Annotated in this window: 39 protein-coding genes; 36 read left to right on the top strand and 3 right to left on the bottom strand. The window is 56.9% G+C overall.

All coding sequences use genetic code 11. The features are described from left to right. Positions 1-97: 97 nt before the first annotated feature. From ACTQVX_RS05090 to ACTQVX_RS05030, 13 genes are all read left to right on the top strand, one after another. Positions 98-688, top strand: a complete 591-nt coding sequence (locus ACTQVX_RS05090) for a hypothetical protein (RefSeq protein ID WP_441560462.1) — start codon at positions 98-100, stop codon at positions 686-688. 81 nt (positions 689-769) lie between these two features. After that, entirely contained in the window at positions 770-1,519 is a 750-nt protein-coding gene (locus ACTQVX_RS05085) for a sugar transferase (protein WP_441560460.1), read from the top strand. Beyond that, entirely contained in the window at positions 1,520-1,987 is a 468-nt protein-coding gene (pssD, locus tag ACTQVX_RS05080) for a PssD/Cps14F family polysaccharide biosynthesis glycosyltransferase (RefSeq protein WP_441560458.1), read from the top strand. An 11-nt stretch (positions 1,988-1,998) separates the two neighbouring features. Next, positions 1,999-2,484: a glycosyltransferase gene (locus tag ACTQVX_RS05075; RefSeq protein WP_441560456.1), complete on the top strand. Its 486-nt coding sequence runs from the start codon at positions 1,999-2,001 to the stop codon at positions 2,482-2,484. A 4-nt stretch (positions 2,485-2,488) separates the two neighbouring features. After that, positions 2,489-3,232, top strand: coding sequence for a glycosyltransferase family 32 protein (locus ACTQVX_RS05070; RefSeq protein WP_441560454.1), 744 nt, complete (start codon positions 2,489-2,491; stop codon positions 3,230-3,232). Beyond that, positions 3,232-4,125 (top strand): glycosyltransferase, encoded by an 894-nt coding sequence (locus ACTQVX_RS05065; protein WP_441560452.1) that lies wholly within the window; start codon positions 3,232-3,234, stop codon positions 4,123-4,125. Before ACTQVX_RS05070 ends, ACTQVX_RS05065 begins: the two co-directional genes overlap by 1 nt. A gap of 261 nt (positions 4,126-4,386) precedes the next feature. Further along, positions 4,387-5,352 carry a hypothetical protein gene (locus ACTQVX_RS05060; RefSeq protein WP_441560450.1) on the top strand — a complete coding sequence of 322 codons (966 nt, stop codon included), beginning with the start codon at positions 4,387-4,389 and terminating at the stop codon, positions 5,350-5,352. A gap of 5 nt (positions 5,353-5,357) precedes the next feature. Then, positions 5,358-6,263, top strand: a complete 906-nt coding sequence (locus tag ACTQVX_RS05055) for a glycosyltransferase family 2 protein (protein WP_441560448.1) — start codon at positions 5,358-5,360, stop codon at positions 6,261-6,263. Positions 6,264-6,398: 135 nt separating this feature from the next. Next, positions 6,399-6,935, top strand: a complete 537-nt coding sequence (locus ACTQVX_RS05050; protein WP_441560446.1) for a hypothetical protein — start codon at positions 6,399-6,401, stop codon at positions 6,933-6,935. 90 nt (positions 6,936-7,025) lie between these two features. Beyond that, positions 7,026-8,378, top strand: coding sequence for a hypothetical protein (locus ACTQVX_RS05045; RefSeq protein WP_441560444.1), 1,353 nt, complete (start codon positions 7,026-7,028; stop codon positions 8,376-8,378). 441 nt (positions 8,379-8,819) lie between these two features. Next, complete coding sequence (gene rfbA, locus ACTQVX_RS05040) at positions 8,820-9,719, top strand: glucose-1-phosphate thymidylyltransferase RfbA (protein WP_441560443.1); 900 nt, start codon at positions 8,820-8,822, stop codon at positions 9,717-9,719. Between the two features lie 18 nt (positions 9,720-9,737). Beyond that, on the top strand, positions 9,738-10,760 hold the full coding sequence (rfbB, locus tag ACTQVX_RS05035) for a dTDP-glucose 4,6-dehydratase (protein WP_441560441.1): 1,023 nt from the start codon (positions 9,738-9,740) through the stop codon (positions 10,758-10,760). Between the two features lie 15 nt (positions 10,761-10,775). Then, positions 10,776-12,230: a sugar nucleotide-binding protein gene (locus ACTQVX_RS05030; RefSeq protein WP_441560439.1), complete on the top strand. Its 1,455-nt coding sequence runs from the start codon at positions 10,776-10,778 to the stop codon at positions 12,228-12,230. A gap of 70 nt (positions 12,231-12,300) precedes the next feature. On the opposite strand, the gene ACTQVX_RS05025 is transcribed toward ACTQVX_RS05030, so the two are convergent. Together ACTQVX_RS05025 and ACTQVX_RS05020 are read right to left on the bottom strand one after the other, a co-directional pair. Continuing rightward, positions 12,301-12,498 (bottom strand): hypothetical protein, encoded by a 198-nt coding sequence (locus ACTQVX_RS05025; RefSeq protein WP_368144376.1) that lies wholly within the window; start codon positions 12,496-12,498, stop codon positions 12,301-12,303. A gap of 156 nt (positions 12,499-12,654) precedes the next feature. After that, a complete protein-coding gene (locus ACTQVX_RS05020; RefSeq protein WP_441560436.1) occupies positions 12,655-13,914 on the bottom strand; it encodes a transglutaminase domain-containing protein in 1,260 nt (419 codons plus the stop codon). Between the two features lie 313 nt (positions 13,915-14,227). Here ACTQVX_RS05020 and ACTQVX_RS05015 point away from each other — a divergent pair, with 313 nt between their 5' ends. From ACTQVX_RS05015 to ACTQVX_RS04960, 12 genes are all read left to right on the top strand, one after another. Next, positions 14,228-15,949, top strand: a complete 1,722-nt coding sequence (locus ACTQVX_RS05015) for an ATP-dependent nuclease (protein WP_441560434.1) — start codon at positions 14,228-14,230, stop codon at positions 15,947-15,949. Further along, positions 15,949-17,766 carry a UvrD-helicase domain-containing protein gene (locus ACTQVX_RS05010; protein WP_441560432.1) on the top strand — a complete coding sequence of 606 codons (1,818 nt, stop codon included), beginning with the start codon at positions 15,949-15,951 and terminating at the stop codon, positions 17,764-17,766. Before ACTQVX_RS05015 ends, ACTQVX_RS05010 begins: the two co-directional genes overlap by 1 nt. 641 nt (positions 17,767-18,407) lie before the next feature. Then, positions 18,408-18,914 (top strand): hypothetical protein, encoded by a 507-nt coding sequence (locus ACTQVX_RS05005; protein ID WP_441560430.1) that lies wholly within the window; start codon positions 18,408-18,410, stop codon positions 18,912-18,914. After that, a complete protein-coding gene (locus ACTQVX_RS05000) occupies positions 18,907-19,806 on the top strand; it encodes a hypothetical protein (protein ID WP_441560429.1) in 900 nt (299 codons plus the stop codon). Before ACTQVX_RS05005 ends, ACTQVX_RS05000 begins: the two co-directional genes overlap by 8 nt. A 915-nt stretch (positions 19,807-20,721) precedes the next feature. Next, positions 20,722-21,135, top strand: a complete 414-nt coding sequence (locus ACTQVX_RS04995) for a hypothetical protein (protein ID WP_441560427.1) — start codon at positions 20,722-20,724, stop codon at positions 21,133-21,135. 33 nt (positions 21,136-21,168) lie between these two features. Further along, the gene (locus ACTQVX_RS04990) at positions 21,169-21,558 is read left to right on the top strand and encodes a helix-turn-helix transcriptional regulator (protein WP_441560425.1); all 390 of its coding nucleotides are present in this window, start codon (positions 21,169-21,171) and stop codon (positions 21,556-21,558) included. Beyond that, entirely contained in the window at positions 21,555-22,007 is a 453-nt protein-coding gene (locus ACTQVX_RS04985; protein ID WP_441560423.1) for a hypothetical protein, read from the top strand. The genes ACTQVX_RS04990 and ACTQVX_RS04985 overlap by 4 nt, the downstream gene beginning before the upstream one ends. Before the next feature lie 157 nt (positions 22,008-22,164). Beyond that, a complete protein-coding gene (locus tag ACTQVX_RS04980; protein ID WP_441560421.1) occupies positions 22,165-22,578 on the top strand; it encodes a hypothetical protein in 414 nt (137 codons plus the stop codon). A 51-nt stretch (positions 22,579-22,629) separates the two neighbouring features. Next, positions 22,630-23,265 (top strand): hypothetical protein, encoded by a 636-nt coding sequence (locus ACTQVX_RS04975; RefSeq protein ID WP_441560419.1) that lies wholly within the window; start codon positions 22,630-22,632, stop codon positions 23,263-23,265. After that, positions 23,262-23,489 (top strand): hypothetical protein, encoded by a 228-nt coding sequence (locus ACTQVX_RS04970; RefSeq protein WP_441560417.1) that lies wholly within the window; start codon positions 23,262-23,264, stop codon positions 23,487-23,489. Before ACTQVX_RS04975 ends, ACTQVX_RS04970 begins: the two co-directional genes overlap by 4 nt. Positions 23,490-23,681: 192 nt before the next feature. Further along, positions 23,682-23,789, top strand: coding sequence for a hypothetical protein (locus ACTQVX_RS04965; protein ID WP_441560416.1), 108 nt, complete (start codon positions 23,682-23,684; stop codon positions 23,787-23,789). A 95-nt stretch (positions 23,790-23,884) separates the two neighbouring features. Beyond that, positions 23,885-24,874 (top strand): PLP-dependent transferase, encoded by a 990-nt coding sequence (locus tag ACTQVX_RS04960; RefSeq protein ID WP_441560414.1) that lies wholly within the window; start codon positions 23,885-23,887, stop codon positions 24,872-24,874. Positions 24,875-24,978: 104 nt separating this feature from the next. On the opposite strand, the gene ACTQVX_RS04955 is transcribed toward ACTQVX_RS04960, so the two are convergent. Next, positions 24,979-25,323 carry a winged helix-turn-helix domain-containing protein gene (locus ACTQVX_RS04955; RefSeq protein WP_441560412.1) on the bottom strand — a complete coding sequence of 115 codons (345 nt, stop codon included), beginning with the start codon at positions 25,321-25,323 and terminating at the stop codon, positions 24,979-24,981. A gap of 193 nt (positions 25,324-25,516) precedes the next feature. Here ACTQVX_RS04955 and ACTQVX_RS04950 point away from each other — a divergent pair, with 193 nt between their 5' ends. From ACTQVX_RS04950 to rpoD, 11 genes are all read left to right on the top strand, one after another. Beyond that, on the top strand, positions 25,517-27,028 hold the full coding sequence (locus ACTQVX_RS04950) for an IMP dehydrogenase (RefSeq protein WP_154515410.1): 1,512 nt from the start codon (positions 25,517-25,519) through the stop codon (positions 27,026-27,028). A 259-nt stretch (positions 27,029-27,287) separates the two neighbouring features. After that, positions 27,288-29,864, top strand: coding sequence for a leucine--tRNA ligase (leuS, locus tag ACTQVX_RS04945; RefSeq protein ID WP_441560410.1), 2,577 nt, complete (start codon positions 27,288-27,290; stop codon positions 29,862-29,864). 256 nt (positions 29,865-30,120) lie between these two features. After that, positions 30,121-30,615, top strand: coding sequence for a ribosome maturation factor RimP (rimP, locus tag ACTQVX_RS04940; RefSeq protein WP_427794683.1), 495 nt, complete (start codon positions 30,121-30,123; stop codon positions 30,613-30,615). Between the two features lies 1 nt (position 30,616). Next, complete coding sequence (nusA, locus tag ACTQVX_RS04935) at positions 30,617-31,864, top strand: transcription termination factor NusA (protein WP_154515419.1); 1,248 nt, start codon at positions 30,617-30,619, stop codon at positions 31,862-31,864. A gap of 91 nt (positions 31,865-31,955) precedes the next feature. Then, the gene (infB, locus tag ACTQVX_RS04930) at positions 31,956-34,631 is read left to right on the top strand and encodes a translation initiation factor IF-2 (RefSeq protein ID WP_427719633.1); all 2,676 of its coding nucleotides are present in this window, start codon (positions 31,956-31,958) and stop codon (positions 34,629-34,631) included. An 11-nt stretch (positions 34,632-34,642) separates the two neighbouring features. Next, complete coding sequence (rbfA, locus tag ACTQVX_RS04925; RefSeq protein WP_441560408.1) at positions 34,643-35,053, top strand: 30S ribosome-binding factor RbfA; 411 nt, start codon at positions 34,643-34,645, stop codon at positions 35,051-35,053. Then, complete coding sequence (locus ACTQVX_RS04920) at positions 35,046-36,089, top strand: DHH family phosphoesterase (RefSeq protein ID WP_427719632.1); 1,044 nt, start codon at positions 35,046-35,048, stop codon at positions 36,087-36,089. Before rbfA ends, ACTQVX_RS04920 begins: the two co-directional genes overlap by 8 nt. A gap of 15 nt (positions 36,090-36,104) precedes the next feature. Continuing rightward, positions 36,105-37,037 carry a tRNA pseudouridine(55) synthase TruB gene (truB, locus tag ACTQVX_RS04915; RefSeq protein ID WP_441538344.1) on the top strand — a complete coding sequence of 311 codons (933 nt, stop codon included), beginning with the start codon at positions 36,105-36,107 and terminating at the stop codon, positions 37,035-37,037. Further along, on the top strand, positions 37,034-38,041 hold the full coding sequence (ribF, locus tag ACTQVX_RS04910; RefSeq protein WP_441560407.1) for a riboflavin biosynthesis protein RibF: 1,008 nt from the start codon (positions 37,034-37,036) through the stop codon (positions 38,039-38,041). The genes truB and ribF overlap by 4 nt, the downstream gene beginning before the upstream one ends. Beyond that, positions 38,034-40,142 (top strand): DNA primase, encoded by a 2,109-nt coding sequence (gene dnaG / locus ACTQVX_RS04905; RefSeq protein ID WP_441560406.1) that lies wholly within the window; start codon positions 38,034-38,036, stop codon positions 40,140-40,142. The genes ribF and dnaG overlap by 8 nt, the downstream gene beginning before the upstream one ends. A 110-nt stretch (positions 40,143-40,252) precedes the next feature. After that, positions 40,253-41,596, top strand: a complete 1,344-nt coding sequence (rpoD, locus tag ACTQVX_RS04900) for an RNA polymerase sigma factor RpoD (protein ID WP_370450567.1) — start codon at positions 40,253-40,255, stop codon at positions 41,594-41,596. Positions 41,597-41,844 lie beyond the last annotated feature (248 nt).

Here is a 41,844-nt window from a genome sequence, read left to right as displayed (position 1 = left end):
CTGTACTTTTGCGACTGCGCCTAGTTGCGAGCGAGAAGCCTGTTCTTAACGCCTCTTCATCCGCGTGTGTCGCGGATGCAAGTTAAGGGGGCGAGAGATGGAACAGACGATGCGGCGCCAAGAGCAGCTGCCCGGTGCCTTTAGTGGCGCTACTACCAACAGCCAGCACGGCCGCGTCCGCTGGTATCTGGTCCACACCCCCAATGGTAAAGAGCGCGAGACCTGCGAAAAGGTCCGCCGCATTATCCCGCACGAGCTAATGCAGGACGCTTTTGTGATGCAAAAGGAGTTCTGGTTTAAGCGGGACGGCGCTTGGTCGCTCCAAACCAAACCTATGTACAAGGAATACTTCTTCGTCGCCACGCGCGATGCCGCCTTGCTCGACAAGGCTTTGGCCCAGTTGAGCTTTGGGTGCCGCATTGCCGGCAGCAGGGAGCGGGCTTATGCGGCCATGCCGGACGATGCACAGGACTGGTACCGCAGCGTGCTTGACGACGACGGCGTGGTGCGCAACAGCGTAGCCCGCATAGAAGACGGCGTGCTGCACATAGAGCAGGGGCCTTTGGTGGGGCAAGAGGCCCGTGTAAAGAAGATCGACCGTCATAAGCGCTGGTGCTTGGTAGACGTGGGCGAAGGCGACTCCGCATTTAGGGAGCTGCTTCCGTTGGACGTGCCCAGTAAGACGTAAGGGGACGTCGCACTGGCAATTCATTCGCAATTTGAATTCATCGATGGGGGGATCCCTGGGGGCAGGGACGTGGATTTGAACTTGACTACTAAAGAAGTGACAGGGCAAAATGCGCCGGTGGGGGCCGCGCTTATAGCCCAGGCCATGAATGTCGGCGAGGTGAGCGTTCGCTACAAGGCCATGCAGTCCGTCAAGGACTGGGACCGCACGCGCCTGGGCTACCGTGTCGTAAAGCGCGCGTTCGACATCGTGTTCAGCGGCTGCGTGCTGGCCGTCATCGCCGTACCCAGCCTGGTGCTCGCCGCGGCCATCCGCCTGGAGAGCGAGGGCAACCCGTTTTACAGCCAGATCCGCGTGGGCCAGACCCACCGCGACGGCAGCCTGTCCACCTTCCGCATGTGGAAGTTCCGCTCCATGTACAAGGACGCCGACGAGCGCCTCGCCGAGCTCAAGGAGCGGAACGAGATCGCTGGCGCCATGTTCAAGATGAGGGACGACCCGCGCGTAACGAAGATCGGCAAGTTCATCCGCAAGCACTCCATCGACGAGTTCCCACAGTTTGTCAACGTGTTCTTGGGCCAGATGTCCGTTGTCGGCCCGCGCCCGCCGCTGCCCAACGAGGTTGCGGAGTACACCGAGTACGACCTGCAGCGCCTGGCCGTGAAGCCCGGGATCACCGGCTGGTGGCAGGTTACTGACCGTAACTCGACCGGCTTCGACGGCATGGTCCAGCGCGACCTGGAGTACATCGCCAAGCGTGGCCCCGTCACGGACCTCAAGATCGTCATCCTCACGGTGATCGAGGTCTTCACGGGAAAGGGTGCGTGCTAGATGGAACTTTCAAAAGCCAAAGTGTGTATCCCGAGTTCAAGTGGAGGACATCTGACTCATATGTGGCTCTTGAGGCCATTTTGGTCACAAGCTGCCGATAGGTTCTGGGTGACCTTCGACAAGGAGGACGCGAATTCTCTTCTGGAAGGGGAGCGCGTCTACCATTGCCACTATCCGACGAACCGCAACATCCCGAACCTGCTGAAGAACACGGTTCTCGCCTGGAAGGTGCTCCGCAAGGAGCGTCCTAACCTAATTATCTCGTCTGGAGCTGCCGTGGCAGTTCCTTTCTTCGTACTGGGCAAGCTGCTGGGTGCCAAATGCGTTTACGTAGAGGTGTTCGACCGCGTGGATAAGCCGACCATGACAGGTCGGATGCTCAACGGGATCGCTGACCTGTTCGTTGTCCAGTGGCCGGAGCAACTGGAAGTATACAAGCACGCCGTGAACCTCGGCTCGATTTTCTAAGAAGTGGTCGAATGATTTTCGTTACCGTGGGCACCCACGAGCAGCAGTTCAATCGCTTGGTCAAGGCTGTCGACAAACTCAGGGCGGACGGGATACTTACGGAACCGGTTTTCATTCAGACAGGCTATTCAACATATGAGCCTATCCATTGTGATCACTCGCGTTTTGTGCCGTTCCATCAGATGAAGAATTATATGGAAGTTGCGGATGTGGTGATTACGCATGGTGGCCCTTCGAGCTTCATTGAGGCGATGGCGGCCGGGAAGGTCCCTGTTGTTGTTCCGCGTCGAGGGGACCTTGGCGAACACGTGAATGATCATCAAGCGGATTTCGTTCGCATTGTGGCGGAGCGCCAGGGCGGTATCGTGCCTATTTATGACGTTAAAGAGCTGCCTCAAGCAATAGAACGAGCCCGTGAACTTTCATGCGGAACCTATTTTAAGAGCCATAACTTAGAGTTCTGTAAGGAGCTCTGTGGTTTGATTGAGGAGCTTTAACCCCATGATACCCAAGAAGATTCATTACATTTGGTTTGGCGGTAATCCGCTTCCCCCTCTAGCTGAACGCTGCATTGCTTCATGGGAAAAATATATGCCAGGCTACGAGATCGTTCGTTGGGACGAATCAAACTTTGATACTGATTGCTGTGATTATGTTCGCGAAGCTATAAGCGTAAAGAAATGGGCATTTGCAAGCGACTATGCGCGATTCAAGATTTTGTATGAGCATGGAGGGGTCTACTTAGATACTGATGTCGAGCTTTTGAAGCCTCTCGATGAAATTATTCAAAGGGGCCCTTTTATGGGTTTTGAACAGGATTTCAGCTCTGGTGCTGCCGGCGCTGTCGCTCCGGGGCTTGGCCTTGCGGCCAATCCGGGGCTTGGCCTCTACAAGACTATCCTCGATTCCTATGAGTCTGATCACTTTATAAAGACTGGTGGTGTCTACGACCAGACCACTGTCGTTGTTCGTACAACTGATATTCTTAAAGGTCTTGGACTTGAAGATAAACCTGGCATCCAAGAAGTTGCTGGGATAACTATTTATCCAAGTGAATATTTTTGCCCAAAGGATTTCCTTACGCATGAGATGAACGTAACTGAAAATACGTATGCCATTCATCATTTCGACGGATCATGGGCTGGACCGGCGACGCATTTTAAGCATAAAGTTATGAGAGCGGTTGGCCCTAGAGGGGTTATTCTTTTCAAGGCGTTTAAGAACATAATTAAGGGTGTTCGTTAATGGGCAACGCATTATTAACGATATTTACACCGACCTATAATCGTATTAATGAGCTTGAGCGCCTGTATGCATCACTAATATCTCAGACCGACTTTCGATTCGAATGGCTCATTGTGGATGATGGATCGACTGACGATACCGAGAGCATGGTTGCCTCTTGGTTAGACACGTCGCCCTTTCCTATTCGATATATCAAACAGCCGAACTCTGGAAAACACGTTGCACATAATCTTGGTGCTGCTGAGGCATCTGGAGAGTATTTTATTTGCGTTGACTCGGACGACTGGCTTGAGCCCAACGCCGTGGAGGTTATCTTACGCGACATAACAGCTTTGGATACGGAAGAAGGTCTTCTGTATCCAAAGCTGTTTGCTGCGCAAACGGCTTTGGATACATGGTTTCCCGACGGTATCGACAAGATTGAGCTTGCCGATATGCGCATGAAATACGGTCTCGTCATCGAGACGGCGATTGTCTTTAACACTGATGTTCTAAGGCGGCATCCGTTTCCCGTTGTCCAGGGCGAGCGTTTCATGCCTGAAGGCTCGGCCTATTACGATTTTGTTGCTCCCGAATTGTTCTGCGTGCATGATGAGCCCTTCTACAGGTGTGAATATCTGAAAGAAGGACTTACTAAGAATATTTGGAAGAATTGGTATGCAAATCCGGCGGGCGTTCGTATAGCGCTTTGCAAACGTCTAAAAGCGGCTGACCGCTACCCGGGGATTCGGTCGCTTAAGGAAAAAGTTGCTGCTATTTCTGGTCTGGAGTCGTTGAATTTGGCTACAGGGGCTCGGTCCTTTGAGGGACTTGACGGATTATCGGCACTTGGTCTTGTTTGTTTGCCCATTGCTGTTGGACTGCGAAAAAAGAGGTTTGGAGGGTTAGCCTAAGTGTGTAAAAAGGAGATAGATACTACGCTTGCGTACAAAGGTGCGACTAGTTCGTTTGTAAATGCAATTATCGTCCTCGTGCTATGCGTCTTTGTGGGAAGATTCGCCTCCCTCGCGTTCCCCTCTGTTGACACGTCGTTTCAATTTCTATGTATATTTAGCTCCTTATTATCTGCGGCGTTAGTTTTTCACAAAAGTAAAATTTCTCGACTTGTGTACCTATATCTTCTGGTATTGCTTGTCGTGTTCACGGTTCAATTCGTGTACACGGTAGTCTTTCTTGGTCAAACTCCTTTTCACTTCTTTTCGGCGGTATACACATACTCGTTTTGCCTTCTCGTTTTCCCTTTTTCCTTTCTTTTTAGTGAGCTGGGGGATCGTGCTGTTTTTAGCATCTTGCAGAAGGTCGCAATTGCGATATCGCTAATTATGATTCTCTCTGCTTTAGTGAAGAATTTTGCCGGCCTGAATCTAATTGAAGCAATGAGAGAACGAGGGAGTTCTGCAAGGCTTGGGGAACCTGAATTTGTTGATGTAATGGTTATTTATTCTTGCTGGATGTTAGGAACAGGCAGTCGTAGAACGCTTGACTTATTTTGTCTGATATTTGGGCTACTTACGATTTTTTATGTTTCGCAAACTCGTGTTATGGAGATCGTGATCCTATGTTCCTGCTTTTTGACACTTTTAATGTCTTTTAGGGGGGCAAATAAGAAGGCCCTGCTTGTTTGTTTCGGGTTTTTCGCCGCTCTTACAGTAGTCATATCAGGCTCATTCGATGAATTCGTCTCTTCTTTTTCTCTTAGTGGCGCCGAGGCTGCTAGCACAATTGCACGTCAAGAAGAAACCGCTTACTACCTCAGCGCGTTTTGCAGGAAACCCCTGGTCGGACTAGGCATGATTGCGTATGAGTCACCACTACATAATTTGATTGGTGGTCCTTATGGTAATTTTTATCCGGATGATATTGGCATAATCGGCGCTTTGGGGACTATAGGGCTGCTTATCATCCCGCTTTATATCATTCCCATGGCCTTATTTGTTATCAGCACTTTTAAAGCTTGCCGTGCCGTGAAATCCCTCCAAATGGGACTCATTATCTATTTAATTGGTACTTCGGCAACGCTTTTAATCGTTTATCCATTTTGTAGTCCCGTATGGCCGTTTCTAATCGCGGAATTCGATTACTGCAAGAGAAATAACTTTACTGACATTTTTGGAGTTTGACATTTATGGAATTTGGCTTTGTTGTTCTTCATTACAAAGAAGTTGATGCTACGAGAAGCTGTATTGATTCAATAAAATCGATTTGCAATGGCCAAGGTGCAATAATCCGAATTGTCGTTGTGGATAATGGTTCGCTAGACGGTTCTGGTGAGCTACTTCAGGATTATTATTACGATGACCCCATTGTTGATGTGGTAGTTTCTTCTGAAAATCTTGGTTTTGCACGCGGCAACAACCTTGGTTTGGAAACCTACAAGAAGTTATATGGAGTACCGAATTATCTAATTGCGTGTAATAACGATATTCTGATAACGGATCCATTATTTTTGAAAAAGGTTCAGTTACTTCACGCAGAATACAATTTTGACGTTTTGGGGCCAGATGTCTTCAACCCAAATACGCATGAACACCAGAGCCCTTGTGATGAAGCCGTCGTTACTTTGGAAGCAATCGATCGTTTGATCTTGAATTGTAAAAGCGAATTAGCCTTATATCGAGAACCGAGTCCGCTTGAGAGGGTCAAGCTTGCAGTGAGAGACTCAAGTATTTTCAGGGCATGCGCAGCCATGAGGCATAAGTTTGGACTTTTTGAAAAACAGCGAAAATGGAATGTGACACAAGAGAATGTTGTACTGCACGGCTCTTTTTTAGTATTTGAGCAAAACTATCTCCAAAGGATGCCATGGCTTTTTTCGCCGGTTACGTTTATGTATTTCGAGGAGTTCTTCCTTCATTTATGTTCAATTCAGAACGAACTAAAGCTTCTCTATTCTCCGGAAGTGCAGATTCTTCACCTTCATGGCGTCTCAACTTCTGCTGATCGTCCTAAATGGTCCCAACGACAGCTGTTTTATTACGAGAACCTGCTTAATTCACTGGAGGAGTATAAGAAGACGCTCTCGGGTCTGTAATTAGTTTTTACTGATGACGCAATTCTCTGCCTTTGAGAATGACAAAACTCTTAGCTTGGAATGAAAGGTATTTGAGACATGTTTGGAATAAAGACCAAACTATCTTTGTTGAAAACAAAATGGCTATGGCGTCGCATGAATGAGGATAACAGCACCTATCCCGTTAGTCCTATTGCAGACTTGAGCAACATTCAGGTTGGACGATTTAGCTATGGCCCCATCGATCTCCATAGTTCTAGTAAGGCCCCTCATTTGAAAATCGGTAGTTGTTGCTCCATTGCCTCAAACGTCGCCTTTGTTATACACGACGATCACCCAACTGACAGTTTTAGTAGCTTTCCCTTCAGGGTTATGGCCTTGGGTGATGTGGACCCTGAGGCCATAGATAAAGGCGGAATAGTTCTTGAGGACGATGTGTGGATTGGGTACCGTGCAACCATTCTTGATGGTGTAACAATACACCGGGGGGGGTCGTTGCCGCCGGTGCCGTCGTTTGCAAAGACGTTCCGCCTTATACCATCGTTGGCGGTGTTCCTGCGAAACCAATCAAGAAGAGGTTCGACGACGAGACGATTTCGCGACTCATGGCTTTCGATTATTCCAAAGTCGCCAAAACTTGGATTCAAGAACATCTACGGGATCTCTACTCGCCAATTAATGAGTGCGTTTTAAAGAGATTGCTGAATGATTCGGAGAGCGAGTATGAATTTTAGGTCTCTTGTTGGAAATGCTGCCGCTGCCTTTGCTGCGCAAGGAGTTTCCATGTTGGTTAGCATAATGATGTCTCTTTTGGTGCCAAAAGTCCTCGGTGTCACAACGTATGGATACTGGCAGTTATTTGTCTTTTATGTTAGCTATTCTGGTTTTTTCCATCTCGGCCTTAACGACGGCGTCTATCTCATCGAAGGGGGTAGGACCCGGAGTGAGATTGACAAGAAATTGATAAACTCTCAGTTTATCGTTGCATCGATTATGCAGCTGGGCGCTGGACTATTGATTTCTCTCGCGGGCGTCGTGTTCGCCGATTCATCTCAACGATGCTTTGTTTTGCTCGCTTTCGCGCTATACACTGTCATGCTTAATTTATCCTCGTATTTCGGTTACGTGTTCCAAGCGATGAATGAGACCAAGCTATATTCATGTATGACGGTTCTCGAGCGCCTTACATTTTTGATTCCTCTTTTGGGTATGATTTTCTTAGGCGTTGAGTCTTTCGAGCCGTTCGTCATAGCCTATCTATTATCCAGAGCTTGCTCACTGGTTTATTCTCTCTGGAAGGCTCGTGACTTTCTTACCGCGGGCACTCTTTCGGTTTCGGAGTCAATTAATGCTGCTGTGGGTAGTATTAAGGTTGGTTTCAGCCTGATGGCCGCCAATATTGCCAGCATGTTTATCCTTGGTGTCGCCAGGGGCATGGTGGATGCAGCTTGGGGAATTGAAGTATTTGGCCGTGTTTCCTTTTCCCTTTCGATGGCCAATTTCTTTATCGCCTTTGTAAGCCAAGCCTCAATGGTCTTATTCCCAGCCCTTAGGCAGGGGTCGGAAACAGAGCGAAAATCGTTTTATCGTGGAATCCGCGACATGATGGAGATCGCCTTTCCATTTATTTACGTACTCTATTTCCCGATGTCGTGGGCTCTGTCGCTCTGGCTTCCTCAATATGCCGAAAGCATGGGGTATTTCGCGCTCCTGCTTCCTGTTTGCGTTTTTAATTCGAAAATGGATGTTTGCTGCACCACTTACTTCAAGGTTCTGCGCGAGGAGCGAACTCTCCTCAAAGTCAATATTGTGACTGTCGCCGTGAGCGCCGTTCTTTCGGCAGCGGGTGTCTACTTGCTGGGATCTTTGGAGGCGGTCCTTGTCGGCGCGGTCACCGCCATCATCGGCCGTTCCGTTTGGTCTGAGCTACGACTTAACGAACTAATGGGGACTAGAGGCTCGGCGTTGCCCGCTGAAGAGATATTGCTTACGATTTGTTTTGTTGTATTGGTGTTTAATATGCAGGCTTGTGCTGCGCTTGCGGTTTATATTGCTGTATACGCTATCTATCTCTTCATTAATCGGCAAACTTCTTGCGCCTTGTATCGCTCGATGGCTCGAGCGCTGAGGCACTAAAGACCAACATACGGATTAACAGAGGCCGTGATTGTTATTTGCTGCTGTGGTGAGGTTTTGGGCTCTTAATTCTTTCAAGTCCTTTAGTTCGGAGCCTTTTTCTCAACATATATCCCTCTGATCTGAAGCACGAACATACTATGTTGCCGATTTTGAGATGCGGATGCCGATTTCCTGCATATTGGCAATTGGATTCTGACGATACCTATTCATATCGGTGTCATGTTTTATTCGGCTCTAGTCACCAGATTTCTAAGGGCTCGAGAATTGCTAAAGTTTCCGTTTTGGAGAAAAAGGTCGGGGCGTTGAAATGCCGCTGTATTCCGATTCCCAGTAGGTGGAGGGGGGCCAGGAGTAGCGCTTCCTGCATACATGAGCCTAATGTTCCAGAACGATTAGTTAGTTCAACGAATTTCATAATTACTAATAAGGAGTTCATATATGAAAGGCATCATCCTCGCCGGCGGGTCCGGAACCCGCCTGTACCCGCTCACGCTCGTGACCTCCAAGCAGCTGCTGCCGGTCTACGACAAGCCCATGATCTACTACCCGCTGTCCACCCTCATGCTGGCGGGCATCCGCGACATCCTGGTCATCTCCACGCCGACGGACCTCCCCAACTTCGAGCGACTGCTCGGGGACGGCTCGCGCTACGGCGTGAACCTGTCCTACGCCGAGCAGCCGAGCCCCGACGGCCTGGCGCAGGCGTTCACCATCGGCGAGGACTTCATCGCCGGCGAGCCGTGCGCGCTGGTGCTCGGCGACAACATCTTCTACGGCAACGGACTGTCGCGCCACCTGAAGAAGGCCGTCGAGAACGCGCAGTCGGGCCGCGCCACCGTCTTCGGCTACCACGTGGACGACCCCGAGCGCTTCGGCGTCGTGGAGTTCGATGCGCAGGGGAGGGCCGTGTCCATCGAGGAGAAGCCCGAGCGCCCCAAGAGCTCCTACGCCGTCACCGGCCTGTACTTCTACCCGGGCGACGTGGCCGCCAAGGCACATAAGGTGGAGCCGTCCGCGCGCGGCGAGCTGGAGATAACCGACCTCAACCGGATGTACCTGGGGGAGGGGACGCTGTCCGTCGTCACCCTCGGCCGCGGCTACGCGTGGCTGGACACCGGCACCATGGAGAGCCTGCACGAGGCCGCGGAGTTCGTCCGCGCCGTGGAGCACTCCCAGGACCTGCCCGTGTCCGTGCCCGAGGAGATCGCCTGGGAGAACGGATGGATCACCACCGAGGGGCTCAAGGAGGCCGCCGAGGCCTACGGCAAGTCGGTCTACGGGCAGCACCTGAAGAAGGTCGCCGCCGGCGAGATCGTCAACAGCCCGCGCGAGTACTAGGAACAAGGAGATTCGAACATGGCAGAGGAGACCTTCTCCCCCAAGAACATCATCGTCACGGGCGGCTGCGGCTTCATCGGCAGCAACTTCGTGCACTACGTGGTCAACAACCACCCCGGGGTGCACGTGACCGTCCTGGACAAGCTGACCTACGCCGGCAACCCCGAGAACATCGCCGGGCTGCCGGCGGACCGCGTGGAGCTCGTCGTGGGCGACATTTGCGACGCAGAGCTGCTCGATAGGATCGTCCCGGGCCACGACGCGATCGTGCACTACGCCGCCGAGAGCCACAACGACAACTCCATCGCCGACCCGGAGCCGTTCCTTCGCACGAACGTCGAGGGCACCTTCCGCCTTCTGGAGGCCGTGAGGAAATACGGCATCCGCTACCACCACGTCTCCACCGACGAGGTCTACGGCGACCTGGCGCTCGACGACCCGGCGAAGTTCACCGAGGAGACGCCCTACCGCCCGTCCTCGCCGTACAGCTCGACCAAGGCGTCCTCCGACATGCTCGTGCGCGCCTGGACCCGCACCTACGGGCTTCGCACCACGATCTCCAACTGCTCCAACAACTACGGCCCCTACCAGCACGTGGAGAAGTTCATCCCCAGGCAGATCACGAACATCATCGACGGCGCGCGCCCCAAGCTCTACGGAAAGGGCGAGAACGTCCGCGACTGGATCCACACCGAGGACCACTCCTCGGCCGTTTGGGATATCCTCACGAAGGGCCGCATGGGGGAGACCTACCTCATCGGAGCCAATGGGGAGAAGAACAACATCACGGTCCTGCGCATGATCCTGGAGGCCATGGGGCGCGACCCCGAGGACTTCGACTGGGTCGCCGACCGCCCCGGCCACGACCGCCGCTACGCCATCGACTCCACCAAGCTCCAGCGCGAGCTCGGCTGGAGGCCGGCGCACACCGACTTCGCCGACGGGCTCAAGCAGACAATCGACTGGTACGTCGAGAACGAGTCCTGGTGGCGCCCGGCCAAGGAGGCCACCGAGGCCCGCTACCGCGCACAGGGGCAGTAACGAGGGGATAGAGTTATGGCAGACATCGCATTCGAGAAGGACCTCTCCGTCACCGAGACCGGCATCGAGGGCCTCAAGGTCGTCGACCTGGCCGTCCACGGCGACTCGCGCGGCTGGTTCAAGGAGAACTGGCAGCGCGCCAAGATGACCGCCCTGGGCATCCCGGACCTCCGCGTCGTCCAGAACAACATCTCCTACAACGACAGCCGCGGCGTCACCCGCGGCATCCACGCCGAGCCCTGGGACAAGTTCATCTCCGTCGCCCGCGGCAGCGTCTTCGGCGCCTGGGTCGACCTTCGCGAGGGCAGCGCCACCTACGGGAAGGTCTACACGACCGTGCTCGACCCGAGCAAGGCCATCTACGTCCCGCGCGGCGTGGGCAACAGCTTCCAGGCCCTGGAGGACGGTACCGCCTACACCTACCTGGTGGACGCCCACTGGTCCCTTGAATTGAAGAAGACCTACACCTTCGTTAACCTCGCCGACCCGGGGCTCGCCATCGAGTGGCCGATCCCGCTGGACCAGGCCACCGTCTCCGAGGCCGACCTCGGCCACCCGATGCTCAAGGACGTCGTCCCCATGGCGCCGAAGCGTACCCTCGTCACCGGCTGCAACGGCCAGCTGGGGCATGCGGTCCGCGCGCTGGCCGAGGAGCGCGGCGTCGCCAAGGACTTCGACTTCTGCGACATCGACACCTTCGACATGTCCGACCCGGAGTCCTACGCGCAGTACGACTGGTCGCTCTACGGCACCGTCATCAACTGCGGCGCCTACACCGCGGTGGATAAAGCGGAGACCCCCGAGGGCCGCGTGGCTGCCTGGAAGGCCAACGCCACCGGGCCGGCCCTTCTCGCCCGCACCTGCGCCGAGCACGGGATCACCCTGGTCCACGTTTCCTCCGACTACGTCTTCGACGGCACGGCCGAGGCCCACACCGAGTGGGAGCCCCTCAGCCCGTTGTCCGTCTACGGCCAGACCAAGGCCGCCGGCGACATCGCCGTGGCCGGGTGCCCGCGCCACTACATCATGCGCTCCAGCTGGGTCATCGGCGAGGGCCACAACTTCGTCAAGACCATGAAGGCGCTCTCCGACCGCGTCGCCGACCCCGAGGACGAGCTCACGCAGGTCACCGTGGTCGACGACCAGCTGGGCCGCCTGACCTTCACGCGCGACATGGCCGAGGCCATCTTCCACGTGCTGGGCTCGCACGCCCCCTACGGGACCTATAACTGCACCGGCTCCGGCGCCGTCGAGTCCTGGGCGGACATCGCCCGCGCCGTCTTCGAGGCAGCCAACGGCAACGGCGAGAAGGTCGTGCCGGTATCGACCGCCGACTACTACGCGAGCGCCGCCGGCCCCGTCGCCCCGCGCCCGGTCCACTCCGCGCTCGACCTGTCCAGGCTCGAGTCCGTCGGCTTCCATATGCCCGACTGGGAGGAAGAGCTGGGGGAGTATCTCAAGACGCTCTAGCAGCTTAGTGGCTCGTCGGGAAACCCGGCGAGCCACTATTTATTTAGTCTTGAGCAATTTGCATCACGACTTAGGGCCTTCTTGCCGATATGTTCATCCAAATCCAGCAGTTTCCGCTGCAGTCAGCATACTCGATTCGATTTTTGGCCAATCCAAGGTCTATAAGTTGTTTTGCCAATGGTATGTCCCTGCGCTCAACAAAGGCCTGGCCATTTGGAAACGCAATTGCACGCAGCGAGTTCAAATAGTGCTGAGTCGTCTCGTCCATATCTTTACCTCCTTTCGGGGCTTGATTTACAACCCATATATTCGGCTATCTGTCAAATACCATCGTGCGGGATTGAGCCACCTTGTGTCTCTCAAATTAATGAGTATTGCGAGAGTGCTGTCGAAAACGACCGCAGCGGCTCACTCTTCATTTAGGTTAAAGGCTTACAACTCGACCACAAACCTCCAACGCAGCAGATCGATGAGTGACGATGATGACGGTACGGCCGAGATTTCGCATGCGGTCCAGCATTTCTCGCTCGGTCTTGGGGTCGAGGGCCGATGTGCATTCATCGAGCAAAAGCACGGGGGGGCCGGAGTAGACCGCACGCGCAACGGTAAGGCGTTGCTCCAGGTCTCCGTACCAGTTGTCGCTGGTGTCGTCCCAGGTTAGGTCTATCTGGCACCATTTGCCGTCGATCTTTACGGCGTTCCAGGTGTGGCCGTTGCCGGTGATGCGCCCGTTGGCGATGCCCGCGGTGTCAAGGAGCTTGGAGTAGATGCGCTGGTAGCTCTCGCAGGTGCCCTGGTGGTGCGTGAGGCCGCTTTCGGCCGAGCACCAGTTGCGGCTGTGGTCGTACTCCAGCTGGTCGAGCGTCCAGTCGTGGAGCCACAGCGCCATGTCGTATTCCGAGCCGTTTGTCTCTTGCCTGCACAGGTCCACGGCGTCGTTGACGATCTGCGTGACGCTTGGGCGGGCGGCGTCGTTTACGGTTACCTCCGCCGTGGTGCGCAGGTAGTAGATCCCCTTGTCGTTTTGGGGGTCGTTTCTGTCGTTGTCCATAAAGTAGAAGTAGATGCGGTACGTGCCCGACGCCGTGAAGTCAAAGGTAAAGTAGTGGCCTGTGGTGCCCAGGCTGTAGTAGCTGGACCATGCCTGGCGCGACGGGTCGCAGACGCTCTCATGGCTACCGCCGTCCCAGTAGGTGGGCACGTCCATGCGCGCCTTGGCCTGGGACGAGCCGTTGGCTTGGGTTACGTGGAAGGTCGTCGCAGTGCCCGCGGGGGCGTCGTTCCACGAGACGTTGAAGGTGACGCCGTTTTGGGTTGCGGTGACGGAGTGGGCGTAGCCGGTTTGTGACGCGGTGGAGATTGCCGCGGGCGTGGGGTTGGTCTGGGTTCGGAGGGATGGGGCGGTGGTGCCGGTTGCGGCGGTGGTGCCGTCAGCGCTTTCCGTGTTGGCTGCGCTGGTGCCGGTGGATGTTGCGGTGCTGTCCTCAACGGTATCTGCTGTCGCATTCGTGTTGGTGCCGTCTTCGGCCTCGCCTGTGTCGCCGTTCGTAGCGTCGGCTTGCGCCTGCTGCTCGGCTGTTGCCTGAGGCTGTACGACTTCTGCGATGGCTGCCATAGGCATCGTCGAGCTGACCATGGACGCGCACGCGATCGCGCAGAACAGGTAGTAAAGGGGTCGTTTCATAGCGGAGCCTCTCGGTGAGCAGCCAATAGGGTTCTAAGGCAGCTCCAGGCCAGCATTCCGCACATATTTTGTTTCGGTTTATTTTACGGGAACCCCAGTCAACATCAGCGAACTTTCTGGGGGTTGTTGGGGAGGGGGAGGGAGCAGACTGGGGATTGGTGTTCATAAGAGACGGGGCCTTGCGTGCAAATAACCTTCTTAGGATTGCTATTGCGATTTAGAAGCAACTCGAAGCGGTTGCGCCTCACACTCGGTACAACACGAGGCGTGCTAGATTATTGGTAGCCATAAACCCTAACGGTCGGGAGGCTGCATGAGGATCTCTAAACTGAAGATTGAGAACTATCGGAATCTCGATGGTGTTGCGATTAGTTTTGACGAGGACGTGACCTATATTGTCGGCGAGAACAATCTCGGCAAAACGAATGTGCTCGACTTGCTCAATACAATCTTCAACCAAGCGATGATCAGCGAAGAAGATTTCGCAGACACCGAAAGGCGATCAGGTGCTGTAGTAACTTTAAAGATGGACGAGGGCGAGATCGGAATATCGGGGATCGACATCGATCCTGCGACCGGAAACACCATTACCGTCTGCGCCTTTGCTGACGATCCGGATTCTCGAATAGAGTTTGTGGCCGAGGAAAGCGGGGAAAAGATCCCCCCTTCTTTTATGAGATCCGTTCATATGTTCAGGTACTCTACTGCATCTTTCAATAGGGGAGACTTGGCGTTTGACGGTACGCGCGGCGTCGGTAAAGTTCTCTCCAAAGGTATCTCTCTTTACCTGGATAAGGAGGGCAAAGAGGTCTTTGACTTTCTAGACGGGAATGAGCTCGAAGGTCTGCTTGAAGATCTCGGTGCGATTGTCGGTGACGTACCCATCTTGTCATCATATGGTGTGAGGACGGGCGTCGACTCATCGGATAGCGGAACGCTTGGAAGTTTGGTTACCTTGCTTGATAAGAGAGGCGTTCATTTTAAAAAGGCGGGGGTAGGCTTGCAGTACCTCGCCATTGCCTCGCTTTCGATAATCGAGAGCATTATGCGACTTTCGCCTAAACGCCTTCAAGAGAGCCTCTGCTCGGATGGCGATGACAAGCGCGTGCTGCATGCCGTGCTGGCTTATGACGAACCCGAAGCTCATCTTCATCCGTATATGCAAAGACGGCTCTCGAAGAGCTTACATAGGATTTGCGAAGGGGAGGACACCAAGTTTAACGCCCTTCTAAAGGAGTATTTCGGGATTGATTCAATCAAAGCTCAGCTGATCATGGTGACGCATTCGCCAAACATTCTTGCTCGCGGCTATAAGAACATTGTGCGATTTGGACAGGGCGAAGATTCTCCAAGGGTCATGTGCGGCAAGGATATTAACCTTTCTGACAAGGTTGAAAAGCATCTTATGCTGAACTTTGAGTCAATACGAGAGGCTTTTTTCGCGCGGTCGGTATTGGCTTTTGAAGGGCAGACGGAGTCTGGGGCCATTCCGGTCTTTGCACGCAACCTTGGGATGGATCTGGATGATTATGGAGTTGTGCCTATCAGGGCTGGCGGGAAAAAGAACGTCGAGCCGCTCTGTGAACTTCTGAACAAGTTTGAGATTCCAAATTATTCCATTGTCGATAGGGATAACGATTCGCTAGAAACTTCTGGAGACCACATAACGACAACTGAACGGGATTTTGAAGCTGAGGTCATCGAAACTATTTTCGTTAATAGGAACCAAAGCTCGTTTATTACACTTCTTGAGGCGACGGATCGTCAGAGGGCAACTTCCATCAAGGGCAATAGCAAAGCATTGAAAAATGCCTGCGCTGTCTACGGTGTTAGCTTGACGGGCCCTGAGTATGATTTCCAGGGATCGGAGTTTGACGGACTATTCGCCGACACACCCGAATCGCGTGCGCTTATGTATGCATGGCTTTCATCGAACAAGGGCGTTGGGTCTGGCGTTGCCCTCGCGGAGGTTTTTGGTGCCGATGGCGTTCCCGCATGTTATAAAACTATTATTTGTAAGGCCGTGGGGCTTTAATGGTGATGAGTCAGGCTGACTTACGGGATAGTGTTAGAGCTGCGATTGAGGTGCGCTGTGGCGGAGATACATCACAGTGCTCTGCGATTTTTGCGCCATCGAAGAGGGTATTCGTAGAGGCCCCGGCAGGATACGGGAAAACCACAGTGATGACTGGGCGAGCTTGCTGGTTGCTGGCATCTGGGGAAGTCCAGCCGCCAAAAAGGATTTTGTCCCTAACCTTCAGCGTCGCTGCCGCGCGGAGAATGCGTACGGATTTAAGCGCCACTATGTCGGCGCTTCCTGGTCCCGTGGCCAAGCGTTTTGAGGACAGCGTCATGGCGACTAACTTCCACGGCTTTGCTTGGGCTCTGCTGCGCAGATACTGGAGATCGCTCTCGCTCCCAGTAAACGTTGACGAGCTTTCTATGGTTGATGACAACGGCGCCGTTAACGAGCTGGTTTTGCGAGGTGTCAGGCTGACCTGGAATGAAAAGAATGCCGTTGACGACTTCCTCCGCTTTATGAGAAACGGTCAGGACATGGACTTGAGGCGCGTGATGTTTTCCTTTAATAGGATCATCAGGGATCGGTTCGTGCCGAACGGTCTCTTGCCATATTCTGGAATGATTTCCCTTGCAATTGAATTGCTCTCTCATTTTCCCAAGTTAAGGTCCTATCTGTCGTCAGCGTACCCTGTCGTGCTCGTCGACGAGGCGCAGGACACGAATGCGTTGTGTTATATCTTTCTAAATGGCTTGGTTTCTGATAAATCAGGAATCTGCATGTTCGGTGACCCTATTCAGCGTGTCTATGGTTTTATTGGCGCAATGGAAGGCTTAAAGGCAAAGGCCACTACCGACCTGTGTCTATCGCCGCTGGAGCTCGAACATAATCATAGGTTTTCTGGGGGATCTATCGTTGGAGAGCTCGGTGCTGCGATTCGCTCCCACATGAAGGGTGCCATTGTCGGCGGTACGCCCCGACTTCCCATATTTGTTGGCGCTGCACAGCAGGACGAAGCGACAGCCATTGTTTCCAAGGTTACGGCGCTCATCCAAGTCGGTGGCGGGAAGATCGCGATTCTTGTTCGTAAGCGTGGTGCCCTTGCCGATCTCATTATGAACGAATTGGTTAAGGAGGAGATGCCATACTTCAACGGGCTTTTCTCTGATACAGCCCCAGAGTTCATTGAATTCAATGTGTTTGCTTTATCCAGGATTACCGATGCAGCGTCTGGAGAAAAGGGCGTCAGCCTGTCTGCTGCGGACAAAATAATTGACTCCGTCTCTAATGAACTGCTGACTGGCTCCAGGAGATTCGAGTATGGGCGGTCCTATGCCATGCTTCTTGGGGCGCTGCGGAAACACCTTAAAACTGACTGCGTCGCGATGGATCCATCTGAGCGCTTCGACTATATCGTTAGCATCTTTTCCGAGGGCTCCCTGCGGCGTTTCTCCGATTACCTTGATGCAGACATCTCGATCATGACCATTCACTCCGCTAAGGGGCTCGAGTGGGACACTGTTTTCATTCCGGGCGTTACGCGTTTCGATTGGCCTGGAGGGATTTGCTCTCGTTGTGAAAATGCTGGTATATGCTTACGTTCTGCGCGAGGTTGCCAGATTGCTGATGCGAAGAAAATGCCAGATGGGCTTATTGAGGAAATAGGCCTGCTGTACGTCGGCGTCACTCGCGCCCGCAAAGCGGTATATGTCTCCGCTTCTATGCAGCGCAGGACAAATTACGGGAACTATCAGGTTGCCTGCCCCTCTTGCCTAACGTCTCTTCCGGGCATTGAGCCCGTGAGTTGGAAGGTCATGGACGGGGAGGGGTGATTAAGTGTTCGGCGTAAGAGGCGGAGGCCGACGTTTAATCATGATGAGTTTTGTGGCGTAACTCGTGCCCTGTTTGATTATGACGGGCAGTGGGGCAATAGGGGGTCGCCCAACATGTTGGTCAAGCAAAATCTTTTGTTAATTTCGAACAGGTATTCGATATGTATGGGTTTTCGCCGTGTGCAAATACGTGGGACCTAGTTTGAATTTATGCTGGTCAGCGAAGCTGCCTCTAGGGTGGATTAGACGGCTCACTTATTGCTGTTGATTTATACTGCAAAAACTTTAATCGTATCTACCTGCTAAAACACAACATATTGTGTTCAGCTTCAAAAAACAATACAGGATATAGATTGCGTTTGCGGCTACAATTAATTTAACGTGAAACGTCGTTTCCCCACTACAACTTAATTGTTCGAAAGGAGCTGGATGGGATAGCTGTCAAAATCGAGGCCATGTTGATGGTCCACTAAGATTCTTTGGGGGCGCGTGCGCTTATAGATCAACAGCAGTATGCGCCCCCGTATGCTCAAATCATTTCCAAATAGCTTTTCTTCAAGAACCTGTCACTTGTGTGGCTGGGCGGGTTAGTCCGTAAAAATTCGAGGGATGGCTCTTGGATTCTTGGAGGTGCGTAATTTTTGGCCAATAACTATCTAGATAATCTTCTTGGGAAAATCTCTGCGTACGATCTGTTCAATGTACTCATTCCGGGCGCACTTGTAACATATTCCGTCAGCCAGATGCCGTTGGGCAGTTGTATTGACTGCTCCAACTGGCTGGCACTATTTGTACTGAGTTATGTCCTCGGTCTCATTGCGTCGCGGATTGGCTCTCTCTGTATTGAGCCGTTGGCCCGCAAGCTGAAACCGACCGAAAAGCGGGACTATTCTGCCTTTGCATATGCTCAGAAACGCGATCCAAAGGTCGAGCAGCTCTTGATGATTTCAAACATGTATCGCAGCCTGGCGGGGGCCGGTGTCCTGCTCGTCATTATTCTGTTTGCATCATTGTTGCCGGAATCTCATCGGCCTCCGGCGGCTCTGTGCTCTTTTATCGCCTTATTTATTGCCTCCTGGATCAAGCAGGAACGGTATGTAGAAAAGCGGATCAACTTCAATCTTGAGGAACGTGATAATCGTGAGTGAGATTAAGTCTCTGTCCGTTGGCAACGGTGACATGTTTTACATCAATCACAATACTGACAACTTCAGCATAATTGACTGCAATATTACCGATGAGCGTAAGTCGGAAATCCTTGATGAGATTAAAAACCTTGCAGGTAATAAGTGTATCGTGCGTTTTATTAGCACACATCCGGACCAAGATCATATTCAGGGTATTGAGTATCTTGATGAGCTTAAGCTCATTCCGAATTTTTATTACGTTGACAATGATGTCTCTAAGTCCACGGAGTCAGAGAGTTTTAAAAAGTACAAAGATCTGAAGGGGTCGTCGTGCGCCTACAAAATATACAAGGGGTGTAAGCGTAAATGGATGAACGTTTCTGATGGTGAGCGCGGCTCTGCTGGGATTAGCGTCCTCTGGCCCGATGTGAATAATGAGACCTTCCAGGATGCTTTGCGGGATGCCGAAAGCTCTGATAATCCCAATAATATTAGTCCTGCGATTGTCTACTCTCTTGAGGAAGGGGTCCGTGCGCTTTGGCTTGGTGACATGGAAAATGACTACATGGTGGCGATTGAAGACGACATCTCACTTTCGCCTGTGGACATTCTTTTTGCACCGCATCATGGACGGAAGTCTGGTCGCGTTCCTAAGACATGGCTAGATAAGTTGGAGCCTCGGTTGATCGTTGTGGGAGAGGCCCCGTCAGACGAGCTTGAGTATTACTCGAATTACAACACTCTGACGCAAAACAGCGCTGACGACATTCTGTTCTGTTGCGAGACCGGTAAGACTCATGTTTACGTTGGATCTCCTTCTTATAGCGTCAATTTCTTGTACCGTGACCGTTGTGTTTCGGATTTGAAGGATGATTTGAGGTATTTGGGCACGTTTGATTGTGGCGATCGTTAGTCCTGCTGCTGCCTTGTTCGATCATGGCCTGTCTGCGCTTTTACCTGACAGGCCATGATATGCCCTTCAATCTCCTTGAGATAGCGTAGTATGTTGTCCTGCTATACAAAAGCTCTTCGAGAGCTTTAAGGGTGACGCTTTCTGTTAGAGAGTGTTGCCCTTTTTTCATGTATGCAATGAGTGACGAGCTGGCTAAACGTCATTCCGGCAACGGGGCGTTCGAGTATGGGCGGTTTCTGCTGGATGACGCGCCCGTGGGCAACAATTGATATCGATTAGGATTAAACCAATTGCGGTGGAAGCCTTCGGATGACATCTGAAGAGGGTTGATGCGTCGGCCCTCTTTTTTGTTTGGATGTAAGATTCGGCCTGTCAAAATTTACATCTCAATTGAAAATAGACGAGATTGCGTGTGATTCTCTGCTCGTATGTAACTTTACTGACGTGTTGTTGCTCAGTCTTAATTCGCTGTGGTTGCCGGTAAGGGATTGACCAGATTGGGCTTTTCCTTACAGATTCAATTGTGATGAGGCCTTGCGACGGTATGTCCGGCTTGGTCCGTGGAAACCGCCGAAAGGCGGTTTTCGCGTTTTAAGGGGCTGTTTTCTAAAGGATATTTGTCACGTTTCCGCTTTAGGTCGGCGGGTTTCATCGCGTATTTCGGAAGTGCAGGGATAATCGGAAACCGCCGAGCACCCCCCCCGCATTTTCCAGTAAAACTGCAGGTCGCCGAAGCTCAAAACCGGAGTCCGGTCGGTCGATCTTTGCTTTTCACCGCACTTCCGGATTGAGCACAAGCTCGACTGGATTGTTTATCGATTTGGGGCTGCGGAATCTAGTTTATACCTTGTTATTTGTATTTAAATAGATATACTTAACTTATAAGTTAAGTGTATCTAGAAAGGGGGGTGGCCCTTGGCAGCAGGATATGAACTTGTCGAATATAGAGACCCCAAGGGCCGACCGTTTTGGGAGTTGACGACTTCTCCTGACAACTCCCAATTTCAGAAAATGATGTCAGACCCTAAACGGAAATTTGTCGCTCGTAAAATGATCGACCAGATTTCAAAAATCTACGATTACGGTTTAAAGGTTGCGAGCGGGACCTCAAAGCTGCGACGTATCGATTCTAAGATTGGTCTCTATGAACTAAAAGGGTTTGACGGGGCAAATCGAGAGATGATTTATGCCATATGTCAGGGCGTAGACAAAATTGTTCTATTGTTTTGGTTTAAAGGACACCAGGGATCAGGAAATATCAGTAAAGAAATCGAGCGGGCCAAGCGATTAGCCGTAATAGCGCGTCAGCTTCTGGAATCTGAGCGTTGACTTTTATACTTGGCTTTCGAAACGGAGAACACAATGAATAAAGTAGATTTATCTGATTTTTACGCCGAGACAGAAACTAGCGAAACACGCGCTTATGAACACGCGCTAGATATCGAGTTTATTGTTCATCGCGAGATGAAGCATTTGGGTTTAAGCAAAAGCGATTTGGCAAAGCGTATGGGCGTGAGCCTTCAGTCGCTTTCGAAGCTGTTGAATTCTCAGCCCAATATGACGTTGAAGACGATCGCTAGGTTCGAGCTCGCCTTGGGTATCAATATCGTTCCTAAGGTTACCGTTAGCTATTCTAAAGAGCTACCGTTTCTTTCATCCAACGATTCTGTGCGAGAGCAATGGTCATTCAGGAGCGAGCTTCCGTCGTCGCACGCGAATCTAGAGATGGTTCCAGGAGGTTTGGCAGCATGAGTGGGGATTTTATTGCTCCAATTCAGATTGTGAATTTGTTCGTCGTTGACTCCGATTTTCATATCGAAGATTCGCCCTCGGATAATATGGATTTAAAAGTTGACGTCAGCTATCAGGATGTTCACCTTTGGAAAAACGATAGCGGCGCGCACACAAGTTTAAAGATGTGCGTATCTGGCAGTCTCGTTGACAGGGATGGTGATGCGCAGGAGAAGATGCGCGCTGGCGTTACGGTATCCATCTCGGTTTCGGCGCAAATACCAGCGAACTCTCCCGATGACGAAGCACGTCACTATCTTCTTTCAAATGCCATTTCGATGGCGTATGCCCATGCGAAGAGCTATCTGATGGTTGTTACTGGACTTTCACCCATGGGAGCGCTTACATTGCCTGCCATTCTCCCTGCGGAGATGTCAGCAGATTGCGATGTGCCTTTTCAGAGCGAATAGCATTTCCTCGATGAATCTAAGTCGAATGAGTTGCCACTCCCACATCCTCTGAAGATGTTCTTAAAACAGTTTTAATAGTTGCCTTCGACCTACATTGACGGCGTACAATACGAACGTTTGACTATGGCAAATGTGGAATTAAGGGGAGGGGTGCGCTATGGAAGTGCTGGTTGTTGGCAACACTGCATATGTTGACGATGACTTTTGTGCCAAGGCGTTCCCCGGGGACCACGTTAAGGTCGTAGCCGCCGCGGATGCACATCGCGACGAGTCGTCGCCCCATGCCTCATGGAAAGAGCTTCTGCAACACCTGGATCAGGCCTATGAGTTCGACCGCGTGGTCTATCTGTCTAACTACCTCACGCCGCATACCGAGAACTTTGGCGACATCGAGTTGCTCCGCTCGGTCTTTCGTGCGTGCATGGGGCGCCGGGTTCAGTTGCTGTATGTAGCCGGGCCGCGGGCGCTGAGGGTGCCGCCGATGCCGCAGAGCAAACGGGAAAGGGAATTATCGCCCGAGTGGCTAACGACCTGTGCCGCCATTACGCTGCGCGCGAAGACGTTCAGGTAAAGATTCTGCGCGCGCCTTTCCACTGCCTCTGCCGCACTGGAAGATCCGTTTTTGGCGCCGTTGTTCGACGCATGCTCAACCGGATCGGTTGCTTTACAGGGAGCGGAGGATGCGGCGTTTCCCCTGCTGTGCGCCGAGGAGCTCGCGGTGCTGGTGCGCCGCATCTTTGATAGCTGGGATGCCTCCTTTGAGACGCTCGATGTTGCCGATACCTTCCATCACACGGCGGGCGGCCTGGGAGAGGCTCTCAAGGCGCTGTTCCCAGGGCTCTCAGTTGCCTATGGCGATTCTGCCGGCTATGCCCTGCCCGTCAGCGACATCTTTCGCGTTCGCTATGGCTGGTTTCAGCGCTACGACTTGTTGCGCGATCTTTCGACCATTCAGGCTCGCTGGGATGCTGGCCGTGCAAAGAAGGTCAACCCCTTGCGCGCCGCCATCGACCGCATCCAGACGCGCACGCTGCCTATTAAATGCCTAGAGACGGGCGTTGCCTGGGTCCTGTTTGAGGTGCTGGAGCATCTGTTCTCCCAGTCGGCCCGGCTCAACGTGCTCGATTATCGCCTGCTCTACGTCGTGCTCATTGGTACGCTGTATGGCCTGGACTTTGGCCTGGTTGCGGCGCTGCTGGCATCGGTGGGCTTGGCCGTGAGCTACTTTACCCAGTATGGCTATACCTTCCAGGCATGATGGTCATTCACTACACGGGCCAGACCGCTGGCGACGATATCGTGCGCGCGTTTGGGCGCACCAGGTTCACCGTTAAGTCCAAGACCATGCGCGGCGACAAGGTCGAGATGACCGTCGAGGTGCTCTCTGACGGTGTGGATATGCCCTATGCCGACGCCATCCGTGCCCTCGATGGCGTGGAGGACCTAACGCTCATCCAATACAACGGCGAATACCACGGCTAGAACCCTAGCGAGTAGATTGCACAAAGAGGGGCGGTCCTGGTCGAGCAGTCCGGCGTTCGTTAGAACGCCGGAACGAACAGGTATCATGGTGAAAGCGATTTCAACGACAGGTGTGCTCGTGGTAAAGATGAAGGATGTGGCCGAGTCCGTAACGTACGCATTGTTGGCGATGTCTCGTCGGTCGAGGTGCTTGTGAACGATGGTGCGCTCGTGTTCTCGACGCGCAGCTACCCTGCGACCTATGGCGTGTCCGTTGACGCCGCTGGCGCGAACGTGACCTACCACGCGCTCAACATCTAGGCGACTCGTCGCATATCGGCGCTATACTGCAGCCGTTGCCCACGATGCGGGGAACACCCGCATCGTGGGCTTTTGTTTTGAAGGGACGGTGCCACGTGGACGTGCAACAGCTAGAAGAGGCTTGGGCTGCAAGGGCCAACGCACGTGAGGCGCGACTGGTTGCTGCCTCGCATGCGCCGGCAGCGCTTGCGCTGTTGGGGATTGTGCGCCCCGGTGACCGCCTGGTGGCCTTTGCGGATGACTTTGCCAAAGCTTTTGTGCGCGGCTTTGATGGCTGCGACATGGCTATGGTGGGGGAACCGTCGGTTGCGGCGTTTGCTGCTGCATCCGAGGGCTTTGATGCTTCGTTTGAGGTCGAGGGGCCGCACCTGTGGTGGTTCGTCAACTCTATTGGCGGGTTTGGACTGCGCGTGCCCGATCTGCGCGCATTAGGCCGCGCCGCGCGTGAGGCTCATGCGCTGCTCGTGGTGGATAACACCGTGGCGTCAGCTTTTGGCTGCGATCCGCTGCGGCTGGGCGCTGCGTTATCGCTGGAGGCGTTCGACCGCGTATGTGCCGGTGATGCTCCGCGCAAACTCGTTGCCGCTTCGGTGGCGCGCTCGCAGCTTAAGCGCCATCGCGTGGATGCCGCGGCTGAGTGCGCGCATGCCCTGCTTGAGGACTGTGGCCTGGACAAGCTTGATTTGCCTGCTGACGAGGCCGGTGTATTGGAGCGCGGGCTGGACTCGCTCGATGCCCGCATGCAGGCTCACTTCGACCGCGCCCGTGCGCTGGCCGAGTATCTGGTCGCCAACGAGATGGTGCGCAACGTTCGCTATCCCGGGTTGAGCTCGCATCCCGACCATGCGGTTGCAACGGGAATCCTTGAGCATGGCTTTGGCCCGGCAGTTGAGTTTGGCCTTATCGAGCGTAGCGCGGGTGAGCTGTTCGATGCTTTGCCGGGGGAGTTTCGCACATCGCCCGCCGGCGGTGCAATAACACGCCTTTCTGCTCCACGTGGCAAGCAGGGGAGCACCATCCGCCTCTTCGCCGGCACCGACGATCCCCTGACGGTAGCCGCCGCCCTCGATAACGCCCTCCGATAGTAGCTAATTTGGGACGGGGCTTTTTTAGCTACCCAATGTCAATTTTTGGCTATGAGTTAAGAATGCTCTGGATGGGTAGCTAAAAAAGCCCCGTCCCAAATTAGCTACTCTTTGATGGTGTCGATCAGGTCGTTGGCCCTTGCGGCTATGACTTCGTTGATCTCTGCCTGCAGCTCCTCGTAGGCCGCTATGGCTCGCTCGCCGGCGGGGGTGAGGGTGGATCCGCGGGCGCCGTCGCGCTCGATGAGTTTGCATCCCAGCTGCCCTTCGGCCTCGTTTACAATGCGCCAGGCCTTGGAATATGCCATGCCCATGCTCTTTGCGGCACGGTTGAGCGAGTGCTCGCGGGCGATACCTTGCAGCAGTAAGACGCAGCCGTGGCCGAACACGCCCGGCAGATCCTTGTCGCACGACTGAATGACCAGTTTTGCCGTCGTCTTGTACTCCATGCGCTCCACGTCTCTCCGCTAAAGTGTTTGCTGGGCAAACGCAAAGCCTGCGTCAAACCCTCGTGTGCTCTTCTTAAATCATGCATTGTAGCAGTCAAAGTGCGTTAAGATACTTCCCCAGTATTGGGCGCCCAAGGTTGGGCTGGGTCCTACGAGGCCTGCAGCCGACCGGTCGCATGGAAAAAGGAGAAACATGGCTACGTTCTTTCCCGGTGAGTCCCACACGTTTTCGGAGTATCTGCTGGTCCCTGGTTACTCGTCCTCGCAGTGCATCCCTAACAACGTCTCTCTTAAGACGCCGCTGACCCGCTTTAAGCGCGGCGAGAAGCCGGCAATCACCCTGAACATCCCCATGGTTTCCGCCATCATGCAGTCCGTCTCGGGCGTCGACATGGGTGTCGCGCTCGCTACCGAGGGTGGCCTGTCCTTCATTTACGGTTCCCAGACCCCCGAGTCCGAGGCCGCCATGGTCAAGGCCGTCAAGGATCACAAGGCCGGCTTTGTCCAGTCCGATTCCACGCTGACCCCCGACATGACCATGGAGCAGGTCATCGAGCTCAAGGAGAAGACCGGTCACTCCACCATGCCGGTCACCGACGACGGCACTCCCAAGGGCAAACTCCTGGGTATCGTCACCAGCCGTGACTATCGCCCCAGCCGCGATGACCACCAAAAGAAGGTCTCCGAGTTCATGACCCCGCGTGAGCAGCTCATCGTGGGCGACAAGAACATCAGCCTCAAGGTTGCCAACGACGTCATCTGGGACAACAAGCTCAACGCCCTGCCCATCGTCGACGACAACGATCACCTTATGGGCATTGTCTTCCGCAAGGACTACGACAGCCACAAGACCAACCCCAACGAGCTGCTCGACGGCGACAAGCGCTACATGGTCGGCGCCGGCATCAACACCCGCGACTATGCCGAGCGCGTGCCGCTGCTCATCGAGGCCGGCGCCGATGTCCTGTGCATCGACTCTTCCGAGGGCTTCAGCGAGTGGCAGAAGCGCACCATCGAGTGGATCCGCGCCAACTACGGCGAGGACGTCAAGGTCGGTGCCGGCAACGTCGTTGACGCCGAGGGCTTCCGCTTTTTGGCCGACTGCGGTGCCGACTTTATCAAGGTCGGTATCGGCGGCGGTTCCATCTGCATTACCCGCGAGACCAAGGGCATCGGCCGTGGCCAGGCCACCGCGCTGATCGACGTCTGCCGCGCTCGCGACGAGTACTACGAGGAGACCGGCGTCTACGTGCCCGTGTGCTCCGACGGCGGTATCGTCTACGACTACCACATGACGCTCGCTCTTGCCATGGGTGCCGACTTTATGATGCTGGGCCGCTACTTTGCCCGCTTTGACGAGAGCCCGACCGAGCGCGTCAACGTCAACGGTCAGTACATGAAGGAGTACTGGGGCGAGGGTTCTGCGCGTGCCCGCAACTGGCAGCGCTACGACCTGGGCGGCGCCGCAAAGCTCAGCTTCGTCGAGGGCGTCGACTCTTACGTTCCCTACGCCGGCTCCCTTAAGGACGGCGTGGGCGGCACGCTCTACAAGATCAAGTCCACGATGTGCAACTGCGGCGCCCTCTCGATCCCCGAGCTCCAGAAAAAGGCACGCCTGACCCTGGTGAGCTCGACCTCGATCGTCGAAGGCGGCGCCCACGACGTAGTCGTCAAGGATTCGCAGCAGTCTGTGTCTTATCGATAGGATAAGAGCCGCACATAAAGGTTGAGTTCCAACCACGTTATTAAGATAAAGCGAGATGCCTGCAAGTCGCAGGCATCTCGCTTGTCGTATTTGCTATCATCAGTCAAGTTAACCTTAGGGTCGGTCGGCTTGGCTTTGTTCGCTACAAGTTCCGCACGCAAAGAAGAGCACTTAATGTGCTCTTCGTCTTGCGCAGGACTGTCCGCAGTAGCGAATAAAGCCAAGCCGACCGACCCCAGCTAAGATTAAAGGAGCTGATATGTGCGATTGCACAGATCATAAGGACGAGATCCCTGCCTACGACGCGCAGGCCATTGAGTCCAAGTGGATGAAGGCCTGGGAGGACTCCAACCTCTTTGCCGTCGACACCGACGCCAGCAAGCCCAAGAAGTACGTGCTCGAGATGTTCCCGTATCCTTCGGGCGACCTGCACATGGGCCACGCGCGCAACTATACCATCGGCGATGCCATGGCCCGTCAGGCCCGCATGCGCGGCTTTGACGTGCTGCACCCCATTGGCTTTGACGCCTTTGGCCTGCCCGCCGAGAACGCCGCCATCAAGCACAACACGCAGGCTGCCGCCTGGACGTATAAGAACATGGACCAGGCGCTCGCCACGATGAAGCGCATGGGCTTCTCCTACGATCTGGATCGCATGGTCAAGACCTGCAGCCCCGACTACTACCGCTGGGGTCAGTGGATCTTTGAGAAGATGTGGGAAAAGGGCCTGGTCTACCGCAAGAAGAACCCGGTCAACTGGTGCCCCAACTGCAAGACCGTTCTGGCCAACGAGCAGGTTACCGAGGGCAAGTGCTGGCGCTGCGGCACCGAGCCCGAGAAGCGCGACCTTGAGCAGTGGTACTACAAGATTACCGAGTACTCCCAGGAGCTGCTCGACGATCTGGAGAAGCTCCCCGGCTGGCCCGAGCGCGTTAAGCAGATGCAGGCCAACTGGATCGGCCGCTCCGAGGGCGCCGAGGTCGACTTTACCCTGTGTGATGCCAACGGCGATCCCATCGAGGGCGACGAGGGCAAGATTACCGTTTTCACCACGCGTGCCGACACGCTCTTTGGCGTCTCCTTCTTTGTCCTGGCTCCCGAGTACGCTCGTCTGCACGAGCTCGTCGAGGGCACGGAGTACGAGGAGGCCGTGACCAAGATCGTCGAGGACTCCAAGCATATCTCTGCTGTCGAGCGTGCCCAGGGCACCCTCGAGAAGCACGGTGCCTTTACGGGCCGCTACGTGGTTAACCCCGTCAACGGCGAGAAGGTTCCCGTGTGGGTTGCCGACTATGTCGTTGCCGATTACGGCACCGGCGCCGTCATGGCCGTTCCCTGCGGCGACCAGCGCGACTTTGAGTTTGCCCGCAAGTACGACCTCCCGATCGTCCCGATCATCCTGGACGATGACGACCGCGCTGCCGTCGAGGCCAGTGGCGAGACCATCGATACCTTCCATGCCGAGACCGTCGACTGGGATTGCGCCCACGCTGCCGAGGGCACGCTCGTCCAGTCCGGCAAGTACACCGGCATGCGCGGCGGTAAGCACTCCGAGGGCGAGGCTGCCATCGTGGCCGACCTCGAGGCCATGGGCTGCGGTCGTCGCAAGGTCGAGTTCCGCCTGCGCGACTGGCTCATCAGCCGTCAGCGCTATTGGGGCAACCCCATCCCGGCCATCCATTGCGAGCACTGCGGCATTGTGCCCGTGCCCGAGGACCAGCTGCCGGTGACGCTGCCCGAGAACCTGGACCTGGGCGCCGGCGAGACCCTCGCCGAGTGCAAGGAGTTCTACGAGACCACTTGCCCGGTCTGCGGCCGCCCGGCCAAGCGTGAGACCGATACCATGGACACCTTCACCTGCTCCAGCTGGTATTACCTGCGCTATACCGACCCGCACAACACCGAGCTGCCCTTCTCCCGCGAGGCGGCAGACCGTTGGATGCCCGTCGATAACTACATCGGCGGCATCGAGCACGCCATTTTGCACCTGCTCTACAGCCGCTTCTTTACCAAGGCGCTGCGCGACCTGGGTCTGCTGAGCGTTGACGAGCCCTTTACCAACCTGCTGTGCCAGGGCATGGTCAAGGACGAGAACGGCGACACCATGTCCAAGTCCAAGGGCAACGTCGTGCCTCCGAGCTCGGTTATCGAGCCCTACGGCGCCGACACCATGCGTCTGGCGATCCTGTTTATCGCCCCGCCCGAGAAGGACTTTGACTGGGATCCCAAGGCCGTCGAGGGTGCCAACCGCTTTATCAAGCGCGCCTGGCGTATCGTGTGGCAGCTTGTCCAGTCGGGTGATGCCAACGTTGCCTTCGACAAGTCCGTGCTCGACGAGACCGCGATGAAGCTCTATCGCGAGCGTCACCGCACCATCGCCAAGTGCACCGAGGACTTCGATCGCGGCCAGTTTAACACCGCGATCTCGGCCGTCATGGAGCTCGTCAACGCAGCGAGCGCCTACCTCAACGCCACCGAGGGCGCATCGCGCGACAAGGCACTGTGCTACGGCGTGGCCAAGGACATCGTGAGCGTCCTTGCCCCCATCTGCCCGTTCTGGGCCGACGAGCTGTGGCACGAGGCACTCGGCTGCGAGGGCAACGCCTACACCGCCGCCTGGCCCGAGTTTGACCTGGCCGAGTCCATCGAGGACACGGTGCAGATCGTGGTCCAGGTGCTCGGTAAGGTCCGCGGCCGCATCGATGTGGCCCGCGATGCCTCCAACGAGGAGATGCAGGCTGCCGCCGAGGCCGCTGTTGCCAAGTGGCTCGAGGGCAAGACGGTCGTCAAGGCCATCTGCGTGCCCGGCAAGCTGGTCAACCTGGTGGTTAAGTAAACCTCGCGCATATAGTTGATGCACAATAGACAAGGGACGATCCGGCTGGGTCGTCCCTCTTTTTGGATATGGATACTTGCGACTACACCCAATTATCCATTTCTTGTGGAGAACCTGTGCTCACGCTGACCTGCGGGTTTGTGCTATGGTTGCACGTTTTCGCAGGTATTGGTATAGTTTGCTTGCAAATGAAGTTGTAATTGAAAGAAGTGGGGTTTCGGCCCCGCTTCTTTTTTGTATGGATGGAGGTGCCGCAATGGTCAAGACCAAGATCGAGCAGGCGATCATCGACGCGCTCGAGGCCGTCGCCCCCCAGCACGATGTCGATATTGTCGACGTTGAGCTCGTGGGTGCCACCAAGGCCCCCTGCGTGCGTGTGCGTATCGAGGGTGCCGAGGGTCAGAGCCTGTCGCTCAACGACGTCACGGCCAACACCAAGTGGGTCGGCGACGTGATTGAGGAGCTCGACCCCATCTCTTCGAGCTATACGCTCGAGGTGTCGAGCGCGGGTATGGCGCGCCCGCTGCGCCGTCCGCGTGACTTTGCCCGCTTTGTGGGCGAGGACTGCGAGCTTTCCTCCACCGCCACCGAGGGCCGTCGCAAGTACTCCGGCAAGATTGCCGCCGCGACCGAGACCAACGTAACCCTCGAGCTCGAGGACGGCGAGTCTGTCACCCTCGATTTTTCCGATGTTAAAAAGTGCAAGTTGAAGCCCGTCTATGACTTCAAGCCCGCGAAGGAAGGAAACTAACATGGCAGCATCCGACATGATGTCCGCCCTGATGGAGCTTTGCCAGGAGAAGCACATCGACCAGCTCTACCTGATCGACCGTCTGGAGCAGTCGCTCGCCAAGAGCTATGCCGAGATCCTGCATCTTGAGTGGGGCGCCAAGGTGACCATCGACCGCACCACCGGCAAGATCTATGTCTACCGCCTGGAACCGATCGACGATTCCATGGACGAGGAGGGCAACTTCACCGAGTTCGAGGAGATCGACGTCACCCCCAAGAACACCAGCCGCATCGCCGCCCAGCACGCCAAGGCCGAGATCAACGCCATCGTGCGCAACTCCGCCCGCGAGCAGATCTACGAGGAGTTCTCCGGCCGTATCGGCGACCTCATCAGCGGTACCGTACTGCAGTCCACACCCGACTTTACGATCGTCAAGATCCGCGAAGGCGTCGAGGCCGAGCTTCCGCACTTTGATCAGCGCCGCTACGAGAACGAGCGCAACGAGCGCCCCATGGGCGAGCGCTATCTGCACAACCAGCACATCAAGGCCGTGATCATTGACGTTCGCGACCCCAACTCCACGCTTCCGCCGGTTCGCGGCGAGCACAGCCGTCCGCCGATCGTTATCTCGCGTACCCACCCCGAGCTCATGCGTCGTCTGTTTGAGCAGGAGGTGCCCGAGATCTACGAGGGCACCGTCCAGATCAAGTCGATCGCCCGCGAGCCCGGCCAGCGCTCCAAGGTCGCCGTCCACTCGCTCGATGACCGCCTGGATCCCGTGGGCGCCTGCGTCGGCCCCAAGGGCAGCCGTGTGCGCGCCGTCGTGGGTGAGCTGCGCGGTGAGCGCGTCGACGTCATCCTGTGGGATGCCGATCCGGCCGTCTACGTCGCCAACGCCCTGTCGCCCGCCAAGGTCACTCGCGTCCTTATCGACGAGGAGAAGGCCTATGCCGGCGTCATCGTGCCCGACGACCAGCTTTCGCTCGCCATTGGCAAGGAGGGCCAGAACGCCCGCCTGGCCGCACGCCTGACCGGCTGGCACATCGACATTAAGTCCGAGACCCTTGCCGCCGACATCCTCAAGAACGTTCCCGTTCACGAGGAGCCTGCCGCCGACCTGATCGGTGACGAGGAGGATGACGACGCCCGTCGTTGCGAGTACGTGTCCGAGGACGGCATCCAGTGCCGCAACCAGGCCCGTCCCGGTTCCCGTTTCTGCGGTGTCCACGACACCGACGCCTTCGATGATGCGGAGGACCTGATCTAGCGCGCGGTTGCGCTGGACAGGTTCCGGCGCACATCCCACGCTCGTTCAGTCTCTAGGCACCCAAGGTGCCAGAAAGGGTAGGTGAAGTCATATGGCAAAAGTCCGTGTGTCCACCCTGGCCAAAGAGTTCGGCATGACCTCCAAGGAACTGATGGGTCACCTCGCCGAAATGAAGATTCCCGCTAAGTCTGCTTCCTCCGCGCTGGAGGACGCTTATGTTGCCATGGTCCGCAAGCAGCTTGCCTCGGTGATCGAGGCCCGCGCCCAGGAAGTCGAGGCCGCCAAGCAGGCCGAGGAGGAGGCTGCCGCCGCCGAGGAGGCAGCGCGTGCCGCCGAGGCCGAGCGCGAGCGCATCGCCGCCGAGAAGGCACGCGAGGAGGAGCGCCGCCAGTTTGCCGCCGCCCAGGCCGCCGAGGAGGCAGCCCGTGCCGAGGCCGAGGCCAAGAAGAAGGCCGAGCAGGAGCGCCTTGCCCGCGAAAAGGAGGAGGCTGCTCGCGAGGCCCAGCGCCGCGCCGTTCCCGCGTCTGACTCCGGTTCGCGCTTCCGTTCGCTGCTCGATCAGATCGCCGCACAGGAGACCGTGCTCAAGGAGAAGAAGGACGCCGAGGACAAGGCCAAGGCCGAGCGCGGCAACCGTCGCGGCGGCAACAACGATCGTCGTGGCGGCCGTCGCAACGACCGCAACGCCTCCGAGAGCCGCCCGCACAGCCATCGCACCAACGCCAGCAACAATGTCGCTGCCGGCATGGATTTCCCCAACCCCGATAAGCAGGGCAAGGGCAAGAAGCGCAAGGGTGGTCACAACAGCGAAGAGGACCACTACAGCCGCATGGCGCGCGAGGCCGAGGAGTACAGCCGCGAGAAGGTTCTCGAGGAGGCCCGTGCCGCCGTCGAGGAGGCCTCTCGCGAGTCCACCGGTCGCCGCAAGAAGCGCAAGGAGAAGCGCGAGCGCGAGGCCGCTAGGGCTCAGGAGGAGCGCAAGATTGAGGAGGCGCTGGCCCAGGGCGTGAACCCCGAGGAGCTCGACGCCATCAAGGTCTCCCAGGGCGTTACCGTCCAGGAGCTTGCCGAGGCGCTCGACGTTCCGGCCAACGACATCATCAAGCGCCTGTTCCTGCTGGGCACGCCGCTCACCATGACGCAGTCTATGTCCGACGACCTTGTCGAGCTCGTTGCCGACGACTTGGGCCGTCAGATCAGGATCATCACCCCCGAGGAGGAGAACACCTTCTCGTTCTACGACGATCCCGCCGACCTTAAGCCCCGCGCCCCGGTCGTCACCGTCATGGGTCACGTCGACCACGGCAAGACGAGCTTGCTCGACGCCATCCGTCACACCGGCGTTGCTGCCGGCGAGGCTGGCGGCATTACCCAGGCCATCGGCGCATCGCAGGTCATGATCAACGACCGCAAGATCACCTTCATCGATACCCCGGGCCACGCTACCTTTACGGCCATGCGTGCCCGTGGCGCCAAGGTGACCGACATCGTCATCCTGATCGTCGCCGCCGACGACGGCGTCATGCCCCAGACGGTCGAGTCGATCAACCACGCCAAGGCCGCCGGCGTTCCCATCGTCGTCGCCGTCAACAAGATCGATAAGCCCGGCGCCAACCCCGACCGTGTGCGCCAGGAACTCACCGAGTACGGCGTTATCCCCGAGGAGTGGGGCGGACAGAACATGTTCGTCAACATCTCGGCCAAGCAGAAGATCGGTATCGACGACCTTCTGGAGACCGTGCTGCTCCAGGCCGACGTGCTCGAGCTCAAGGCCAACCCCGATACCTTCGCCTCGGGCAACGTCCTCGAGGCCAAGCTCGACAAGGGCCGCGGCTCGGTCGCTACCGTGCTCGTGACCCGCGGTACCCTGCACGTGGGCGATACGCTGGTAGCCGGCCTTACCTATGGCCGCGTCCGCGCCATGCTCGACCCCAAGGGCCGCGCCGTCACCGAGGCCGGTCCCTCCGACGCCGTCGAGATCCTGGGCCTGCAGTCCGTCCCCAACGCCGGCGACGAGTTCCGCGTGTTCGAGGACGAGCGCGAGGCGCGCGCCCTGGCCGATGAGCGCTCGCTCAAGGCCCGCATCGAGGAGCAGAGCCGCGTGAAGCACGTCACGCTCGAGAACCTCTTCGAGACCATCGCCGACGCCGAGGTCAAGGAGCTCAACCTGATCATCAAGGCCGACGTCCAGGGCTCCATCGAGGCCCTTCAGGACTCGCTCGACAAGATGGATCAGTCCGAGGTCCGCATCAACACGATCCACTCCGCGGTCGGTGCCATCAACGAGACCGACGTCGTCCTGGCCGATGCCTCCAACGCCATCATTATTGGCTTTGGCGTGCGTCCCGACGGTAAGGCCCGCTCCGCTGCCGAGCGCGAGGGCGTCGAGATTCGTTGCTACGACGTTATCTACAAGTGTCTCGAGGAGCTCGACGCTGCCCGTATCGGCATGCTCAAGCCCACCGAGGTCGAGGTCTCCACGGGTACCGCGACCGTCCTGGACACCTTTAAGGTGCCCAAAGTCGGTATCGCCGCCGGTGTCCGCGTCGAGGAGGGCGAGATTGCCGCGACCGATTCCGTGCGCCTGGTGCGCGACGGCATCGTTGTCTTTAACGGTAAGATCGCCTCGATGCGCCACTACAAGGACGAGGCCAAGAGCCTCAAGAGCGGTTCCGAGGGCGGCATTGGCCTGGAGAACTTCCAGGACATCAAGCCCGGCGACCAGATCGAGGGTTACCGTATCGACCAGGTTGCCCGTACCGAGTAGGGGGTAGCGCTATGAAGCAAACGCAGGCAACCCGCCGTCTGGGCGAGCAGCTTCGCGAGAAGCTCGGTTATATCCTTCTCTTTGAGGTTTCCGATCCGCGTCTCGACCTGGTCACCTTGACCGCGGTCGAGGTCGCGGTGGACCGTTCGTTCGCGCGCGTGTACGTGTCGTGCGATGCGAGCCGCTACGATGAGGTCATGGAGGCGCTCGCCAGCGCCAAGGGCCGCATTCGCAGCCTGTTGGCTCGCTCGCTCGACTGGCGCGTCACACCCGAGCTCGATTTTCGCATCGATCGCTCGACCGATGAGGCCGAGCGCATTACGCGTGCGCTGGATAATGTCCCGGCCACGCTGGCGATCGAAAAGGACGAGGACGGCTATCCCATAGCGGATGCCGCCCAGGAGGCAGCTTTAGATGACTAATTCCGCCGACCTCGTCTCGTGCGAGTCTGCAGATATTAAACGACGCATCCTCGAGCTTATCGAGGGTGCGTCCTCCATTGCGATCTCGGGTCATACCTCTCCCGACGGCGATGCCCTGGGCTCCGTGTTGGGCTTGGGTCTCTCGCTCATGAAGGCGTTCCCCGACAAGGACATCGCGCTGCTGCTGGCAGACGACGATCCCGTTCCGCGTATTTACCGCTTTATGGAAGGCGCCGATCGTCTGGTGCCGGCTTCGAGCTTTACGGGCGATCCCGACCTGTTTATCTCGGTGGATGTGCCGGTTGTCGAGCGTCTGAACAACTCGGCCGACGTGCTCCGCCGCTCCAAACATGTGGTGTGCTTTGACCACCATCCGGCGCGCGAGGAGTTTGCCGAGGTAAGCCTGAGGCGTGTCGATGCTGCGGCGTGCGCCATGATCATCGACCGCTTTCTGGATGATTGCGGCATTGTCGTTCGCGATCGCATCGCCACCTGTCTGCTCTGTGGCCTGGTTACCGATACCGGTCGTTTTCAGTATCAGAATGCCGATGCCGCTGCGTTCCATGCGGCTTCGCGCCTGGTGGCGCACGGTGCCGACCCGGCGCGTGTCGCGCTCGAGGTCTATCAGAGCATGCGCGTCGAGTTCTTGCACCTCAAGTCCATCGTCATGGGCCGCATCAAGACGGTCGCGCACGGGCGCGTGGCGTATAGCTACGCGTACGAAAGCGACCTTAAGGAATGTGGCGTCACCTCGGATGAGTGCGACGGCTTGGTCGATGTGGTGCGCTCGGTGATGGGTGTCGAGGTCTGCCTGTTCCTTAAGGGCATCGAGGGCGATACCAAGGTGCGCGGAAACCTGCGCTCCAAGGGCGACATGGATGTCTCCGAGATTGCGGCCAACTTTGGCGGAGGCGGACATCACGCTGCCGCCGGCTTTACCAATAACGGAACGATTTTCGAGACGCTCACCGCGGCACTTCCCATGCTGGCCGAGCTGGTGGGGGAGGATCCCGCTTCGGTGACCGTCGAGCTTTAACTTTTTGGATGGTACATGGCTCGTCGTACGCCTTCTCAATTGAATATGCTGCTCGCCGTCGATAAACCGGTGGGCTGCACGTCCCACGACGTGGTATCGCGGTGCCGGCGCGCCCTCCATGAGCGGCGCGTCGGTCATGCCGGCACGCTCGACCCCATGGCGTCGGGTGTCATGGTGGTGGGCGTGGGCCAGGCTACGCGTCTGCTGGGCATGCTTACCCTCGATACCAAAAGTTACGTCGCCGATATCTCGTTTGGCGCCGAGACCAATACCGACGATGCGGAAGGCGAGGCCGTCCGTACGGTTGCCATTGCACCCGAGCTGCGCGATCCGGCCTATGCCCGTGAGCGCTTGAGCGCCATGCTGGGCCCTCAGATGCAGGTCCCGCCGGCGTTTTCGGCTATTTCGGTCAACGGCGTGCGCGCCTATAAGTCTGCACGTGAGGGCAATGCCGTTGAGTTGCCTGCGCGCCCGGTCGAGGTATATTCTGCCGACCTGATCGCCGTGAGTGGCGAGGGCGATTCCTGCATTTGGACCGTTGCCTTCTCGGTGAGCAAGGGCACCTATATCCGTGCGCTCGCTCGCGACCTGGGTCGCGCCTGCGATAGTGCCGCGCATATTTCCGCGCTGCGCCGTACCGCTTCTGGCATTGTCTCCATCGGTGCCTGCCATGCGGTCGAGGAGCTTTCTGCCGAGTCCGCTGCCGGCTTTGCCTTGGACCCCATTGCGGCCCTCGGCGCCACGCGTGTCGACTTGCCGGGCAATCTTGCGGAAGATCTGCTGTGCGGTCGTCGTATTCCTATTGATCGCGCGCTCGCCGGCTTCGATGCGTCGAAGGCACCGTTTGCGCTGGTGCTCGATGGCGGGCTCAAGGCTTTGGCTCGTATCGAGGATGGTCGCTTTGTGATGGAGCACGTCTTTCCGCAGGCGATCGGCGGTGTTCGATGATGCTGGACCCTCGCGAGCTCGCGCGCACATTTTTTGTGGGCGCGGCGGCGGAGGCCCGCATCGTTTTGGCTGATGCTTTTGGTGACTGCGAGTCTATGGGTGCCGCCTCGATTGCCATCGGCGTGTTCGATGGCGTGCATAGGGGACATCGTGAGCTGATCGACGCGGTCATTCGCGATGCGCGCGTCCACGGCTGCAAAGCGGTTGTCGTAACGTTTGACCCTGATCCAGATGTTGTGGTGAGCCCTGCGCCCGCTCAAAAATTGATGACGACGGCCGACCGCCTGCATGCCCTGGCTCAGACTGGGGTCGATGCCGTGGTGGCTGTTCCCTTTACGCCTGCGGTAGCGTCGCTCGACCACGTGGGCTTTCTTGAGCTGTTGGCGCATGTTGTCGACATTCGCTCCATTCGCGTTGGCAGCGATTTTAGGCTGGGCCGCGGCGGTGCCTCGGGCGTTGCCGAGATGCAGGCATGGGGTGTCGAGCGCGGTGTTGACGTGTATGGGCACAATTTGCTGTGCGAGGCCGGCGAGGCTATCTGCGCCACCCGCATTCGACGTGAGCTGAGCTTGGGCCACGTTGAGCTGGCAGCCGATCTACTCGGCCGTCCCTATATGCTGCGCGGCGGCGTGATTCACGGTCGCCACGAGGGCTCCGATATGGGATTTCCTACGGCAAACCTGTTGGTGCCAAACGGAATTCAGCTGCCTGCCGATGGCGTCTACGAGGGCCTTGTGCTGGTCGACGATACCGTGTGGCCCGCTGCCGTCAACGTGGGCCTGCCGCCGACGTATGCCGACGATGCCGCCTCGGCGCATCTCGAGGCCAACTTGATCGGGTATGCGGGCGACCTGTATGGACGTTCGGTTTCGTTGGCGTTTACGCGTTGGCTGCGTCCTTCGCGCGTGTTTGATTCGCTGGACGAGCTTATTGAGACCGTCGAAGGTAATATTGATGATATCCGTCATAACTTGGGCGAGCAGGGGGTGAGCATCCGTGATTAGCGATGAGGAGAAAGACCAGGTGCGCGCTGCGTCCGACCTGGTTGCCATTGTGCAGGAAACGGTTGAGCTCAAGCCCCGCGGCCATGAGTTTTGGGGTTGCTGCCCCTTCCATGGCGAAAAGACCCCATCGTTTCACATTATCCCCGCTACGCAGGTGTGGCACTGCTTTGGCTGTGGCGAGGGCGGCGACGTCTTCACCTACATCATGAAGCGCGAGAACCTGAGCTTTCCCGAGTCGATTCGCTACCTGGCCGATCGTGCCGGCATTGAGCTGCACGATACCGGCGCGCAGCGCGATCGCGGCACCAAGCGCGCCCGCATCTATGACCTGTGCGCCGAGACGGCCCAGTTCTATCACACCATGCTCATGCGCGGTAAGGACAGCCGTCCGCGCGAGTACTTTGCCAGCCGCGGTATGGGTGGCGACGTCTGCCGTCGCTACTGCCTGGGCTTTGCGCCGGGTCGCAATATGTTGGTGGCCCATCTGTCGCAGAAGGGCTTTACCCCGCAGGAGATGATCGACGCCAACGTGGCCGTGAGCCGCGGGCGCGGACAGCTTGCCGATCGTTTTTACGACCGCGTGATGTTTCCCATCTTTGACGAACAGGGTCATAACATCGCCTTTGGCGGTCGTATTATGGGCGACGGCCAACCCAAGTACCTCAACACCGCCGAGACGAGTGTGTTTCATAAAAAGAGAAACCTCTACGGCTTTAACTGGGCCAAGGAGTTTATCGTCGCGCAGGATACCGCCATCGTGGTGGAGGGATATACCGATTGCATCGCCTGCTGGGAGGCGGGGATCAAAAACGTCGTCGCCACGCTGGGCACGGCGCTGACGGAACATCACGTAAAGACGCTCACCCGTTTTGCCAAGCGTATTGTGTATATGTTCGATGGTGACGCCGCCGGTCAAAAGGCCGCGCGCCGCGCGATTCAGTTTATCGAGCAGGACTCGATGGACCTGCGCTGCGTGGTGCTTCCCGACGGCAACGACCCTATGGAGTTCATCACGGCGCATGGTGGCGAGGCACTGCAGGCGCGTATCGACGCCGCCGAGCCCCTCATGGACTTTGTGTACCGCTCACTGCAGGAGTCGAGCGACATTACCACGCCGGGCGGTCGCGCCAAGGCGCTCGAGGATGCGCTGACGCTCATCTATCCGCTGCGCGATAGCTACATGATCGATACGTACTTTATCCAGATAGCCGACCTTTTGGGCCTGGATTTGGAGACGGTACGCTCGAGCTCGGGCCGTGTGTTTCGCGATGTCGCCAAACGCGAGGACGCCGAGCGTCGTCGCGAGCAGAACTACGAGCGCCAGCGGGCACAGGCCGAGCGCGCAGGAGGCGCGGGCGGTCGGGTGTCCGGTCCGCAGGGGGTATCTCGCGGCGCCTGGGCGTCGGGGACGACGCCGCCGGTATCCGCACCGGTCGAGGAGGAACCGTACGACTATGTGCCGCTCGAGGCCTACGGGGCCGCGCCGGTCGAGGTCGTCGACGATATGCCGCCGATCGATGTGCCTGCTGGCATGGACGCGGCGCCCGCGGGGTCTACTTCGACCGCTTCCGTTCCGGCGACGCCGATCGTGCTGACCGATCTGGAGCGGAAGTCTCTGGCGGGGGAGCGCGAGCTGTTGACGATGCTCACCAGCTACCCCGACCTATTCCGCACGTACGCCGATCGCATCTGCTCGATCGAGTGGGTAGACCCCCGTCACGAGTCCATCGCGTGGGCCGTGCTCGCGACGCCGCCGGGCACCGACCCCGTGGCGTGCATGGACGCCGCGCGCGCGGTGTGTCCCGAGGCGGCTTCGCTCGTCAGCGCCGGGCGCATCTCGGCGACGAGCAAGCACCCCACCGAGACGAACATCGTCTTTATGCTCGATACGCTTGAGCTTTACACCATCAAGCGCCGTATGCGGGCTGCTCAGGCCAAGCTGCGCCAGGACCGGTCGCTCGACGATGACGCGCGCCGTGCATTGACCATGCAGGCCGCGCAGGATTCTTTGCGCCAGCGCGAGCTCCAGAAATCGATTGGCGGCGTGGCCGATCCGTTCCGGTTGATTGGTTTGGAGGCCGCGGGTCCCGATCAGGCCTAGATGTTGTGGTCAATCGGCATGTTATCTGCTATATCCAGTCTGAATTTTGGGTATAGACGTGTAAGTGTGTGCTAAAGTAATGTGTCCTGTGGACTACGAAGGGAGAATCTGTGCCAAATAAGACTGAGAGCACGGGTACTGGGCTGGAATCCTACGTTGCTAAGCTCATGGGCAACGGCTCAAACAGGACTTCGGTAACCGAGGACGAGATCCAGGTCGTCCTGAAGGATATCGATGTTTCTGACGAGCAGCTCAACGCGGTCTATTCCGCGCTGCGCAACAGCGGCATCCAGATTATCTCCGCGAGCGGAAACGACGACGCCCCCATGGACGTCGACGATGACGATAACGATACCGACGATTTCGATGACGACGAGGAGCACGATTCCGGCTCGCTCGACGATCACGAGCTTAAGATGGCCCGTCAGGCCGATGCCGAGATGGGTTCTTGCAAGAGCAAAAAGAAGCGCACCGTCCGCACGTCCCGCTCGCGTTCTCGCGTGCGTGGCATCGATGCCTCCACGGTGATGCTGACCGGTGACCCGGTTCGAATGTACCTTAAGGAGATCGGCAAAGTCGACCTGCTGACCGCCTCCGAAGAGGTCGATCTGGCCATGAAGATCGAGGCCGGTCTCGAGGCCACCGAGAAGCTCGAGGCCGCCGAGGCGGGCGAGATCGAGCTCACCCGCGCCGAGATGCGTCGTCTGACTCGTATCGAGAACGTGGGCCTCGAGGCCAAGCAGGCGCTCATCAGCGCCAACCTCCGTCTGGTCGTCTCCATCGCCAAGCGCTACGTCGGTCGCGGCATGCTGTTCCTGGATCTGATCCAGGAGGGCAACCTCGGTCTGATCCGCGCCGTCGAGAAGTTCGACTACCAGAAGGGCTTCAAGTTCTCCACGTACGCTACGTGGTGGATCCGTCAGGCCATCACGCGCGCCATCGCCGACCAGGCCCGTACCATCCGTATTCCCGTGCACATGGTCGAGACCATCAACAAGCTTGTCCGCGTGCAGCGCCAGCTCCTCCAGGATCTGGGTCGCGACCCGACCCCCGAGGAGATCGGTGCCGAGATGGACATGAGTGCCGACCGCGTCCGCGAGATTCAGAAGATCTCGCAGGAGCCCGTGTCGCTCGAGACTCCTATCGGCGAGGAAGAGGATTCCCAGCTGGGCGACTTTATCGAGGACTCCCAGGCCATCGTTCCGCCCGATGCCGCCAGCTTCTCCATGCTGCAGGAGCAGCTCACCCAGGTGCTCGACTCGCTTGCCGATCGTGAGCGCAAGGTTATTGAGCTGCGCTTTGGACTTGTCGACGGACATCCCCGCACGCTCGAGGAAGTCGGCCGCGAGTTTGGCGTCACGCGCGAGCGCATCCGCCAGATCGAGTCCAAGACCCTGGCCAAGCTCCGCCACCCCAGCCGCAGCAGCAAGCTCAAAGACTATATCGAAAGCTAGTTAAGCAAGAAGCGCCCTCAAGCACATCCGCTTGAGGGCGCTTTCATGTAACAAGGGCCGGCAGTTGGGGCACGGGTAGTCTTTTTGGGACGGGGCTTTTTTAGCTACCCAATCTGGGGCCTTTAAAGCTTGAGCCGCTCATTGAGATAGGGTAGCTAAAAAAGCCCCGTCCCAAAAAGACTACCCTGGGCGTCTGGTTGATTAGTCGTTGGGGACGTTCTTGAATGACTAGTCGTTTAAGAACGTCC

It is taken from the genome of Collinsella sp. LCP19S3_A6 (assembly GCF_052122015.1).
In the GTDB taxonomy this organism is placed as follows: Bacteria; Actinomycetota; Coriobacteriia; order Coriobacteriales; family Coriobacteriaceae; genus Collinsella.
The sequence above is the reverse complement of the archived record's forward strand: the minus strand, read 5'-3'. Positions and strand labels throughout refer to the sequence as shown.

What these genes read in the sequence shown, in the direction of transcription:
- ACTQVX_RS05090 (WP_441560462.1), top strand. Translation starts at nt 98, where the DNA reads ATGGAACAGACGATGCGGCGCCAAGAGCAGCTGCCCGGTGCCTTTAGT.
- pssD (WP_441560458.1), top strand. Translation starts at nt 1,520, where the DNA reads ATGGAACTTTCAAAAGCCAAAGTGTGTATCCCGAGTTCAAGTGGAGGA.
- ACTQVX_RS05075 (WP_441560456.1), top strand. Translation starts at nt 1,999, where the DNA reads ATGATTTTCGTTACCGTGGGCACCCACGAGCAGCAGTTCAATCGCTTG.
- ACTQVX_RS05070 (WP_441560454.1), top strand. Translation starts at nt 2,489, where the DNA reads ATGATACCCAAGAAGATTCATTACATTTGGTTTGGCGGTAATCCGCTT.
- ACTQVX_RS05065 (WP_441560452.1), top strand. Translation starts at nt 3,232, where the DNA reads ATGGGCAACGCATTATTAACGATATTTACACCGACCTATAATCGTATT.
- ACTQVX_RS05055 (WP_441560448.1), top strand. Translation starts at nt 5,358, where the DNA reads ATGGAATTTGGCTTTGTTGTTCTTCATTACAAAGAAGTTGATGCTACG.
- ACTQVX_RS05050 (WP_441560446.1), top strand. Translation starts at nt 6,399, where the DNA reads ATGAATGAGGATAACAGCACCTATCCCGTTAGTCCTATTGCAGACTTG.
- ACTQVX_RS05045 (WP_441560444.1), top strand. Translation starts at nt 7,026, where the DNA reads ATGTTGGTTAGCATAATGATGTCTCTTTTGGTGCCAAAAGTCCTCGGT.
- rfbA (WP_441560443.1), top strand. Translation starts at nt 8,820, where the DNA reads ATGAAAGGCATCATCCTCGCCGGCGGGTCCGGAACCCGCCTGTACCCG.
- rfbB (WP_441560441.1), top strand. Translation starts at nt 9,738, where the DNA reads ATGGCAGAGGAGACCTTCTCCCCCAAGAACATCATCGTCACGGGCGGC.
- ACTQVX_RS05030 (WP_441560439.1), top strand. Translation starts at nt 10,776, where the DNA reads ATGGCAGACATCGCATTCGAGAAGGACCTCTCCGTCACCGAGACCGGC.
- ACTQVX_RS05025 (WP_368144376.1), bottom strand. Translation starts at nt 12,498, where the DNA reads ATGGACGAGACGACTCAGCACTATTTGAACTCGCTGCGTGCAATTGCG.
- ACTQVX_RS05020 (WP_441560436.1), bottom strand. Translation starts at nt 13,914, where the DNA reads ATGAAACGACCCCTTTACTACCTGTTCTGCGCGATCGCGTGCGCGTCC.
- ACTQVX_RS05015 (WP_441560434.1), top strand. Translation starts at nt 14,228, where the DNA reads ATGAGGATCTCTAAACTGAAGATTGAGAACTATCGGAATCTCGATGGT.
- ACTQVX_RS05010 (WP_441560432.1), top strand. Translation starts at nt 15,949, where the DNA reads ATGGTGATGAGTCAGGCTGACTTACGGGATAGTGTTAGAGCTGCGATT.
- ACTQVX_RS04990 (WP_441560425.1), top strand. Translation starts at nt 21,169, where the DNA reads ATGAATAAAGTAGATTTATCTGATTTTTACGCCGAGACAGAAACTAGC.
- ACTQVX_RS04985 (WP_441560423.1), top strand. Translation starts at nt 21,555, where the DNA reads ATGAGTGGGGATTTTATTGCTCCAATTCAGATTGTGAATTTGTTCGTC.
- ACTQVX_RS04980 (WP_441560421.1), top strand. Translation starts at nt 22,165, where the DNA reads ATGGAAGTGCTGGTTGTTGGCAACACTGCATATGTTGACGATGACTTT.
- ACTQVX_RS04970 (WP_441560417.1), top strand. Translation starts at nt 23,262, where the DNA reads ATGATGGTCATTCACTACACGGGCCAGACCGCTGGCGACGATATCGTG.
- ACTQVX_RS04955 (WP_441560412.1), bottom strand. Translation starts at nt 25,323, where the DNA reads ATGGAGTACAAGACGACGGCAAAACTGGTCATTCAGTCGTGCGACAAG.
- ACTQVX_RS04950 (WP_154515410.1), top strand. Translation starts at nt 25,517, where the DNA reads ATGGCTACGTTCTTTCCCGGTGAGTCCCACACGTTTTCGGAGTATCTG.
- leuS (WP_441560410.1), top strand. Translation starts at nt 27,288, where the DNA reads ATGTGCGATTGCACAGATCATAAGGACGAGATCCCTGCCTACGACGCG.
- rimP (WP_427794683.1), top strand. Translation starts at nt 30,121, where the DNA reads ATGGTCAAGACCAAGATCGAGCAGGCGATCATCGACGCGCTCGAGGCC.
- nusA (WP_154515419.1), top strand. Translation starts at nt 30,617, where the DNA reads ATGGCAGCATCCGACATGATGTCCGCCCTGATGGAGCTTTGCCAGGAG.
- infB (WP_427719633.1), top strand. Translation starts at nt 31,956, where the DNA reads ATGGCAAAAGTCCGTGTGTCCACCCTGGCCAAAGAGTTCGGCATGACC.
- rbfA (WP_441560408.1), top strand. Translation starts at nt 34,643, where the DNA reads ATGAAGCAAACGCAGGCAACCCGCCGTCTGGGCGAGCAGCTTCGCGAG.
- ACTQVX_RS04920 (WP_427719632.1), top strand. Translation starts at nt 35,046, where the DNA reads ATGACTAATTCCGCCGACCTCGTCTCGTGCGAGTCTGCAGATATTAAA.
- truB (WP_441538344.1), top strand. Translation starts at nt 36,105, where the DNA reads ATGGCTCGTCGTACGCCTTCTCAATTGAATATGCTGCTCGCCGTCGAT.
- ribF (WP_441560407.1), top strand. Translation starts at nt 37,034, where the DNA reads ATGATGCTGGACCCTCGCGAGCTCGCGCGCACATTTTTTGTGGGCGCG.